General features: G+C 71.5%; 51 protein-coding genes and 1 pseudogene (1 of these 52 running past the window's edge). 17 read left to right on the top strand and 35 right to left on the bottom strand.

What is annotated here, in order from left to right:
* Positions 1-234, bottom strand: the start of a protein-coding gene (locus OWR29_RS29485) for a hypothetical protein (RefSeq protein ID WP_267566557.1). The gene continues 843 nt to the left of window position 1, outside the view; the window shows 234 of its 1,077 coding nt (coding positions 1-234); its start codon is at positions 232-234; the stop codon falls past the left edge of the window.
* Between the two features lie 54 nt (positions 235-288).
* Positions 289-1,740, bottom strand: a complete 1,452-nt coding sequence (locus OWR29_RS29480) for a phosphotransferase family protein (protein WP_267566891.1) — start codon at positions 1,738-1,740, stop codon at positions 289-291.
* 112 nt (positions 1,741-1,852) lie between these two features.
* On the opposite strand from OWR29_RS29480, the gene OWR29_RS29475 reads away from it, so the two are divergent.
* Positions 1,853-2,914 (top strand): hypothetical protein, encoded by a 1,062-nt coding sequence (locus OWR29_RS29475; RefSeq protein ID WP_267566556.1) that lies wholly within the window; start codon positions 1,853-1,855, stop codon positions 2,912-2,914.
* 108 nt (positions 2,915-3,022) lie between these two features.
* On the opposite strand, the pseudogene OWR29_RS29470 reads toward OWR29_RS29475, so the two are convergent.
* Positions 3,023-3,208 (bottom strand): annotated as a pseudogene (locus OWR29_RS29470) (cupin domain-containing protein); the annotation flags it as partial.
* A gap of 103 nt (positions 3,209-3,311) precedes the next feature.
* Positions 3,312-4,109 carry a hypothetical protein gene (locus tag OWR29_RS29465; protein WP_267566554.1) on the bottom strand — a complete coding sequence of 266 codons (798 nt, stop codon included), beginning with the start codon at positions 4,107-4,109 and terminating at the stop codon, positions 3,312-3,314.
* 137 nt (positions 4,110-4,246) lie between these two features.
* Between OWR29_RS29465 and OWR29_RS29460 the strand changes: the two genes are divergently transcribed.
* Positions 4,247-4,459, top strand: coding sequence for a hypothetical protein (locus tag OWR29_RS29460; RefSeq protein ID WP_267566552.1), 213 nt, complete (start codon positions 4,247-4,249; stop codon positions 4,457-4,459).
* A 27-nt stretch (positions 4,460-4,486) separates the two neighbouring features.
* Here OWR29_RS29460 and OWR29_RS29455 read toward each other — a convergent pair whose 3' ends face one another.
* The 3 genes from OWR29_RS29455 to allB are packed head-to-tail and all read right to left on the bottom strand — an operon-like array spanning position 4,487 to position 7,114.
* Positions 4,487-4,822, bottom strand: a complete 336-nt coding sequence (locus OWR29_RS29455) for a TfoX/Sxy family protein (protein ID WP_267566551.1) — start codon at positions 4,820-4,822, stop codon at positions 4,487-4,489.
* Complete coding sequence (gene alc, locus OWR29_RS29450; protein ID WP_267566550.1) at positions 4,812-5,801, bottom strand: allantoicase; 990 nt, start codon at positions 5,799-5,801, stop codon at positions 4,812-4,814. Before alc ends, OWR29_RS29455 begins: the two co-directional genes overlap by 11 nt.
* Positions 5,801-7,114 (bottom strand): allantoinase AllB, encoded by a 1,314-nt coding sequence (gene allB, locus OWR29_RS29445; protein ID WP_267566549.1) that lies wholly within the window; start codon positions 7,112-7,114, stop codon positions 5,801-5,803. Before allB ends, alc begins: the two co-directional genes overlap by 1 nt.
* A 22-nt stretch (positions 7,115-7,136) precedes the next feature.
* Here allB and OWR29_RS29440 point away from each other — a divergent pair, with 22 nt between their 5' ends.
* Complete coding sequence (locus OWR29_RS29440) at positions 7,137-7,955, top strand: alpha/beta fold hydrolase (protein WP_267566548.1); 819 nt, start codon at positions 7,137-7,139, stop codon at positions 7,953-7,955.
* On the opposite strand, the gene OWR29_RS29435 is transcribed toward OWR29_RS29440, so the two are convergent.
* From OWR29_RS29435 to uraD, 7 genes are all read right to left on the bottom strand, one after another.
* Positions 7,938-9,077, bottom strand: coding sequence for a DUF6986 family protein (locus OWR29_RS29435; protein ID WP_267566547.1), 1,140 nt, complete (start codon positions 9,075-9,077; stop codon positions 7,938-7,940). The genes OWR29_RS29440 and OWR29_RS29435 overlap by 18 nt on opposite strands.
* Entirely contained in the window at positions 9,077-10,624 is a 1,548-nt protein-coding gene (gene aceB / locus OWR29_RS29430; RefSeq protein WP_267566546.1) for a malate synthase A, read from the bottom strand. Before aceB ends, OWR29_RS29435 begins: the two co-directional genes overlap by 1 nt.
* Before the next feature lie 172 nt (positions 10,625-10,796).
* Positions 10,797-12,275, bottom strand: coding sequence for a DUF1996 domain-containing protein (locus OWR29_RS29425; RefSeq protein WP_267566545.1), 1,479 nt, complete (start codon positions 12,273-12,275; stop codon positions 10,797-10,799).
* 185 nt (positions 12,276-12,460) lie between these two features.
* On the bottom strand, positions 12,461-13,813 hold the full coding sequence (locus OWR29_RS29420) for an 8-oxoguanine deaminase (protein ID WP_267566543.1): 1,353 nt from the start codon (positions 13,811-13,813) through the stop codon (positions 12,461-12,463).
* On the bottom strand, positions 13,810-14,670 hold the full coding sequence (gene pucL / locus OWR29_RS29415) for a factor-independent urate hydroxylase (RefSeq protein ID WP_267566542.1): 861 nt from the start codon (positions 14,668-14,670) through the stop codon (positions 13,810-13,812). Before pucL ends, OWR29_RS29420 begins: the two co-directional genes overlap by 4 nt.
* Positions 14,671-14,676: 6 nt before the next feature.
* On the bottom strand, positions 14,677-15,036 hold the full coding sequence (gene uraH, locus OWR29_RS29410; RefSeq protein ID WP_267566541.1) for a hydroxyisourate hydrolase: 360 nt from the start codon (positions 15,034-15,036) through the stop codon (positions 14,677-14,679).
* Positions 15,026-15,532: a 2-oxo-4-hydroxy-4-carboxy-5-ureidoimidazoline decarboxylase gene (gene uraD / locus OWR29_RS29405; RefSeq protein WP_267566540.1), complete on the bottom strand. Its 507-nt coding sequence runs from the start codon at positions 15,530-15,532 to the stop codon at positions 15,026-15,028. The genes uraH and uraD overlap by 11 nt, the downstream gene beginning before the upstream one ends.
* A 151-nt stretch (positions 15,533-15,683) precedes the next feature.
* On the opposite strand from uraD, the gene OWR29_RS29400 reads away from it, so the two are divergent.
* Both OWR29_RS29400 and OWR29_RS29395 read left to right on the top strand, forming a co-directional pair.
* Complete coding sequence (locus OWR29_RS29400) at positions 15,684-18,488, top strand: ATP-dependent RNA helicase (RefSeq protein WP_438872676.1); 2,805 nt, start codon at positions 15,684-15,686, stop codon at positions 18,486-18,488.
* A 4-nt stretch (positions 18,489-18,492) separates the two neighbouring features.
* The gene (locus OWR29_RS29395; protein WP_267566536.1) at positions 18,493-18,873 is read left to right on the top strand and encodes a 6-carboxytetrahydropterin synthase; all 381 of its coding nucleotides are present in this window, start codon (positions 18,493-18,495) and stop codon (positions 18,871-18,873) included.
* Between the two features lie 30 nt (positions 18,874-18,903).
* Here OWR29_RS29395 and OWR29_RS29390 read toward each other — a convergent pair whose 3' ends face one another.
* The 4 genes from OWR29_RS29390 to OWR29_RS29375 all read right to left on the bottom strand — a co-directional run bounded on the left by OWR29_RS29390 (position 18,904) and on the right by OWR29_RS29375 (position 24,218).
* Positions 18,904-21,204: a putative bifunctional diguanylate cyclase/phosphodiesterase gene (locus OWR29_RS29390; protein WP_267566535.1), complete on the bottom strand. Its 2,301-nt coding sequence runs from the start codon at positions 21,202-21,204 to the stop codon at positions 18,904-18,906.
* A gap of 81 nt (positions 21,205-21,285) precedes the next feature.
* Complete coding sequence (locus tag OWR29_RS29385) at positions 21,286-22,008, bottom strand: PP2C family protein-serine/threonine phosphatase (protein WP_267566534.1); 723 nt, start codon at positions 22,006-22,008, stop codon at positions 21,286-21,288.
* A 70-nt stretch (positions 22,009-22,078) separates the two neighbouring features.
* Positions 22,079-23,107 carry a hypothetical protein gene (locus OWR29_RS29380; protein ID WP_267566533.1) on the bottom strand — a complete coding sequence of 343 codons (1,029 nt, stop codon included), beginning with the start codon at positions 23,105-23,107 and terminating at the stop codon, positions 22,079-22,081.
* Entirely contained in the window at positions 23,100-24,218 is a 1,119-nt protein-coding gene (locus OWR29_RS29375) for a transporter substrate-binding domain-containing protein (RefSeq protein WP_267566532.1), read from the bottom strand. Before OWR29_RS29375 ends, OWR29_RS29380 begins: the two co-directional genes overlap by 8 nt.
* A gap of 82 nt (positions 24,219-24,300) precedes the next feature.
* Between OWR29_RS29375 and OWR29_RS29370 the strand changes: the two genes are divergently transcribed.
* A complete protein-coding gene (locus OWR29_RS29370) occupies positions 24,301-24,993 on the top strand; it encodes a hypothetical protein (RefSeq protein ID WP_267566531.1) in 693 nt (230 codons plus the stop codon).
* A 667-nt stretch (positions 24,994-25,660) separates the two neighbouring features.
* Here the strand turns inward: OWR29_RS29370 and treZ are convergent.
* The 3 genes from treZ to glgX are packed head-to-tail and all read right to left on the bottom strand — an operon-like array spanning position 25,661 to position 31,771.
* Positions 25,661-27,391 (bottom strand): malto-oligosyltrehalose trehalohydrolase, encoded by a 1,731-nt coding sequence (gene treZ / locus OWR29_RS29365; protein WP_267566530.1) that lies wholly within the window; start codon positions 27,389-27,391, stop codon positions 25,661-25,663.
* Positions 27,388-29,658, bottom strand: a complete 2,271-nt coding sequence (treY, locus tag OWR29_RS29360) for a malto-oligosyltrehalose synthase (RefSeq protein WP_267566529.1) — start codon at positions 29,656-29,658, stop codon at positions 27,388-27,390. Before treY ends, treZ begins: the two co-directional genes overlap by 4 nt.
* A gap of 1 nt (position 29,659) precedes the next feature.
* A complete protein-coding gene (glgX, locus tag OWR29_RS29355) occupies positions 29,660-31,771 on the bottom strand; it encodes a glycogen debranching protein GlgX (protein WP_267566528.1) in 2,112 nt (703 codons plus the stop codon).
* Between the two features lie 197 nt (positions 31,772-31,968).
* Between glgX and OWR29_RS29350 the strand changes: the two genes are divergently transcribed.
* The 9 genes from OWR29_RS29350 (at position 31,969) to OWR29_RS29310 (ending at position 41,929) form a co-directional block, all read left to right on the top strand.
* A complete protein-coding gene (locus OWR29_RS29350; protein WP_267566527.1) occupies positions 31,969-33,852 on the top strand; it encodes an amylo-alpha-1,6-glucosidase in 1,884 nt (627 codons plus the stop codon).
* Positions 33,853-33,870: 18 nt separating this feature from the next.
* A complete protein-coding gene (locus OWR29_RS29345; protein WP_267566890.1) occupies positions 33,871-35,103 on the top strand; it encodes a glycosyltransferase family 4 protein in 1,233 nt (410 codons plus the stop codon).
* Between the two features lie 29 nt (positions 35,104-35,132).
* Complete coding sequence (locus tag OWR29_RS29340) at positions 35,133-35,360, top strand: cation:proton antiporter regulatory subunit (RefSeq protein ID WP_267566526.1); 228 nt, start codon at positions 35,133-35,135, stop codon at positions 35,358-35,360.
* Between the two features lie 4 nt (positions 35,361-35,364).
* On the top strand, positions 35,365-36,843 hold the full coding sequence (locus OWR29_RS29335; protein WP_267566525.1) for a cation:proton antiporter domain-containing protein: 1,479 nt from the start codon (positions 35,365-35,367) through the stop codon (positions 36,841-36,843).
* A 95-nt stretch (positions 36,844-36,938) separates the two neighbouring features.
* Positions 36,939-37,835 (top strand): 3-oxoacyl-ACP synthase III family protein, encoded by an 897-nt coding sequence (locus OWR29_RS29330; RefSeq protein WP_267566524.1) that lies wholly within the window; start codon positions 36,939-36,941, stop codon positions 37,833-37,835.
* Positions 37,832-38,566, top strand: coding sequence for a glycosyltransferase family A protein (locus OWR29_RS29325; protein WP_267566523.1), 735 nt, complete (start codon positions 37,832-37,834; stop codon positions 38,564-38,566). Before OWR29_RS29330 ends, OWR29_RS29325 begins: the two co-directional genes overlap by 4 nt.
* On the top strand, positions 38,566-40,035 hold the full coding sequence (locus tag OWR29_RS29320) for an AMP-binding protein (protein WP_267566522.1): 1,470 nt from the start codon (positions 38,566-38,568) through the stop codon (positions 40,033-40,035). The genes OWR29_RS29325 and OWR29_RS29320 overlap by 1 nt, the downstream gene beginning before the upstream one ends.
* 50 nt (positions 40,036-40,085) lie before the next feature.
* Positions 40,086-41,108 (top strand): cytochrome P450, encoded by a 1,023-nt coding sequence (locus OWR29_RS29315; RefSeq protein ID WP_267566521.1) that lies wholly within the window; start codon positions 40,086-40,088, stop codon positions 41,106-41,108.
* On the top strand, positions 41,105-41,929 hold the full coding sequence (locus tag OWR29_RS29310; RefSeq protein ID WP_267566520.1) for an NAD-dependent epimerase/dehydratase family protein: 825 nt from the start codon (positions 41,105-41,107) through the stop codon (positions 41,927-41,929). Before OWR29_RS29315 ends, OWR29_RS29310 begins: the two co-directional genes overlap by 4 nt.
* On the opposite strand, the gene OWR29_RS29305 is transcribed toward OWR29_RS29310, so the two are convergent.
* From OWR29_RS29305 to OWR29_RS29295, 3 genes are read right to left on the bottom strand one after another with little or no spacing between them, the layout of a single operon-like run.
* Positions 41,916-42,494 carry a fibronectin type III domain-containing protein gene (locus OWR29_RS29305; RefSeq protein ID WP_267566519.1) on the bottom strand — a complete coding sequence of 193 codons (579 nt, stop codon included), beginning with the start codon at positions 42,492-42,494 and terminating at the stop codon, positions 41,916-41,918. The two genes, OWR29_RS29310 and OWR29_RS29305, sit on opposite strands and share 14 nt — an antisense overlap.
* A 31-nt stretch (positions 42,495-42,525) precedes the next feature.
* The gene (locus OWR29_RS29300) at positions 42,526-42,954 is read right to left on the bottom strand and encodes a TIGR03618 family F420-dependent PPOX class oxidoreductase (RefSeq protein ID WP_267566518.1); all 429 of its coding nucleotides are present in this window, start codon (positions 42,952-42,954) and stop codon (positions 42,526-42,528) included.
* The gene (locus OWR29_RS29295) at positions 42,945-43,685 is read right to left on the bottom strand and encodes an EcsC family protein (protein WP_438872669.1); all 741 of its coding nucleotides are present in this window, start codon (positions 43,683-43,685) and stop codon (positions 42,945-42,947) included. The genes OWR29_RS29300 and OWR29_RS29295 overlap by 10 nt, the downstream gene beginning before the upstream one ends.
* Before the next feature lie 82 nt (positions 43,686-43,767).
* On the opposite strand from OWR29_RS29295, the gene OWR29_RS29290 reads away from it, so the two are divergent.
* Together OWR29_RS29290 and OWR29_RS29285 are read left to right on the top strand one after the other, a co-directional pair.
* Positions 43,768-46,095 carry a putative bifunctional diguanylate cyclase/phosphodiesterase gene (locus OWR29_RS29290; RefSeq protein ID WP_267566516.1) on the top strand — a complete coding sequence of 776 codons (2,328 nt, stop codon included), beginning with the start codon at positions 43,768-43,770 and terminating at the stop codon, positions 46,093-46,095.
* A 60-nt stretch (positions 46,096-46,155) separates the two neighbouring features.
* Positions 46,156-47,064 (top strand): proteasome assembly chaperone family protein, encoded by a 909-nt coding sequence (locus OWR29_RS29285; RefSeq protein ID WP_267566515.1) that lies wholly within the window; start codon positions 46,156-46,158, stop codon positions 47,062-47,064.
* Here the strand turns inward: OWR29_RS29285 and OWR29_RS29280 are convergent, their stop codons facing one another.
* The 11 genes from OWR29_RS29280 to OWR29_RS29230 all read right to left on the bottom strand — a co-directional run.
* A complete protein-coding gene (locus OWR29_RS29280) occupies positions 47,065-47,805 on the bottom strand; it encodes an alpha/beta hydrolase (RefSeq protein WP_267566514.1) in 741 nt (246 codons plus the stop codon).
* A gap of 9 nt (positions 47,806-47,814) precedes the next feature.
* Positions 47,815-48,459 carry an alpha/beta fold hydrolase gene (locus OWR29_RS29275; protein ID WP_267566512.1) on the bottom strand — a complete coding sequence of 215 codons (645 nt, stop codon included), beginning with the start codon at positions 48,457-48,459 and terminating at the stop codon, positions 47,815-47,817.
* Between the two features lie 48 nt (positions 48,460-48,507).
* A complete protein-coding gene (locus OWR29_RS29270; RefSeq protein ID WP_267566511.1) occupies positions 48,508-49,158 on the bottom strand; it encodes a hypothetical protein in 651 nt (216 codons plus the stop codon).
* Positions 49,155-50,564 (bottom strand): selenium-binding protein SBP56-related protein, encoded by a 1,410-nt coding sequence (locus OWR29_RS29265; RefSeq protein WP_267566510.1) that lies wholly within the window; start codon positions 50,562-50,564, stop codon positions 49,155-49,157. The genes OWR29_RS29270 and OWR29_RS29265 overlap by 4 nt, the downstream gene beginning before the upstream one ends.
* A 59-nt stretch (positions 50,565-50,623) precedes the next feature.
* Positions 50,624-52,639: a sensor histidine kinase gene (locus tag OWR29_RS29260; protein WP_267566509.1), complete on the bottom strand. Its 2,016-nt coding sequence runs from the start codon at positions 52,637-52,639 to the stop codon at positions 50,624-50,626.
* A gap of 29 nt (positions 52,640-52,668) precedes the next feature.
* A complete protein-coding gene (trmB, locus tag OWR29_RS29255) occupies positions 52,669-53,292 on the bottom strand; it encodes a tRNA (guanosine(46)-N7)-methyltransferase TrmB (RefSeq protein WP_267566889.1) in 624 nt (207 codons plus the stop codon).
* A 64-nt stretch (positions 53,293-53,356) separates the two neighbouring features.
* Positions 53,357-54,319 carry a TolB family protein gene (locus tag OWR29_RS29250; RefSeq protein WP_267566508.1) on the bottom strand — a complete coding sequence of 321 codons (963 nt, stop codon included), beginning with the start codon at positions 54,317-54,319 and terminating at the stop codon, positions 53,357-53,359.
* Positions 54,320-54,418: 99 nt separating this feature from the next.
* Positions 54,419-54,739 (bottom strand): ArsR/SmtB family transcription factor, encoded by a 321-nt coding sequence (locus tag OWR29_RS29245; protein WP_267566507.1) that lies wholly within the window; start codon positions 54,737-54,739, stop codon positions 54,419-54,421.
* Entirely contained in the window at positions 54,736-55,182 is a 447-nt protein-coding gene (locus OWR29_RS29240) for an SRPBCC family protein (RefSeq protein WP_267566506.1), read from the bottom strand. The genes OWR29_RS29245 and OWR29_RS29240 overlap by 4 nt, the downstream gene beginning before the upstream one ends.
* Before the next feature lie 45 nt (positions 55,183-55,227).
* Positions 55,228-56,478, bottom strand: a complete 1,251-nt coding sequence (gene aroA / locus OWR29_RS29235; RefSeq protein WP_267566504.1) for a 3-phosphoshikimate 1-carboxyvinyltransferase — start codon at positions 56,476-56,478, stop codon at positions 55,228-55,230.
* Positions 56,479-56,600: 122 nt separating this feature from the next.
* The coding region (locus OWR29_RS29230) for a GNAT family N-acetyltransferase (RefSeq protein WP_267566502.1) at positions 56,601-56,972 on the bottom strand (372 nt) is incomplete at its 5' end.

The raw sequence follows: 56,972 nt of genomic DNA, 5'->3' as shown, positions 1-56,972 counted from the left end.
GCGCGGGCCCCGCAGAAAGGGTCCGGACTTCAACTCGTGAGAGCTGGACCGAAGCGCGCTGATCAAGTCGGCCGCCTCGTCCACGGTCAGGTCGACGCTGGCGTGCGTGATCAGCGGGGTGGCCGGATCGAGCAGGTTGGTGCCCGAAAAGCCGGACTCGTCGCATGCGATCTCCACCACAGGGCCGGCGACCGCCTCAACCGGCGGCAACCCACCCTGCAGCGGAGTCCTCATAACCGGGCTTCCTGCTGCGCCGTTCTCATGTCCGGGCTCCCTGCGGCGACGTTCTCATCGGCGGGCGGCGGCTACGGCGGCGGCCAGGCCCGCGGGGACGTCGTCGGCGTGGTAGGGCCACTCGGTGGGCTCGATGTTGCCGAGGAACTCGGAGTAGATGAGGGCGCCCCGCAGATCGGCCATCGGGCGCATCAGCTCGACCGCTCGCACCGGGTCGGAACCGGGTACCGTCTCGCGCCACCGGTCGGCCCACTCGGCGAGCAGCCGGGCACGGCCGGGCACGCCTTCGCCCCGCTCGCCCCCGTCGGCGGAAGCACCGGTAAGACGCAGGATGTCCAGCGCCGGATGCCCGAGAACGCAGTCACCCCAGTCCATGATCGTCAGCCGCCCGGCGTCGTCGGTGCGCACGTTGCCCGGATGCAGGTCGCCGTGCACGAGCGTGTCGGGCAGCCCGCACTCGGCGATGTCGGCGAACCGCCGCGGCAGGTCGTCGATGAACTCGCGCAGTCCCGGCATGCTGTCGAAGTGCGGCTCAGCAATGCGGACGTACGCATCGAGGGTCTTCGCGAACCGGGCGTCGGGAATGTCTTTGAGCGGCGCCGGATCAACGGCGAAATGGGCCTGAATCGGGTGGAAGGCCGCGGCAATCGTCGCGCACAGATCGGCCCCGGCGCCGTAGCGATCCTCACCGGGAGCGTGAGCCAGCAACATGCGGCCGTGGTCCCCCTCAGCGATCAGCTGCGGAACCAGCCCCGGCGCGACGCTGTCGACCAGGCGCAACATGGACGGCTCATGCCCGAAGAACCGCGGCACCTGCTTGACCCAGGCCACTGGCTGGCCGCGTTCGTCGTCGAGCCGCCAGATGGCCGACAGATTCCAGGTGCGGCACTGGTACGCGGTCGTGCCGGGAAGAATGCCGGTGGCCCACTCGATCGTCGCGGTAGGCCCGCCGATCTCAGCGTAGGCAGCCCGCTTCGAATGCGGCGCGCGCAGACTTTCGGCACTCCAAACGCGGCCTCCGCGCGGCTCGCCCGCGCCTCCAACCTCCCCGGCGCTTGCGGTGGGCTCGGTCGCACCCCGCACGGTTTCGGCGTTCGGAGATTGTTCCGAATGCGGCTCGCCGGCGCTTCGGGCGGGATTGACGCTCGGGACACGTTCAGAATGCTGCTCGCCCGCGCTTCGGGTCGGATCGGCGTTCGGAGGGTTCACCGAGCTTGGCGCGGGCGGGCGTTGGTCGTACGTCGCAAGCGGCGCGACATCACCGCTCAGCGCACCCGACCGCCCGATTTTTCGGATATTTGCGGCTTCATCGGTGAGTTCGGCGAGATAGGTGACGTGGCCGCCGGGTGGGGCGGGCTTGTCGCTGTGCAGCAGGCGTAGCACCTGCAGGCCGGGGCCGAAGCCGGCGACATCTTGCCACCAGGGGACGGCCGGTTCGAACGGCTCGGTCTCGCCGAGCAGCCGGCCGGACGGATCGACCAGTACCAAAGTCACTGTTCTCGCCACGAACGCCAAAGGTAACGGAGTGCGGCCGATCAATCGCGCGAATTTCGGCGACCCGGCCGTCCCGAACCGGCGGGCCTGGTGCCGGCTGGGCAGGCCCAACTACGATGCGCGGATGTTCGGACGTTCCGCCACCGCCCTGCCCGAGCTCTGCGCCGGCCTGGCCGATGCCGTGATCCGGCTCGACACCAAGGCCTCGACCAAGACCTATCGCGCCATTGTGGACCGTCTGCCGCAGGCCGATCAGGCCGAGCTGAGCGAGGCGCTGCCGCCGCTGATCCCCGCGCTGGAAGAGGTCGCGCTGGGCAATGGCGGGCTGCTGGCCACGCTGGTGGCGGGTCTGATCGAGCAGGGCGCCGACCCGCTGCCGGTGCTGCCGGTGCTGGTCGAGCGGGTGGCCGCCGGGCTCGAGCTGGCCGCCCAGTTCGGCGTGCTGTCCGAGAAGCTGGGCGGCCCGGTGACCGCGCCGACGTCGGCCGACGAATACCGTGAGCTGCGCGAACGCCTGGTCCGGGCGGCGCCGCAGGCCGGGCTCAGCGTGGAGGAGGCGGGTGAGATCGCGCAGGCCTGGTTCACGGTCAACGACTGGATCCCCAGCCTGCTGCTGCCGCTGCAGCAGAAGGCCGCCCGCCAGGCGCTGCCCGCCCGCGACCGGCTGACCGCCGCGGCCGCCGCGATGACCACTCACCTCGAGGACGCGGGCTGGCTGTTCGGGCTGCTCGAGGTGCTCGACGACGAGCCGCTGCTGGTGCTGCACCGGCCGACCAGCCGGGCCTACGACCTGACGGTGAGCGGGGTCAGCGACATCTTCCAGCTGCACACGCTGCTGGCCGCGACGCTGATCGGCGACGAGTCCCGCGGACTGCTGCCGGGCACCCCGCCGGAGCCGGCCTGGGTCGCGGCCGCCACCGACGGCGAGCTGATGCCGGCCGGTGGCATCATCGGGCGGTTCTATCTGGCCGACGCGACCGGCGAGACCATCTGGAACGAGGGCCGCCTGGCCGACATCCCGCTGCTGGGTGATCACCGAGTGATCGTGCTCGACCCACCGCCGTACGACCGAAGTTGGAACCTCGGCCGCGCCTACCCGCTGATGCGGCCCGAGGTGGTGCTCAACCGCATTCTGCCCGCCGACGAGGCTAGGCAGTGGGCGTCGCGGGTGGCGCCGGCGGCGTGAGCTCTGCCCGGTGGTGCTGTGCACGTGATCCGGGATCTCCCCCTCGTGCCGGTCGCCGGTGGAGAGGATGCCCGACGGCTCGAACATGAGGATCGACCCGCCCGTCGACGACGGCTTGTGCTCGACGCCATTGGGCACCACGAAAACGTCCCCCACGTTGAGGGTGACTGAGCGATCCCGCATCGCGATCTCGATCTGCCCGTCCAGCACGAGGAAGAACTCGTCGGTGTCCTCGTGCACGTGCCAGACATGCTCGCCGCGCACATGCGCGATCCGCACGTCGTAGTCGTTCATCCGGGTCACGATGCGCGGGCTGTAAACCTCGTCGAAGCTGCCCAGCGCGGCCGTCAGATTGATCGGTTGATCCATCCACTCAGCGTGCCGCCCATCGGGCCCCTCATACAACCGCCCGAGGTTCGAGGGTGACGCGGTCGAGCACGACCTCGAAGCCGAGCGCCCGATGAGCCGCCACATCGGTGGTCAGCACCAGCACGTGCTCAGCAACCTGCGAAGCTTCCGCACAGGCAGCGGCAAAAACTGCGTCGGTACGCCCATCGGGCGCATAGGCCGCGCTGACCCGAGTCATCCCGGCCACAACCCGGCTACGACCACACATCGCCACCGGCCGCCCGCCGACTTCCCACAACGTCAACCCGCCATAGCGAAGCGGATCGTCGATCACGTACCCGAGATCGCTGGGATCACCCGGGTTGGCCGCCATCAGCTCGTGAAACCACCCCACCAGCAGCTCGCGATCGTCCACAGTAGCCCGCCGGAACTCCACACCGCTTTCGTTACCGCCCCACTGCGGCGTGACCAACCGGCACAGAGCGACCCGAAATCGCTCGACCAGCACCACCCCAGTTCGATCAAGCCAGACCGAAGCGACCCTCTCGACATCCCGCCCATCCACCCCGAGAGCGTCCATCTCACCAAGCACGCCAACCAAGGACGGCAAAGCCTCGGCCGGTACGGGCGTCAGCACCGGCGGATGCCGCGGCGCCCGCAGAAACGCACCCGCAACCGCACCGGCTTCATCAACCCACCACCCGAACGCGCAGCCGTCATCAAGCTCAGCGCCCGCCGCCGCGTCGAGGTAGGCGGCTTCGGTCAGCAGAAGCGTGTGGGCAACCGGATCGGCAGCGAGGAAGTCACCGGCAGCGACCAGAAACTCGCGCACATCGCCCGACGTCATCCAAGCCACACCCGATCCTGGAACGCCGGCCACCCCCACCGCAACGCCCCCGGTTCGATCAGGAATCGAGAAGCGCCGCCCCACCCCTCTCCCCTAGCGTGACCTGCACAGACATCGCACCGAGAAGGGGTTCTCCGATGAACAAGTGGATCCGGCAGTTCCACCGCTGGGTGGCCGTCGCCTTCACCGTGACCGTGCTCGCCACCGTGGTCGCACTGGCCCGGGACGAACCGATCCTGTGGGTCTCTTACACCCCGCTGCTGCCCCTCGCCCTCCTGTTCTTCTCGGGCGCCTACCTGTTCGCCCGCCCCTACCTCGTCAAGCGCCGCGCCGCCGCCGCGAGAAGCTGACCCCTTCCGCGAGCGTCCGCGACGGGCCTACCGCCGAGCGGCCTTCGGCGGCAGCGACGCCACATGGTCGTACGCCTCGGCCAGCCACCGATCGAGCTCCGGGTCGTCGAGCCGATCGCCGGCCACCAGCACCCAGCCGCGCATCGAGCGCCCACCCGACTCGAAGGGCCGCACGCCCTCGCGAGTCAGCGCCGCCGCCACGCCTTCGGGCCCGAGGCGCACGATGAGCTCGTCGCGCGAGACGCCCACCGTCATGTTGCCGTTCGTGAAGAACGCCAGCCCGCCGAACATCTTGCGTTCGGTGACGGCCGGATCGGTCAGCTTGTCGCGCAGCCGCTGCGCCAATGTCTCGTCATAGGCCATCGGCATGCCTCCGGAATTGCTCTTCCAGGTAGCCCGCCACCGGACGGCCGTGCAGGCGCAGGCGGGCCATGCCGCCGTCGGGGAAGATGTCGAGCCGGACGCGGGCGGCGACGCGCCCGGCTCGGATCGGGAAGCGGTGCGGCGTGTCCGGCCGCAGCGCCACCCGGGGCAGCAGCTCGAACCACTCCTGCCCGTCCTCGCTGCCGCGCAGCGTGGCCCAGCCCGGGGCGTTGCCCTTGAAATGCGTGGTGTCGAGGTCGGCCAGCGCGATCTCGGCCGGCGCGGCCAGGGCGACCGCCACCCAGTCGTTGGCGTCGTCGCGGCGGCGGGACGTCTCCCACCCGTCGCCCATGTGCTGGGCCAGGCCGGGCATCAGCATGTTGCCCGGGTGGCCGTAGAACATGTTGCTGCAGCCGGTGATCCGAGCGCCGTACGCCAGCGCGGCGACGTCGAACACTTCGGGCAGCAGCCGCGGGTCGGGCACGGCAGTGCCGTGCACGCGCAGCCGGGCCACGCCGCCGTCGGGGAAGATCGTCAGCCGGACGTGGGTGTACCGGCGCCGGTCGGTCACGGCGAACAAGTTGCGGCTGTCGCCCTGCAACGGCGACCGCGGCACGAGTGGCGTCCACTCGGCGGCGAGCAGTTCGGCCGGGGTGGGGTAGCCGTCGACAGCCAGGCCGTCGATCGCCGCGTGCGGCGGGTAATTGCCAGTGAAGAACGCCGTGTCGACGTCCACCCCGCGGATCACACCGGGCGCGCCGAGCCGGACGATGGCCACGTCGCTGCCGGGCTCGCGACGACGGCGGGTCTCCCACCCGTCGTACACCTGGCCTTTGTGGTCGAAGGTGCGCGGCGCGAACACCGGCGGCTGCGGGAGCACCAGGTGGTCGGCCGCGGCGAAGAACTCGTCGTTCGCGTGGACGACACCCCCGCCGAGCGCGCGGGAGGCCAGGTCGGGCAGGGTGGCGAACTCTTCCATCAGGCATCCCTCCGGCTCAGGAACCGGCCACGCGCGGTATCGCCGGCCACCGCGTGACCCCGCAGCCAGGTGGTGCGCACGACGCCGTGCAGTTTCTGTCCCGCGTACGGCGTCACGGGGTTCTTGTGGTGCAGCCGGGCCGGCTCGACGACGAAGGTGTCGTCGGGATCGAAGGCGACCAGGTCGGCGTCGGCCCCCACCGCGATGCGGCCCTTCTCGTGCAGCCCCACCAGCTCGGCCGGGCGGTGGGCCATCCACTCGGTGACCTCGGCCAGCGTGTGGCCGCGGGCGCGGGCCGCGCTCCAGATCACCGGCAGACCGAGCTGCACCGAGGCGATGCCGCCCCAGGCTGCGGCGAAGTCGCCGGTGTCGCGCTTCTTGAGCTCGGGCGTGCAGGGCGAGTGGTCGCTGACCACGCAGGTGATCAGCCCGTCGGCCAGCGCCTGCCACAGCTGGTCGGCGTTGGCCGCGTCGCGGATGGGCGGACAGCACTTGAACTCGGTCGCGCCGTCGGGGATGTGGGCGGCGTCGAGCGTCAGGTAGTGCGGGCAGGTCTCGGCGGTGACGCGCAGACCCTCGGCTCGCGCGGCGGCGATCAGCGGCAGGGCCGAAGCGGCCGACAGATGCAGGATGTGCACGCGGCCGCCGGTAACCCGGGCGGCGTCGATGGCGGTGGCGACCGCAGCGTGCTCGGCCTCGGGCGGACGCGACCCGAGGAACGCGGCGTAGCTCGCCGGGCCGGGCAGCTCGCCGAGGTGGTCGGGATCTTCGGCGTGCACGACGAACTGGGCGTCGACCGCCTCGAAGGCCTGCCGCAGCTCGCTCGCCGAGACGGGCGGAAACTCGGGCACGCCGGAGTCGGCCAGGAACGCCTTGAACCCGAATACGCCGGCCTCGTGCAGCGCCGGCAGCGCGCCCGCGTTGCCCGGGATCGCGCCGCCCCAGAAACCGACATCGACGAAAATCTGCCCACTCGCGGCCGCCTGTTTGATCCGCAACGCTTCGACGTCGACGGTCGGCGGCAGGCTGTTGAGCGGCATGTCGACGATCGCCGTGACGCCCCCGGCCGCGGCGGCCCGGGTGGCCGAGGCAAACCCCTCCCATTCCGTACGCCCGGGCTCGTTGACATGCACATGCGTGTCGACCAGCCCCGGCAGCAAAGCCGTCTCGCCCAGATCAGTGTCGACCGCAGCCTCGAAGGCGTCGTCGTACCCGCCCACCGCGACGATCCGGCCCGAGTCGATGCCCACGGCGGACGGCCTTTCCGCACCACCGACGACCACCCGCCGCGACCGCAACACCAGCTCGAACATGCAGTGAGCCTAGCTTTCCGGTATGACAAAAAAGGTGAGCACGCGGGCGCCGATCAACGTCACCGCATGGGACGGTCCGGGGCCGGCCGCCCCGGCGATCCTGGTCCACGGCACGTTCACCTGGGCCTCGTGGGCGTTCCAGCATCAGCAGCCACTCGCGCGCGACCGTCGCGTCCTGCTTCCGGACAGACGCGGCTTCGGCCACAGCCCCGATCCCGACGACGGCATCAGCGACTATGCCGCCGACGCCAGTGACATTCTCGAGCTGATGGCCTCGGCCGGGCCCCACGGCGTGCACCTGCTCGGGCATTCCTACGGCGGCACGGTCGCGATGCTGGCCGCGGCCGCCCGTCCCGACCTGGTGCGGTCGCTGACTTTGGTCGAACCGTGCGCGCACACCGTCGCCGCGTCCTCCCCGGTCGTGGCGGCCGCGATCGACGACGGCCGGCGCTTCATGGCTGTCGCACGCGATCAAGACCCTTCCGCGTACGTCGAAACGGCGTACCCGGTCGGCCGGCGCCCACAACCGGCGTCCTGGCTGCTGCGTGCCGCCCGCACCGCGCTGAACGAGCGCCCCTGCTGGCTGGCCGAACTGCCGGTCCCGGCTCTGCGCGAAGCCACCTTCGCCAAGCTGGTGGTTCTCGGCGGCTGGGATTCGACGCCGCCCGGCTACCGCCCCGGCATGGCCGAGGTGATGCGCGTGGTGTGCACAACGGTCGCGAGCCGCATCGGCGCCCGCCTGGCCGAGGTTCCCGGCGCCGCCCATGAGCCTCAGCGCGAAGAGCCGGAGGCCTTCAACCAGCTCGTCCGCGACTTCTGGGCGTCACAGGAAGGCCAGTAGCTCGGCCCGGGTGAAGGTGGCGTCGGTCAGCGCGCCGCAATTGAGCCCGCGCAGCAGGTAGGTGGCGAGCGCGCGGGCGGTGGCGGGCTCGTCGGCGATGCCGCTCTCTTGCCGGTCGAGGTAGCGGCGCAGCCGGGTCACGGCGGCCTCGTGCCCCTCGCGGAAGAACGCGTACGTGGTGGCGTAGCGGGTCGGCAGCTGGGCCGGGTGCAGGTCCCAGCCCTGGTAGAAGCCGCGTTCGAGGGAACGGCCGACCAGACGGTGGTGCACCTCCCAGGCCGCCTGCACCTCTTCCCGGGAGCCCACCGGCAGGATGTTGGTCGAGCCGTCGGACAGGCGGACCCCGGTCTGCGCGGCGGCGACCTGCATGACGGCCTTGGCGTGGTCGGCGACGGGATGGTCCATCGCCTGGTAGGCCGCGGCCACCCCGGCCGCCGCGCTGTAGTCGTACGTGCCGTAATGCAGGCCCGTGCAGCGGCCACCGGCCGCGGTGATCAGACGGGCGACGGTGGCCGTGCCGTCGGCGGCGAGCACGGCGGCGGGCAACTCGATCTGGATCTCGAAGCGCAGCGTGCCCGCGGCCAGCCCGTACCCGTTCTCGAGCCTTTCCAGCAGCGTGACCATGGCCGCGACCTGGTCCGTCCCGCTCACCTTGGGCAGCGTGACGATGAAGTCGGCGTCCTGATAGGACGATAGGAACAGATCCAGCGTCCGCAGCGACCGCCGCCGGGTCGCCGCCTCGAGCGACTTGATGCGCAGGCCGAGGAAAGGCGGCCGGTCGCCCGCGCGCAGGATCGCCGCTGCCTTGCGCACCGCCGCGTCTTCCTGCTCGTCGTCCCGTACGCCGTAGCCGTCCTCGAAATCGACGCGCAGGTCTTCGATCGGCTCGGCGGCCAGCTTCTCGCGGACGCCGGGCACCGACCACGGGAAGTCGTGCAGCTCCATCACCCGCAGCGCCTCGGCGCCCCACTCGCGGAAGCCGTCGAGCCGGTCGGCCGGGATGTAGACGGTGTGCACGGGCTGCCGGTCGGCGCTCTCGCCCGGATAACGCGCGGCGAGGAACGCGTCGTGCGGCGCGAGCAGCCCGTCGACTTCGTCGTAGTCGGCGTCGGTGAGCCGCATCAGTCGATCGAGTCGTAGGCGGCGGTGGTCAGGAAGTCGGCGAAGTCGTCGGCCAGGGCGACCCGCTCGAACAGCTTGCGCGCGTCGTCGAAGCGGCTGCCCGCCCACGCCTCGTCGCCGATCGCCTCACGGATCTTGGCCAGTTCCTCGTCCTCGATCCGGCCCACGAGTTCGCCCGTGATCGCGGTGCCGTCGGGCAGCCGAACGCCGTTGTGGATCCACTGCCACACCTGCGAGCGCGAGATCTCGGCGGTGGCCGCGTCCTCCATCAGGTTGTTGATCGCCACGGCGCCGTTGCCGCGCAGCCACGCCTCCAGATACTGCAGGCCGACCGAGACGTCGTTGCGCAGACCGTCCTCGGTCACCTCGCCCGGCGTGGCCGCCACGTTGAGCAGCTGCTCGGCGCTGACCGACACGTCGGGGCGCTGCCGATCGAGCTGGTTGGGCTTGTCGCCGAGCACCCGGTCGAAGATCTCTTGGCAGACCGGCACCAGGTCGGGGTGGGCCACCCACGAGCCGTCGAAGCCGTCGCCGGCCTCGCGTTCCTTGTCCTCCCGCACCTTGGCCAGCGCGACCTCGTTGACGGCGGGGTCGCGGCGGCTGGGGATGAAGGCCGCCATGCCGCCCATCGCGAACGCGCCACGGCGGTGACAGGTGGACACCAGCAGCTCGGTGTAGGCGCGCATGAAGGGCGCGGTCATCGTGACCGAGGCGCGGTCGGGCAGCACCATCGACGGGTTGTCCCGGAAGTATTTGATGATGCTGAACAGATAGTCCCAGCGGCCGGCGTTGAGGCCGGAGATGTGCGGGCGCAACGCGTGCAGAATCTCTTCCATCTCGAACGCGGCCGGGATCGTCTCGATCAGGACGGTGGCCCGGATGGTGCCGACCGGAACATCCAGCGCCTGTTGGGCGTACGTGAAAACGTCGTTCCACAACGCCGCTTCCTTGTGCGATTCCATCTTGGGCAGGTAGAAGTACGGCCCGCTGCCGCGTTCGACCAGCTCTTTCGCGTTGTGGAAGAAGTAGAGCCCGAAGTCGACCAGCGCGCCCACCGCCGGTTCGCCGTCGACCGGCAGGTGGCGTTCGTCGAGGTGCCAGCCGCGCGGACGCATGACGATCGTGGGATAAGGGCCACCATTGAGCTCGTACGTCTTCTGCGGTGTCTCGAGCGAAATGGTGCGCCGGATGGCGTCGTACAGATTCTGTTGCCCGTCGACGACGTTGGACCAGTGCGGAGTGTTCGCGTCCTCGAGGTCGGCCAGCCACACCTTGGCCCCGGAGTTGAGCGCGTTGATCGTCATCTTGCGCTCGGTCGGGCCGGTGATCTCGACGCGACGGTCGCGCAGGTCGGCCGGGGCGGGCGGCGCGCTCCACTCGGCGGCGCGGATCTCGGCCGTCTCGGGCAGGAAATCGAGTGACCCGCCGGCGGCTATCTCGGCCCGGCGCACGGCCCGGGCCCGCAACAGCTCGTCCCGCCGGGGGCGGAACCGCCGGTTCAGCTCGGTGACGAACGCGACGGCCTGGTCGGACAGGATCTCGGTCATCGGCGGCTCCCCTCGTCGGCGCGGCTCCTCTCAAACCGTAGTGGAGGCGGGAGGCTCCGCAACCGCTTGTGGATAAACCCGCGTGCTCACCCCCGCGGTCCCTGCGGGGGTGAGCACGCCGTGGACGAGTGCGGTCACAGCTGGGGACGGGTGGCCGTGCCCGCACTCGCGATCAGAAGTTGCCGAAGCTGTCGCACTTGGCCTTCTGCACCAGGCAGTCCTTGACCCGGTGGCCGAGGGCCGCGTCGTCCCACGCCAGGAAGGCGTCGCCGTGCATCGAGCTGGCGTTGCCCGAGCTCAGCCGGAAGCCGGCGGTGGAGCCCGAGGTCGGGTAGCCGATCACGAAGGCGATCGACGGGATGGCGACCGGGAACTTGCCGCTGCACTTGCCGGACGAGTCGGCCGGACCGGTGTGCGACTTGTGGTCGGGGCTGTCCAGGTGCACGCCGTCCCAGCAGTCCGGGAAGGTCAGGTGGTAGGTGAGCTCGGCCGTCTTGGCGCAGACCGGCCAGTTGCCGTCGGCGCTGCGGCCGATCTCGCCGCCGGCGCCCGCGCACCAGAATTGGCCGGGCGCGCCCTTCGGCGTGTCGACCTGCCGCTTGGCGTCGCCGACGACCATCCGGAAGCCCTGCGGAAGCGGCATGGTCTTGGTCGTGTCGGGCAGCCGCGAGCCGTAGTAGACGGTCACGCCGTGCGGCTCGATCTTCTTGTCGCCCTCGTACAGGCTGGGGATCCAGTACGCCGAGTGGTCCTCGTCCGGCTTGCAGCTGGAACCGGTGTTCTTCAGCAGCGTGTCGGTCGTGGTGAACGCGTCGGTGGCGTTGTTGCCGAGGAACGAGTGCATGTGCGAGCCGCCCGGCAGGCCCGGCAGCACGATCGGGTCGTCGGCCTTGGCGTGGCTGACCTTGCACGAGGCGTTGAACTCGGCCACCCGCACCGGGTTGCCGGTCACCGGCTTCATCTTCATCGCGTTGAACTCGGCGACCTGCGCCTGCCACTTGGTCTGGTCCATCACGACCCAGCCGGCGCCGGTGGCCGGCGGCGTGGTGGTGGGGGTGGTCGCCGGCGGCTTCGTGGTGGGCGCCGTCGTCGGGGTGGTGGCCGGCGGGGTGGTCGTGGCCGTCGCGTCCAGCGTGAACCAATTGATGTTGACGAAGTCGCCGCCCTGCGCGCTCTTCATGACCGCGAAGAGCTTCTGCTGACCGGCCGGCGCCTTCACGGTGGCGGTCTTGGTGACCCACTTCTGCCAGCCGCCGGTCTTCGCCACCGGGATCGAGGTCAGCAGGGTGCCCGTCTGCGAGCCCAGGCGCAGCTCGATCGAGCCGCCGGTGGAGTTGTCGGAGGCGATGCGCGCGGTGACGGTGCCGCCGATGGTCACGTTGTCGTAGCGCAGCCAGTCGCCGTTGCCGAGCCAGCCGACGTTCTTGCCGCCGTCCTGGTCGCCGGTGTTCTCGGTCTGGGCGCCGGACTGGGCGGCGAACGCCTCGGCCTGCAGGCGGCCCGGGACGACGGTCTCGGCCGCGTTGGCGTTGGCGATGTAGACACCGCTGGCCCCGAGCGCGACGGCGACGGCCGAGCCGAGCACGACGCGGGTCAGGCGGCGGCGGTTCTTCGGGTTGGGCGGGGCGACGTGGAGGGGATCCGTCCGCATTTCTAATTCTCTCGTCTCTGCCGATCCGGTGCTTCACGGTGGCGCATTCACGAGGAGTATGCACAGCTCAGAGACTTGTTTCAACGCTGGGAGAAAGAATTAGGAATCGCATTCCGCAGCGTTGCTGGTAGCCGCGATTCCCATTCTCGATAACGCTTTTCCGGGGGATCTTTCTTAAGACTTCCTTAATTGCCCGTACGGTCCAGCAGCCGGCGATGCGCTCGGGCCGCCTCGTTCGCCAGCACCGCGGCGTCGGCGTGCACCAGCTCGCCCCGCTCGACCACCGGACGCCCGCCGACCAGCGCCAGCTCGACCGGAGCGGCCGGGCCGAACACCAGGGCGGCCAGCCGGTCGTCGATGCCCGCGTGGCCCAGCCCGTCGAGCCGCCACACCACCAGGTCGGCCAGCTTGCCGGCCTCGATCGAGCCCAGCTCGTCCGACCGGCCCAGGCAGCGGGCGCCGCCCATCGTGCCCAGCCGCAGGGCCTCGCGCGCGTTCAGAGCGCCGGGGCCGCCCCGGGTGCGGGCCGTGTACAGCGCCTGCCGAAGCTCCTCGCCCAGATGGCTCGCCTCCTGGGAGGCCGAACCGTCGACCCCCAAGCCGACCGGCACCCGGTGATCGAGCAGCTCACGGACCCGGGCCGCGCCCGCGCCGAGCCGGGCGTTCGAGCTCGGGCAGTGCGCCACACCCGTGCCGGTCGCGCCCAGCTTGGCGATCGCCGAGTCGTCGAGGTGCACGCCGTGGGCCAGCCACACGTCGTCGCCCAGCCAGCCCAGCCGCTCCGCGTACTCCGTCGGGGTGCAGCCGAACCGCTCGCGGCAGAAGTCCTCCTCGTCGTCGGTCTCGGCGAGGTGGGTGTGCAGGCGTACGCCCTTGCGCCGGGCGAGCGCGGCGGCCTCGCTCATCAACCGCTCGGTGACCGAGAACGGCGAGCACGGCGCCACCGCGATCCGCAGCATCGACCCGGGCGACGGGTCGTGCCAGCGGTCGATCGCGCTCTCGGTGGCGGCCAAGGCGTCGTCGGTGCTCTCGACGATGTTGTCCGGAGGCAGCCCGCCGTCTCTCTGCCCCAGGTCCATCGAGCCGCGCGTGGGGTGGAAGCGCAGGCCGATGCGCCGAGCCGCTTCGATCTCGGCCTCGAGCACGTCGCCGCCGTCGCGCGGGAAGACGTAGTGGTGATCCATCGAGGTGGTGCACCCGGACAGGGCCAGCCAGCCCAGCCCGGCCCCGGCGGCCGCGCCGACCACCTCGGCGTCGAGCCGGCCCCAGATCGGGTACAGCGTCTTCAGCCAGCCGAACAGCGTCTCGTCGACCGCCAGGCCGCGGGTCGCCCACTGGTAGAGGTGGTGGTGGCTGTTGATCAGGCCGGGCGTGATCAGGCACCCCGCCCCGTCGACCCGCCGCCCCTCCCCCGCCGGGGCCGGGCCCGCGCCGACCGCGGCGATGCGGCCGTCGTCGCCGACCACCACGTGACCGTCGGCGTGGTAGGTGTCATCGGCGTCGACCGTGGCGACGGCGACGTTCTCGACGACGATCACGGGTACCACTCCGTGATCGCGGGCGGCACGTCGTCGCGGGTCACCGTGCCCTCGATCAGCCCGTACGGCCGGTCGCCGGCGATGAAGACCTCGTTGTGGTTGGACAGCTCGAACGGCGACAGGTCGACCAGGTAGTGGTGCCGGTTGGGCAGCGCCAGCCTGATCTCGGCCACCTCGGGCAACTCGGTCAGGACCCGGCTGCCCATCGCGTACAGCGTCTGCTGCAGCGAATAGCTGTAGGTGCCGACGAAGGCGGCGGTCAGCGCCTCGACCGCGGCCGGGAAGGACTTGGCCCAGTCGGTGTCGTCGCGAAGATGCCGCCACCGCGCGTCGACCGCGGTGGCCAGGATCCGGTCGGTGGTCTCGGGCAGCGTCGTGTAGCGGTCTTGCGCGAACCCGTGGAACTCCGAGTCGGTCGAGTTGAGCAGCGTCAGGCCGGAGATGCCGCTCACCACCTGGGTCTGCTCGACGGTGACGGTGACCTCGGCCGTGCGGGTGTGGTCGCCCTGCCGCCGGAACGAATGGGGGCCCAGCCTTTCCCAGCCGAACGACTCGATGCCGACCCGGGCCGCGCGGATCTGCGTGTGCGTCTCGACGAAGTGCCGGGCCAGCAGCAACGCGAATTCCTCGGGCTCGCCGACCCCGGGTTCCTTGGCGAAGGCGTACACCGTGTTCTTCATGGTGTCGGTGGGCAGCACGCCCGCGTTGTCGCCGGTCAGGTGGGTGTCGGCGAGGTCGCCGGAGAGAGCGACGCTGACGTTGAGGTCGGTCAGCGTGTGCGTCTCGCCGTCGCGCGCGACCCGGACCAGCCGGGTCTCGGCCTTGCCGTAACGGTTTTCTCCGAGCACGATCGCCACGCGCGTTCAGCTCCCTCGGTAGGTGGTGTAGCCGTAGCGGCTGAGCAGCAGCGGCACGTGGTAGTGCCGCTCGGGGTCGCGGACGTGGAAGGCGACCGTGATCTCCGGGAAGAAGCAGTCGGCGCCCAGGTAGGGCTCGACGTAGAACGACAGGCGGTAGCCGCCCGCCTGCCACTCCTGCATCGGCACCCGGTAGCGCAGCCGGCCGTCGTCGTCAGTGCGCCCCTCGGCGATCGTCCCCCACCCCTGCGACTCGCGTCGCTCCAACCGCACATAAACATCCCGGGCGGGCTCGCCGCTGACCGTGTCGAGGATGTGCGTCGAGATCTTGGCGTGGAACTCGGCGGTGCCGGCGTCAGAGGGCATCGAGCACCCGCTCGAGTCGCAGCAGCGCGATGCGGCGCAGCTGATCGGCGACGACGGCCCGTTCGGTGGCCTCGTCGTTGGTCAGGCGCTCGCGGGCGGCGTCCAGGATCTCTTCCCGCGTGCGCCCGCTCGCGAAGATCAGGAACACGTGACCGAACCTTTCCTCGTACGCGCGGTTGGCCTCGACCAACGCGGCCTCAGTGTCCTGGTCGGCACTTTGGGCGGCGGTGGACTGCTCACGCCGGGACCACGCCGCCTCTTGCGACTCGCCGGTGGGGCGCTCGCCGATGCGCGGGTGAGCGGACAGGCCGGCCAGCACATCGGCCCAGCTCAGAGCGCGGGAGGCGGCGTCGGCCGCGGCCAGCAGATCGGCCCGCGTCTGGTAAGGCCGCTTGGCGATGATCGCCGCACCCCAGGCGGGCGCGGCGCAGCAAGCGTGCAGATCTTGCTCGAGGCGGGCGGCGGGCAGCGAGTTGAACACCTCGACCGCATCCATCGGCACCCCTTCCGTCGTACGTTCTCGCGTTGCGCCAACCCTGCCACGCCGGTCCGACAGATTCTCGTTATCCACATTCCGGCGTTGTCCACAGGCGCCGGGGCGGCCCGGCGAAATTGTCGGACCGGTGCGCCAGGATGGTCCCGTGCTCATCGCCGACGACGCCCTGCCCGCCCTGCCGATCCGTGAGGTGCTGCCCCGGGTCCGCGCGGCGCTGTCCGGCTCGGGTGCGGCGGTGCTGGTGGCCCCGCCCGGCACCGGCAAGACGACGCTGGTGCCGCTCGCCCTGCCCGGGCGTGTCGTGGTGGCCGAGCCGCGCCGCCTGGCCGCCCGGGCGGCCGCTCGGCGCATGGCGTCGCTGCTGGGCGAGCGCCCCGGCGATCAGGTGGGTTACACCGTGCGCGGCGACCGCCAGGTCTCCCGGCGCACCCGGGTCGAGGTGGTCACCACCGGCGTCCTCGTGCGCCGGCTCCAGCGCGACCCCGAGCTGGCCGGCACCGCCGCGGTGATTCTCGACGAGTGCCACGAGCGCCATCTCGACACCGATCTCGCGCTCGCCTTCCTGGTCGAGGCCCGGGCCGCCCTGCGGCCGGATCTGCAGCTGCTGGCCACCTCGGCCACGGCCGACGCGGGCCGCCTGTCCGAGGTGCTGGGCGGTGTCCCCGTGGTGACGGCGACGGCGCCGCTGTTCCCGGTGGCCGAGGTGTGGGCGCCGCCGGGCGGCCCGATCACGCCGCCGCTGGGCCTGCGGGTCGACCCGCGCCTGCTCGACCACGTCGCCGCGACCACCCGCCGCGCGCTGGCCGAGGGCGAGGGTGACGTGCTCGTCTTCCTGCCCGGCGCCCGCGAGATCGACGCGGTGGCCGGCCGCCTGTCCGGTGTCGCGGCCGAGGTGATCCCCCTGCACGGGCGGCAGCCCGGCGCGGTGCAGGACGCCGCCCTGCGGGCGGGCCCGCGCCGGCGAGTGGTGCTGTCCACGGCGGTCGCCGAAAGCAGCCTGACGGTGCCCGGTGTCCGAGCGGTGGTCGATGCCGGGCTCAGTCGGGTTCCCCGCATGGATCATGCTCGCGGCCTCGGCGCCCTGGCCACGGTGCCGGTGTCGCGCGCGGCGGCCGTCCAGCGCGCGGGCCGAGCCGGTCGTGAGGCGCCCGGCCGGGTCTACCGCTGCTGGTCCCCGGCTCAGCACGATCGCCTGCCGGCCCAGCCCGAGCCCGAAATAGCGGCGGCCGACCTCACCGGCTTCGCGCTCGACCTGGCGTTGTGGGGCCATCCCGACGGTTCCGGCCTGGCGCTGCCCGACCAGCCGCCGTCCGGGGCGCTGCAGGCGGCGGTGACCACGCTGCGCGACCTGGGCGCGGTCGACGCCGCCGGCCGGGTCACCCCGCGCGGCCGCGCGTTGGCCGATGCCGGCCTGCATCCCCGTCTGGCCCGCGCCCTGCTCGACGGCGCCCCGCTGGTCGGCGCCCACCGGGCGGCCGAGATCGTCGCCCTCCTCGACGACGAGCGGGCCCAGGCCGACGACCTGACCGCCGCGTGGCGCCGGGCCCGCGGCAGCCGAGACCCGGCCTGGCGCAGCGAGGTGAGCCGCTTGTCGGCGGCCCTGCACCGCAACCCCGCCGACGAGACAACGTCCGACGTCACCGACGCCGCCGCAGGCCTCGACGACATCGCCGTGGCCGGAACCCGGGCCGACGACGAGCCTGGCGTGACGCTCGACGGCAACCCGGACACCGAGCAGACAGCGGCCGCGCCCGGCGGCGGTCGGTCGGAGGCTGCGGCCGACGGTAAGCAGTCGCGCAGCGGCGGTCAGTCGGGGGCCGCGGCCGACGGTAAGCAGTCGCGCAGCGGCGGTCAGCCGGAGGCCGCGTCGGGCGGTAAGCAGTCACGCAGCGGCGGTCAGCCGGAGGCCGCGTCGGGCGGTAACGGCAAGGCGCGGGATGGCGCGCAATCGAGTGCGGCGGCCGGAAAGCCGGCCAGCCTGCCGGACGATCTGGCGGCGGGGCTCGTTATCGGGCTGGCCTATCCGGAGCGGGTGGCCCGGGTACGAGAGGCAGGCGGCCGGGCCTATCTGATGGCCGGCGGCACGGCCGCCGAGCTGACGGGCGGCAGCGGGCTGGCCGGCGTCGAATGGCTGGCCATCGCCTCGGCGGATCGAGCGGCCGGGGCACGAACCGCGCGAATCCGGGCGGCGGTGCCGCTCGACGAGGCGACGGCGATCGAGGCCGCCGGGACGCTGCTCACCGAGGCCACCGAGATCGGCTGGGTGGACGGTGACGTGGTCGCGCGCACGGTCCAGCGGCTCGGGGCGATCACGCTGGTCGAGCGCCGGATCACCGACCCCGATCGCGAACTGGTGCGGGCGGCCCTGACCGAAGGGCTCCGGCGCGAGGGACTGAGCCTGCTGAATTGGTCGCGCGCGGCGGTCGAACTGCGGGAGCGGCTGGCCTTCGCACACGCCGCCGTGGGCGAGCCCTGGCCCGACGTCTCCGACCAGGCGCTGCTCGATCGGGCCGACGACTGGCTCGAGTTCGGCTCGGCCCGTCGCCGGGCCGACCTGGGCAAAATCGACGTGGCCTCCGGGCTGCGGCGGCTGCTCCCCTGGTCGGTGGCCGGGCGGCTCGACGAGGTGGCCCCCGAACGCCTGCCGGTGCCCAGCGGGTCGCGGGTCCGGGTCGACTACTCGGATCCGGAGTCCCCGGTGCTGGCGGTCAAGGTGCAAGAGGCGTTCGGGTGGCGGGACGCTCCCCGGCTCGGCGACGGGCGCATCCCGGTGCTGCTGCATCTGCTCTCGCCGGCCGGGCGGCCGGTCGCCGTGACCCGCGATCTGGCGTCCTTCTGGGCCCAGGGCTATCCGCAAGTGCGAGCTGAGCTTCGCGGCCGCTACCCCCGCCACCCCTGGCCGGAGGATCCGACCACCGCCGAACCCACCCGCCGCACGAACCCCCGGTCCCGGTGACGCGATGAGCTTCCTGGTCGAGGTCGAACACCGGTTCCGGGCCGTGCAGGGGCTGCCGTCGCCGGTCCGCGCGCGGCAAGGGCTGTCGCTGCTCCCGCCGGGGCACGGCGTCGAGGTCGTCGTCCGGGCCGGGGTGACGTTCGACGACGAGCAGCTGACCGGACGCGGGTGGTTCTTCGACACCGACGCCGCCTCGGCCGAGCTGGTGAGCTGCTGCGCCGGCCTCGACCAGCGGCCCTGGACCGAGGTGTTCGAGTTCCGGCCGACGTTCGAGTTGGTCGCCCGGCACCTGTTCGGGCTGCTGACCCCTCGGCTGCCGCAGTTGGCCTACGTCGAAATCAGGGATGTCGACTTCGGCGTGACGACCAGGTATCGGCCGGGCTGACGCTCATCATGATCGGGCCGCAGAGCGGCTTCAGTTCGCCAGGTGGACGGGTGACGAGGGCTGGGCCGGGATCATCGGTGGCTTCAGGCGGTGCAGGGGGCCGGGCTGGCCGAACAGATACCCCTGCCCGACCACGCAGCCCAGCTCGGCCAGCGCGTGCGCCCGCGACGGCGTCTCGATGCCCTCGGCCACCACGGCGATGTTCAGGTCGGCGCAGATGGTCAGCACCGAACGGCACAGCGCGCCGGCCCGGTCGGGTGCGATGTCAACGTCGGTCAGCGTGGCGTCAAGCTTCACGATGTCCACCGGCAGTGAGTGCAACTGCGCCAGGGCGTTGAAGCCGCTTCCGAAGTCGTCCAGAGCGATCCGTACGCCGAAGGACCGCAAGCGTTCCACCACAGCCGCAGCCGCCGCCAGGTCCTGGATGCGCTTGGTCTCAGTGATCTCCAGGACGAGGCGCGACGCGGGAACGCCGGTGCGGTTCAGGGCCGTCACCACCGACTCTTCCAAGCCGGTCTGGCCCAGGCGGGCGGCCGAGACGTTCACATGCATGTCGATCGGGCGGCCGTAGATGATCGCCAGCGCGGCCGCGTCGGTGCAGGCCTGCTCGAGCACGAAGTCGTCGATGGCGGCGACCAGGCCCGTACGCTCGGCGACCGACACGAAGACGTCGGGGTGCACGGGCCCGGCCACCGGGGAGGTCCAGCGGGCCAGGGCCTCCACGGCCACCGTCGCGCCGTCGGTGAAGCGGACGATCGGCTGGTAGTAGACCTCGAACCCGGCCGCCGCCGGTTGCCCCGAGGCCAGCGCCTGGGCCAGCAGGTGCGGCAGGTCGGCGTGCGGGCCGCCGTCGTTCGTGCCGGCGTACCGGGCCATCGCGCCCTTGCCCCGGCGCTTGCTGGCGTACATCGCGGCGTCGGCCCGGCGCAGCAGCGCGTCGGCCGTCATCGCCTCGCCGGGCTCGGGCACCACCAGGCCGATGCTCGCCCCGACGCCGACCGTGTGGCCGTCGATCACGAACGGCTCGCGCAGCGCGGCCAGGATCCGGTGGCCGGTCGGCTCGGCCTCGGCCGGCGAGTGGTCGAGCAGCACCGCGAACTCGTCGCCGCCCAGCCTCGCCACCAGATCGTCCGGGCCGACGCAGTTCCGCATGCGCTCGGCGATGGCGTGCAGCACCCGGTCGCCCATGGCGTGCCCGAAGCTGTCGTTGATCAGCTTGAAGTCGTCCAGGTCGGCGAAGAGGACCGCCACCGGCTTGGTTCCGAGCGCCCGGGTCAGCCGGTCGCTGAACAGGGCGCGGTTGGCCAGGCCGGTCAGCGGGTCGTGGTACGCCTGGTGGTGCAGCCGCCGCTGCCCCTCCGAGACCCGGTCGAGCAGCACGGTGTTGTCGACGATCGTGAACATCTGGCGGGCCACCACCAGGCCCAGCCCGAGCCAGCCCAGGTACGCCTCGAACGGCGACAGCGGCTTGCCGGCCCCGCTGTTGATCGCGATCATCACTCCGGTCGCGGTCACCGGCACGTACGGAAGAAGCAGGTGCAGCCACTCCCGCTCGCCCGATTCGGCGGGCCCGGGCGGGCCGTCGGCCGGCCGTGAGAGCGCCGCGACCGCGAGCAGCGCCGGCCCGAGCAGGTGCCCGGCCGACTGCCACGGCGACAGCGGCCCGTCGGCCAGGTGCAGGAGCCGCAGCGTGTCCGAGACACCGAACGCGATCACGGCCAGCCCGCCCAGCGCCAGCGGCTTGCGGGCGGCGCGCGAGTCGGGCCGGGTCAGCAGCAGGAGCATCACCATGGTGGCCAGCACGAGGTCGGCGATGGCGTAGCCCGCGGCGGCCACGATCAGGCCGGTGGGCTGCCCCGACCAGTGGAACCAGTCGCGCGGCACCACCGACCAGACCAGCGCGAGCAGCGAGCCCGCGATCAGCACGCTGTCGATCATCAGGGCGAGCTGGTCGCGGCGGGCCGAGGTGGGCACCGGCCGGGGCCGGGTGTACGGGGCCTGGAGCAGCGTGAACAGAAGGGCGGCAGGCAGCACGAAGAACCCGATGTCGGACACCATCGTGACCGGCCGATCGGGGAGCATGACGTCCTGCACCAGCCACCAGAGCCGGATCAGCGCCCAGCAGGCGAGCCCGAACCCGAGAAGCACCCGCCACCGCCGCTGCAGCCCGGCCCGGCCGCGCGCCGCCGCGAAACAGATCCACGCCGCGGTCGCCCCCACGACCAGCTGCGTGGCGTCCGCGTACAGACGCCAGCTCTGCGGTGCGATGAACTCACCGACCGCGGTGACCCCCAGGACGATCGCCAGCGTGACGAACAGTCGCGCCGTCATCATCACCACCCAGTTGAGCCGCGGGCCCCCAGGTCCGCGACCGCAGTAACCTACCGCAGGTCGGGCCGCGACAAAGAGTGCTCAGTCGACCGATGTCAGATCGGCGACAATCACCGTGACGTTGTCGGGGCCCCCGCCGCGCAGCGCCAGGTCGATCAGCCGCTCGCAGCACGCCTTGGGATCCTCGGCGGCCAGCATCTCCTGCTCGATGGTCTCGTTGGTGACCACAGCGGTCAGGCCGTCGCTGCACAGCATCCAGCGGTCGCCCGCCTCGGGCTCCACGATCACGTAGGCCGGGCTGACCGGCTCGCCCTGCAACACCCGCGTGACCACCGAGCGTCGCGGGTGCCCGGCGGCCTCGTCGGGCCGGATCAGGCCCTGGTCGACCAGCATCTGCACGTACGTGTCGTCCTTGGTCAGCTGGTTCAGCCGGCCCTCACGCAGCAGGTAGGCGCGGGAGTCGCCGACGTGCGCCATGGCGGCCCGGGTGCCCGAGAACAGCACGGCGGTCAGGGTGGTGCCCATGCCTTGCAGCGAGCTGTCGGCCTCGACCTGCTCGGCGATCCGGCCGTTGGCGACCTCGAGCGCCTTGTGCAGCGCGTCCATCTGGTGGTCGTTGTCGATCGGCACGTCGAGAGCGGTCATCGACTCGATGGCGAGCCGGCTCGCGAGGTCGCCCGCGGCCATTCCACCCATGCCGTCGGCGACGACGAGGAGGCGGTCACCGGCGTAGTAACAGTCCTCGTTGTTGCTCCGGACATGTCCTTGATCGGTGCCGGCCGCCCACCGCAGGTGCAAGGTCATGGCGTGCAGCTTCCCAGATCATCGCAACCCTGTCTGCACGCGGTCCGCGGCGTTTCGCCGGAAAAGGGCGTCAGCTGGGACTGACTGGTCGTCCTAGGCATCGTGGATCGACCTCCGTCACGCGGCGTGTCGGCGCTATCCAGGACAGAGCGGAGTCGGTCACCGCCCACCCGCGGACCGCGACGGCGCTGTCGGGCGGCCGCACCGGTTCGGGGCAGAGAGTCTTGGAACGCACCTGATCATTGGGGATGAACTTCACCAGTCCACCATCTTCGAGCATTGTCGTCGAGGTGTCGTCGACCGCGATCAGCTGTCCGCGTAATACCTCGGCCGGTTTGCCCTGCTCGCCCACTTCGACGGCGCTGTTTGGCAGCACCGGCGCCCGCAGGAAGACCACTCCGATCGCCAGCGGGGCCACCAGCGCCGCGCCGACCGCCGGCCAGTGCGTGACGAGCCGGGCCGCCCGCGCCGGCACGGGTCCGGTCAGCAGCGGCCCGAACAGCGGCGGCAACAGAAGCAGCAGGGCGGTCGACGTCTCGCCGAGGCGGAAGGCCTGCACGATCCCCGGCCACACGAAGACCAGAATCAGGACCCCCACCAGCACAGGTACGCCGATGGTGATCCACACCATCAGCCAGCGCTCGGTGTGGAACCGCTGCACCGCGGTGAGCCCGAGGATGGCCACGATCAGCATGCCGAGCAGCGGCAGCAGGCGCAGCTGCCACGTGAACGCGGCCAGCATGGCGGCCAGCAGCACCACCCAGTCCGGCATGCGCAGCGCGGTCACCGCGAGCAGCGAGCGACCGGCGTCCTCGGGCGCGCTCACCAGCAGCACGCTCCCGAGCAGCCGCAGCACCAGCACCACCGCGGGCACGCTCCAGATCAGCGTGATGAACAACGCGCTGATCATGCCGAGCGGCGAGATGTACTGCACCAGCAGCAGCATCGTCGGCAGATCCTGACGGCTCAGATACCAGAGCCGCAGCACGAGCAGCACGAGCGGGAAAGCCGGCAGAACGGTCAGCAGGTAGTTGAGCTGCGCTCGACGACGCCGGGCGGGGATCGGCCCGCCCTTGACGTAGATGCTGTTCTCACTCACCGAAGACGTCCTCCCACGGCTGCTCCCGGATCTCCGGCCGGTCGACCCGGGGCTGCTCGGCCACCGCGATGGGCGCACGGCCGTTCTTGTCCACCTCGGACTGCAAATTGCGGTCGTACGCCTCCTCCCACCGGGAGTCCTTCGGGTCCGTGTACGACCGGTACAGCGTCAGGTCGACCAGCTTCCGCAACGCCGGGTTCTCCCCGACATTCACCCCGTACCTCTCGACCGGGTCCAGCCCCACGTCCCAGTGGTCGAAGTCGTCCGGTGACCTGTCCTTGAAGCCGGCCAGGATCGCGGCGTCGGTCGTGACCGCCTGCACCCGGCCCGCCCGCAGGTCGGCGATGCACTCGCTGATCCGGTTGCGCGGCACGACGACCGCCTTCTCTTTCTCGGGAGCAACGAGGCTCGTCGAGGCCGAGATCGAACACACTCGCTTGCCGGCCAGGTCGGCGATCGAGGAGACCTTGGCGAAGCTGCCCTTCATGGTCAGCACCGACTGCTCGGTGTAGAGGTACGGCGCCGAGAACCCCACCCCGTCGGCAATCCGCTTCGGCGTGATGCTGAAGCTGGCGATCACCAGCTTGACCGGCACCCGGGCGCCGTCCGGGGCGGTGGCCTGCATGCGGGGCCGGTCCTCGCTCTCTATCGAATAGAACTTGACCTCCGAGCGCCGGAAGCCCAGATCCTCCGCGATCATGTACGCGACGTCGATGTCGAAGCCGCTCCAGCGTCCGTCCTTGTCGCGCAGAGCCAGCCCCGGCTGATCGTCCTTGACCCCGATCGGCAGCTCCGTCCACGACGCGATGCCGGCCTGTTCCCGCAGGTCGGCGACGGACGGCGGCCCGCCCACGAAGAGCCGCACCAGGGCCAGCGCCAAGGCGAGGACGATCGCGAGACCGAGTGCCGCCAGCCGGAACGCGGCCAGATTGAACCGGGGCGGCTCGATCAACGGTTCCGGTGGCGGCGGCGGCAGACGCTGCTCGGCGGCCTCCCGCTCGGCCAGATCCTGCACGGCGATGTCCTCCGCCGTCCCCTCCGGACCTGGCGGCGTACGCCGTCGCACCGGCCACGTGAAACGGCCGGTCACCCCGCTGCGATCGGAACTCATGGCCGCTTATCGTGCCGCATGAATGTCACGGCCGAGCGACCCTGTCGGATTTCACCCGCCCGTTCCGGGTAGTCGAACGGCCATGAAGGGTCCCCTGCTCGCCGCCGTCGCCGTCGCATTGGGCGTACGGGTCATCCGCTCCCGCCATCGCCGGTTCCTGCACCCCGACGGCCGCTCCTTCGCCGCCGAACTGACCGTCTGGGGAACCGGCCGCACCGAGGGCGCCGACCTGCTTGACCACCCCGCCCGCCACGACGCCGTGGTCCGCATCTCCAAGGGCGCCGGCACCCGCGGGGCCCGCGCCGACATCCGCGGGGTAGCCATCCGCCTGCTCGGCGACCGCCCCTTCGATTTGCTGTTCTCGACGTCTGGTGAGGGGCCCTTCACCCGCCACCTGCCGGCCCCGAGGCGTACCTTCGATACCTTCTACGGCACGATCCTGGCGTACCGGACTGGTACGGGACGCAAGCTGTATCTGGGCACCCGCCCGGACGAGGCCTTGGGTCGCACCCTGGGTGAGATCACCGACGGCTCGCTGGTTCTGTTCGCGGATGATCGCCCGTTTGCCCGGCTCACCTTCGGGGGTTTGCTCCCGCCGGATGTTGACGCGGCACTGGCCTTCGACCCCGTCCGCAATACGTCCCCGGATTTGCATCCCACCGGCACGATCCACTTCACTCGGGCCCTCGCCTACCGGCTGAGCCAGCGTTGGCGAGGCGTCGATCCTTCGACACCTGCCCCCGAGGCCGTGGAACGAACTGCCCTGCACCGATAGGCGCCGCCCACGGGCGAGGTGGGTAGACCCTGGGGCTTTGCCCCAGACCCCAGCGCATCGCTGGAGAGCACTCTGGCGATGGGGACGCCAGGTGGGCTTGGGTGCTCTCCGGGCGACGACAGCCGGGAGCGAATCGTAAGGCCGAGAAGGACGCAAGCAAAAGGCGGCTTGCGTCCTTCTCACCCTTACGATGAGCGGCGACTGCCGTCGCCCGGAGAGCACCCAAGCCTTAGGGCCGCCCTGTGAGAATTGAAAACCGCGCCGCTTCCGGCGATGAACCGATAGATAGGGCCGCCCGCGGAGCCACTTTCCTCGTGCCGCAGCCCCACCTCCCGCTCGGCGGAGCAAAGGCGCGGTCTAGGCGGGTCGGCTCAATCCGCGCGGCAGCAAGAAGGCCGCCGAGCACGTGGTCGCCACTGCCCCTGCGGCGACGCGAGCACCCGGACGAGGCGCCGAAGGCGCCTCTCCATAGCCAATTGCCAGCGCAACCGGCACGGCGCGAACGCGAAGAAGCCCCAACCACAACGCAAGAGCAAGGGGAAACCCGGCAAGGATGGGGCCGAGGGTGAGTAATCACAGCATAGAGACGGTTTCCCAGCAGTGATTGCTCACCCTCGGCCCCATCCGTCAAAGCGCAAGAAACACATCGCCCCCCGCGTAGGGGAGTTCACCGAAAGGCAACAACAACAGCGCTTTCACCCGGCAGCTCAACCCGGTCCCGCTGCAACACAACCCCCGAAGGCGTAGTAGCCAGCAAAACCTTCGACGGCACATCCCGCAACGAAACGGTCTGCGAAACCCCGGCCAGGTTGACCGCCACAGCCGTAGACCCGCGGCGCATGACCAGGTGCTGATCCCCGTGCCACACCTCGACTCGGTCCAGCCAGGGATCGGTCAACTCCGGCCGGCTGCGGCGCAAGGCGATGAGGCGCTTGTAGAGGTCCAGGATCTCGGCGTGCTCGGGTTTTGCCCTCTCGTCCCAGTCCAGCTTTGATCGGAGGAACGTCTCGGGATCCTGGGGGTCCGGAACTTCGGCTTCGGCCCACCCGTGTGAGGCGAATTCGCGGCGGCGGCCGTTCTTCACTGCTGCGGCCAATTCTGGCTCGGGGTGGCTGGTGAAGAACTGCCAGGGGCTGCTGGCCGCCCACTCCTCGCCCATGAAGAGCATCGGCGTGAACGGGGACGTCAGCAGGATGGTGGCCCCCACTTTGAGCAGGCCCGGGGACAGGGTGGCCGAGATGCGGTCGCCGATGGCTCGGTTGCCGATCTGGTCGTGGTCTTGCAAGAACGCCACGAAGCGGTGGCCCGGGGTCTTCGTGCGGTCGACGGGGCGGCCGTGCCGGCGGCCGCGGAAGCTGGACCACGTGTTGGCGTGGAAGTACGCGCTGGTCAGCACCGTCTCGAGGCATTCGAGGGAGCCGAAGTCGCCGTAGTAGCCCTGCCGCTCGCCGGTCAGAGTCGCGTGCAGCGCGTGGTGGATGTCGTCGTCCCACTGGGCGTTCAGGCCGTAGCCGCCGGCCTCGCGCGGGGTGATCAGTTTCGGGTCGTTGAGGTCGGACTCGGCGATCAGCGACAGCGGCCGGTTGACGTGGGCCGACAGCGTCTCGACCTCGACGGCCATCTGTTCGAGCAGGTGGACGGCCGAGTGGTCGGCCAAGGCGTGCACGGCGTCGAGGCGCAGGCCGTCGATGTGGTAGTCGCGCAGCCACATGAGCACGTTGTCGATGATGTAGCGGCGGACCTCTTCGGCGCCGGGGCCGTCGAGGTTGACCGAGGAGCCCCACGGGTTGGCGCCGGCTTCGCTCAGGTAGGGCGCGAACATCGGGGCGTAGGCGCCGCTGGGGCCGAAGTGGTTGTAGACCACGTCGAGCACCACGCCCAGGCCCTTGCCGTGGGCCGCGTCGACGAAGCGCTTCAGGCCGTCGGGGCCGCCGTACGCCTCGTGCGGCGCGTACCAGGCCACGCCGTCGTAGCCCCAGTTGTACTCGCCGTTGAACGAGTTGACCGGCAGCAGTTCGACCAGGTCGACGCCGAGTTCAACCAGGTGGTCGAGCTTGCCGATGGCGGCCTCGAACGTGCCCTCGGTGGTGAAGGTGCCGACGTGCATCTCGTACAGCACCGAGCCGGGCAGCTGCTTGCCCGTCCAGCTCTGGTCTTTCCACGCGTAGGCGGCGTGGTCGTAGACGCGGCTGGGGCCGTGCACTCCGTCGGGCTGCCAGGGGGATCGCGGGTCGGGGCGGGCTTCACCCTCCAGCAGGTACGCGTAGTCGGCGCCGGGGCCGGCGGACGGCACGTCGAGCCGCCACCACCCGTCCTGACCGCGTTCCATGTCCCGGTCCTCCCCGGCGACCCGCAGCCGCACGGTTTTCTCCGGTGCCCACACCTCGAATTGCGTCATTTCTCTTTCACCAGGAGTGCGACGGGATAGGTCTGCAGCAGCTCGGCCACCGAGAGGCGGTTCCCGCCGTAGCTGGTATTCGTGAACACTTCCGTCCAGCTGTGACCATCGAGTGACACCGTGGTGTCGCCCCAGCCGCCGTGGCGTGACAATCCCACCGGCAGGCGGGTGGTGACGGTCACGGCGCCGCCGCGGTCGAAGGCGAGCACGTGGTCGCCGACCCGGCCCTCGCCGAAGACCGGGCGGTAGCTGGTGAACAGTTCGGGGCGCTGCCGCCGCAGGCGCAGGGCGCGGCTGGTGACGAGCAGTTTGGCCGCGCCGGTCTCGTCGACCGGGGGCAGCCAGCCGTCGTCGATGCGGGCCAGCAGCTCGCGGCGGGCGCCGAAGTCGACCGGGCGGCGGTTGTCCGGGTCGACCAGCGAGTAGTCCCACAGCTCGGTGCCCTGGTAGACGTCGGGCACGCCGGGCATGGTGAGCTGCACCAGCTTCTGGCCGAGGGAGTTGGCCCAGCCGGGCGGGGTGATCGACGCGGCGAAGCCGTCGACCTCGCTGTTGAGCGCCGGGTCGTCGTAGATGCGGTCGACCATCGCGCGCAGGGCCGCCTCGAACTCCTCGTCGGGCTTGGTCCAGCTGGTCGAGTTGGCCGCCTCTTTGCCCGCCTTCAACGCGTACGCCTGAAGCCGCTCGCGCGAGATCGGCCAGGCGCCCACGGCGGCCTGCCACACCAGGTGGGCCAGCGCCGGGTCGGGCAGCGGGGCGGTGCGCACCCAGCGGCGCACGACCTCTGTCCAGTCGCCGGGCACCTCGGACAGCACGGCCAGCCGGGCGCGGACGTCCTCGCTGCGCTTGGTGTCGTGAGTCGAGAGCGTGGTCATCGCCTCGGGCCACTTGCGGCGGCGCTCGTCGTTGGCGTCGTGGAAACGGTCGGGGCTGACGCCGAAGTCGGCCGGGTCGTTGCCGACCTCGTTGCGGGCGGTGAACCTGGTCCAGCGGTAGAAGGCGGTGTCTTCCACGCCCTTGGCCATCACCGCGCCGGTGTACTGCTGGAAGCGGGCGGCCAGCTCGTCGTCCGGGTTGCGCAGGCGGGCGGTGAGCTGGTCGAGCGCGGGGATCAGCTGGGGGCGCCGGCGGCCCGCCTCGGCCCGGGCCCGGGCCAGGTGGCGCGAGCCGAACGGTAGGTACGAGCGGTAGACCGGGAAGCACGCGGCCAGTTCGGCCAGGGCCCGCGGGGCGCCCTCGATGTCGGGGGCGAGCCGGGCCATGCGGGCCAGTTCGGCCGCGAGCAGGGTGGTCGCGGCGTGCAACTTGGTTTCGTGCACCAGGTCGGGCCAGGACGTCTCGCCGCCGGTCAGGTGGTGCTGCAGGGTGTCGAAGAAGGCCTCGGTACCGGGGTCGACGAACACGCCGCCCACCTCGGCCAGCGCGTCGTAGCCGGTGGTGCCGGCGACCGGCCAGTCCGGCATCTCCTCGCCCGGTTCGAGGATCTTCTCGACCACCAGCCACGTCTCGGGTGCGGCCCGGTGCAGCCGTTCGAAATAGGCGCCGGGGTCGCGCAGGCCGTCGGGGTGGTCGACGCGGATGCCCTGCACCAGGCCCTCGTTGACCCAGCGCAGGATCTCGGCGTGGGTGGCGTCGAACACCTTGGGGTCTTCCACGCGCAGGCCGGCCAGGTCGACGATGGCGAAGAACCGGCGGTAGTTGAGCTCGCTGTCGCCGCGGGTCCAGTTGACCAGCTCGTAGTGCTGCCGGTCGTGGACCTCGCGCGGGGTGCCCTCGCCAGTGCCGTCGGCGATCGGAAACCGCTTGTCGAAGTAGCGCAGCTCGCCGTCCTCGACGCTCAGGTCGTCGAGCGCGTCGGGCGAGTCGGCCAGCGTGGGGATCAGGAGCCGGCCCCGCGACCAGTCGATGTCGTAGAAGTCGGCGTACTCGGATTCGCGGCCGCGGCGCAACACGTCCCACCACGTGGGGTTGGCCGAGGGCACGGCGATCCCCGCGTGGTTGGGGACGATGTCGACCACGAGGCCGAGGCCCGCGCCGGACAGGGCCGCCGACAGCGAGCGCAGGCCGTCAGCGCCGCCCAGCGCGGGGCTGACCTGGGTGTGGTCGACCACGTCGTAGCCGTGTTCGGAACCGGGAGTCGCAGCGAGCAGCGGCGCCGTGTAGAGGTGACTCACGCCGAGGTCGGCCAGGTAGTCGGCCAGCTCGGCAGTCGTCTTGAGCGGGAACTCGGGGCGGACCTGGACTCGATAGGTTCCAGTGGGGAGCACGTCAGACCGTCCTGTCCAAGACGATGAGGGACCTGTCCGGCACCAGGATCTTGTGGCCGGCCTCGACGACCGACGGGCGATCCGGGGACGGCTCGGCCGTCTCGATGACCTTTTCCCACTTCTCCCCGTACTCGGCGGGAGGAGTGGCGAACTCGATGGGCGCGTCGTGCGCGTTGAAGAACAGCAGGAACGAGCTGTCGACGTGCCGCTGGCCGTACTGCCCGCGCTCGCGGATGCCCTCGCCGTTGACGAACAGCGCGACCGCGCGGCCGAAGTCGTTGCCCCAGTCGTCGCCGGCCATCGGGCGGCCGTCGGGGGTGAACCATTCCAGGTCGGGCAGGGGGTCGCCGCCGCCGCGGGCGGTCACCGGCAGGCCGGTGAAGAAGCGCCGCCGCTGGAACACCTGGTGGCGGTGGCGGAACGCGGTGAGCTTGCGAGTGAACTCGAGCAGCTGCTCGTCGGCCTCGCCCCAGTTGATCCAGGCGAGTTCGTTGTCCTGGCAGTAGGCGTTGTTGTTGCCCTGCTGGGTGCGGCCCAGCTCGTCGCCGTGCGAGATCATCGGCACGCCCTGCGAGAGCATCAGCGTGGCCAGGAAGTTGCGCCGCTGCTTGGCCCGCAGCTCGAGCACCTTCTCGTCGTCGGTCGGGCCCTCGATGCCGCAGTTCCACGACCGGTTGTGGCTCTCGCCGTCGCGGTTCTCCTCACCGTTGGCGTCGTTGTGCTTGTCGTTGTACGACACCAGGTCGTTCAGGGTGAAGCCGTCGTGCGCGGTCACGAAGTTGATCGAGTGGAAGGGCTTGCGGCCGTCGTCCTGATAGAGATCGGCCGAGCCGGTGATGCGCGACGCGAACTCGGCCAGCGTGGCCGGCTCGCCGCGCCAGAAGTCGCGGACCGTGTCGCGGTACTTGCCGTTCCACTCGGTCCAGTTGGGCGGGAAGTTGCCGACCTGGTAGCCGCCGGGGCCGACGTCCCACGGCTCGGCGATCAGCTTGACCTGCCCCACCACGGGGTCCTGCTGGACGACCTCGAAGAAGGTGGAGAGCCGGTCGACGTCGTAGAACTCGCGGGCCAGGGTGGAGGCCAGGTCGAACCGGAAGCCGTCGACGTGCATCTCGGTGACCCAGTAGCGCAGCGAATCCATGATCAGCTGGAGGCTCTGCGGGCTGCGCACGTTGAGGCTGTTACCCGTGCCCGTGTAATCCATGTAGAACTGCGGCTGATCGTCCACCAGACGGTAGTAGGTCCGGTTGTCGATGCCCTTGAGGCTCATCGTCGGGCCCAGGTGGTTGCCCTCGGCGGTGTGGTTGTAGACGACGTCGAGGATCACCTCCATACCCGCCTTGTGCAGGGCCTTGACCATGCCGCGGAACTCCTGGGTCTGCTGGCCGAGCGTGCCCGTCGACGAGTAGCCGTGGTAGGGCGCGAAGAAGCCGAGCGTGTTGTAGCCCCAGTAGTTGCGCAGGCCCAGGTCGTGCAGGCGGTTGTCGTGGACGAACTGGTGCACCGGCATCAGCTCGACCGCGGTCACGCCGAGGCTCTTGAGGTGCTCGATGATCGCCGGGTGGCCGATCGCCGAGTACGAGCCGCGCATGTCCTTCGGCACCTCGGGGTGCCGTTCGGTGAGGCCCTTGACGTGGGTCTCGTAGATCACCGAGTGGTGGTACGGGATGTCCGGCCGGCGGTCGTTGCCCCAGTCGAAGTACGGGTTCACCACGACGCCCTTGGCCATGTAGGGCGCCGAGTCGAGGTCCGACATCTGGTCGGGGTTCTCCATGTCGTACGCGTACATCGCCGGATGCCAGTCGATGTCGCCGTCGACGGCCCGGGCGTACGGGTCGAGCAGGAGCTTGTGCGGGTTGTAGCGCAGCCCGCGGGACGGGTCGTACGGCCCGTACATGCGGTAGCCGTAGCGCTGGCCCGGCTCGACCCCGGGTAAGTAGGAGTGCCAGACGAACGCGTCCTGCTCGTGCAGCTGGACCTTGCGCTCGTTGCCGGACGGGTCGAAAAGGCACAATTCGACCGCCTCGGCCCCCTCGGAGAAGATCGCGAAGTTCGTGCCCGTCCCGTCGTACGTGGCACCCAACGGGTACCTGTGACCAGGCCAAACCTGCATGTCGTGCTCCCACCCCTCGACCGTCGGTGCTGCTGACGCGCACAGCTCGGGTCACCGCGGCAGGGGCCAATTGCCCGGCCGGCCGCCGAAGTAACCCGTCGAGGGCCATTCTCACGGATGGGGGTGACATCTTCCGCGCCGAGGCACCGCATCACCACGAAGGGTTTGACTTTCCGCAAATTGAGCATAGATCCGGCGTGCCGATCACCTTCGGACCGCACGAGTGCGGTTCCCCGGATCGCGAATGGCTGGTGACGGACGGTCTGGGCGGCTTTGCCACCGGCACCGTCCCGGGTCTGCGGACCCGCCGCTACCACTCGCTGCTGACCCTGACCGACCCCGTGACCGCGGATCGGCGCCTCGCACTCGCGGCTCTGGACCTCACCGTGACGCTCGCCACGGGGGCCAAGGTCCCGCTCTACACCCACGAGTGGGAGTCGGGGGCCCAGGCGCCCCGGGGTGATCGCTACTTGGAGAGCTTCGCGCTGGTGGACGGCGTTCCCCGGTGGCGCTGGCGGGTCGGCGATGTGGTGATCGAGCGCGAGGTCGCGATGCGCCACGGCCACCCCGGCGTGGCCGTGACCCACCGGGTGGTCTCGGCCGCGGAACCGGTCGGGCTGGCCGTCGCGGTCATGTGCACCTGGCGGGACGCGCACGACGAGCGCCGGGCGGGCGACGGTCCGCTGCAGGTCAGTCAGGTGGCCGACGGAGTGATGGTCGAGGACGCGTACCGCGTGGCCGGTCCCAGCTGGCAGCCGGGCGGCGGCTGGCACCTGGGGGCGTACGCCCGGGAAGAGGCCGCCCGCGGCCTGCCCGCCACCGAGGATCTGTGGCACGCCGGCACGTACGTCGACCGGGTGAGCCCGGGCGACGTCATGGAAATCACAGCGTGGGGCGGCGATCTTTCCGTACGCCCACCGGCCGCCACCGCGGTCGTCGCGGCCGCCCGCACCCGCGCCCAGGAGCTGATCGCCACAGCCAAGGCCGAGGGGTCGGCCGAGACGCTTGTGCTGGCGGCCGACGCCTTCGTGGTGCGCGGCGCCGACGGCCCCGACGTGGTGGCCGGCTACCCCTGGTTCGGCAGCTACCTGGGCGACACTATGACCGCGTACGAGGGACTGTTCCTCGACACCGGCCGGGCCGACGAGGGCCGCGAGCTGCTGCTGGCCCACGCCCTGCGCGAGGCCGACCAGATCGCCGAGCCGGGCGGGCCGTGGGCTCCGCGCAGCTCCCCCGACGCGCCGCTGTGGCTGGTGCACGCGGTCGACCGGCACGTGCGCCGCACCGGCGACACCGAGCTGGCCGCCCGCCTGGTCGACCCGCTGGGCAAGCTGCTGCGGCGCCGCCTCGACCTCGACCCGGCCGACGGCCTGGTCCGCCTGAGCACCGCCGCGAGCTGGATGAACGGCTACACCGAGGACGGCCCGGTGACGCCGCGCACGGGCAAGCCGGTCGAGATCAACGCGCTCTGGGTGAACGCCCTGGCCGCGCTGGCCGACCTGACCGCGGAGGCCGGCCGGGACGACACCGAACTGCGCGGCGGGCACGCCCGCGCCCGTGACGCGTTCCGGGCCCGGTTCCAGGCGCCCGAGGGCTGGCTGTACGACGTGATCGACGGCCCGGCCGCGACCTACCCGCTCGGCGCGGGCAGCCGGCACGACGACCCGTCGCTGCGGCCCAACCAGCTGTTCGCCTGGTCGCTGCCGCACGCGCCGCTGACCGAGGGCGCCGGCGCGCTGCACCGCATCGGGGCGGCCCTGCTGACCCCGCTCGGCCTGCGCACGCTGGCCCCCACCGAGTACGGCTACCAGGGCGAGCACCGCGGTGGCCGGGACGACCGGGACATCGCGTACCACCAGGGCACGGTCTGGCCGTGGCTGATCGGCCCGTACGCCGACGCCCGGGCCGCCCTCGGCCTGCCGGTCGACGACCTGTTCACCGGCCTCGAGGCCCACCTGAACGAATGGGGCGCGGGCTCGGTCAGCGAGACCGCCGACGGCGATCCGCCGCACCGGGCGACCGGCAGTCCCTTCTCGGCGCGATCGGTCGCCGAGCTCCTCCGCGTGATCCGAAAGGCCTGAGCCGTGACCCGCATCCTCATGCTGTCCTGGGAGTACCCGCCGCTGCTGGTGGGCGGCCTCGGCCGGCACGTGCACGCCCTGGCCACGACGCTGGCGGCGGCCGGCCACGACGTCACCGTGGTGACCCGGCACGCGCCGGGCGCCCTGCTCGAGGAGTACGCCGAGGGGGTCCGCGTCCTGCGCGCGCCCGACGACCCGGCCCGGTTCGAGGCGCGCGACGGCGACATGCTGCCGTGGGCGCTGGCGTTCAACCACACGCTGACCCGGACCGCCCTGCGCGCGGCCCGCACCGGCGACTACGACGTCATCCACGCCCACGACTGGCTGGTCGCCCACGCCGCGATGACCGTTCGTGACCACCTCGACGTGCCGCTGGTGGCGACGGTCCACGCCACCGAGTCGGGCCGGCACCAGGGCTGGCTGCCGCACCCGCACAACCGCTCGATCGACGACGTCGAGCGCTGGCTGGCCGGCGAGGCGACGCGCACGATCGTCTGCTCGGACTACATGAGTGACGAGGTGCGGCGGCTGTTCGACGTGCCGGCGGCCCGGGTCGACGTGGTGCCCAACGGCGTCGACGGGCTGGCCTGGAGCCCGCGGCCCCGGGCGGTGGCCGCGGCCCGGCGGCGTTACGCGGGGGCGGACGGGCCGCTGATCAGCTTCGCCGGCCGGCTCGTGTACGAGAAGGGCGTGCAGCACCTGCTGGCCGCCGTGCCGGCCCTGCGCGAGCGGCACCCGGGACTCCGGGTCGTCATCGCGGGCGATGGCCCGTACCGGAAGGAACTCGAGAACCTGAGCACCGACGGCGTGACCTTCGCGGGCTTCCTGGGCGGCCATCACCTGACCGCGTTGATGGGGGCGTCGGACTGCTATGTCGTGCCCAGCATCTACGAGCCGTTCGGCATGGTGGCGCTGGAGGCGGCGGCGGCCGGAACGCCGGTCGCGGTGGCCGACACCGGTGGCCTGGCCGAGATCGTCGAGCACGGCGTCACCGGTGTGAAGTTCACCCCCGGCGATCCGGACGCACTGGCGGCGGCGGTCGGCTCGGTGCTGGAGGACCGGGAGCACGCCCGCGGACTGGCCCGGCGGGCCCGGCGCCGGGTGCACGACGACTTCGCGTGGCCCGGCATCGCCGCGGCCACCGTCGCCACGTACGGGAAAGCTTGCGACCAGGACGCCCGCCGGGTGACCCGCGAGGCCGAGTCCGTTCTGGCCCAGGTGCCTGTGAGCCGCGCCGCTGCCCTTGGGTGAGCCTTGATCAGGCCCTAGGATCTGCGCCTATGGGCAAAGGCGTTCGCATCCAGGAACTTCCCGGCCTCGGCACCCGGTACGACGTCGATCTGCACTCGGGCAGCGACCGCGTATCGATCGTCGTCGGCCGGGACGGCAAGCGGCACCTCTACGTGTTCACCACGGCCGGCGACGAGCCGACCGCGGTGATCGAGCTGACCGAGGAACAAGCCCGCAAGGTGGGCGCCGTGCTGGCCGGCACCTTCTTCGTGGACTGAGCCTGTGCACGCGAATCTCATCGGGCTGGGCGCCCTGATCCTGGTGGCCGGCCTGCTCGCCCGTTTCGGGCGGCGGATGGGCCTGCCCACCGTGCCGTTCTTCATGCTGGCGGGCATCCTGCTCGGCCCCAGCACGGGCGGCCCGGTCGCCTTCGAGCACCCGGAAGACCTCGACATCCTGGCCCTGTTCGGGCTGGTCGTGCTGCTGTTCCACCTCGGCCTGGAATTCCCGGTGGAGCAGGTGCTGGGCAGCGGCAAGCGGCTGTACATCGCGGCCGGGGCCTATATCGGCATCAACATCAGCGCCGGCCTCGGTCTCGGCTTCGCGCTGGGCTGGGGCGCCAAGGAGGCGTTCGTGATCGCCGGCGCGGTCGGCATCTCGTCCTCGGCCATCGCCACCAAACTGCTGATCGAGATGCGCCGGCTGGCCAACGCCGAGACGCCGGTCATCCTCGGCATCATCGTCATCGAAGACCTGTTCCTGGCGCTGTACCTGGCCCTGCTGAGCCCGATCCTGTCCGGCGCCAACTCGGCCGGCGAGCTGCTGCTGCGCATCGGCATCAGCTTCGGCTACCTGGCCGTGCTGTTCGCGGTGGCCCGCTGGGGCGCCAAGTGGATCGGCAAGCTGCTCGACACCCGCGAGGACGAACTGGTCGCGATCATCATGATCGGCCTGGTCGTGCTGGTGGCCGGCATCTCGGCCGACATCGGCGTCTCGGACGCGATCGGCGCCCTGATGATCGGCCTGGTGGTGGCCCGCACGTCGATCCGCGAACGGGCGGAACGCATCGCCATCCCGCTGCGTGACGTGTTCGCGGCGATCTTCTTCATCGCGTTCGGCACCAGCATCGACGTGGGCGAGATCGGCTCGGTCGCCGTGCCGGTGCTGATCGCGGTGTGCGTCACGGTCGTCACCAACGTCACGGCCGGCCTGATCACGGCCCGGCTGTTCGGGCTCAACCAGCGCGGCGCGGCCAACGTGGGCCTCACCGTGCTCGGGCGGGGCGAGTTCTCGCTGATCCTGGCCACACTGGCCATCGGGGCCGGGCTGGACGAGCGGGTCGGCCCGTTCATCGCGCTCTACGTGCTGATCCTGGCCGTGCTGGCGCCGATCCTGGCCGCCAACTCCAAGTACCTGGCCCGGATCATCCCCGACCGCCTGCTGCACGACCGCTGGCGCTACGTGCGGGAAGAGACGATCAGCACGGCCTGCACCCACCTCGACCGGATCAACATCACCGAGACCGACGAGGACGAGTGCCAGGAGTGCGTCGACCTCGGCGACACGTGGGTGCAGCTGCGCATGTGCCTGAGCTGCGGGCAGGTCGCCTGCTGCGACGACTCGAAGAACAAGCACGCCACGGCCCACTACGAGGACAGCCGGCACCCGCTGATCCGCTCGCTGCAGGAGGGCGACGGTTGGCAGTACTGCTACGAGGACCAGACGCTGGTGCGTGAGCCCGCCGGATCGAGCCGCTCCTGAGCACGAACGCCGGCATAACGGGAGTCGCGTACGCCCTGCCGGCCCGGACAGAGCTGACCGACGACCTGCAGCAGCGGGTCGCGGGCGGCCTGCCCGTGCCGGCCGGGCTGTTCCGGCGGACGACGGGAATCCGGCAACGCCAAGTGGTGGCCGACGGCGAGTACGCCTCAGATTTAGCCATCGACGCCGCGACCAAGGTGCTCGCCGACACCGGCACGGATCCGCTCGACGTCGACCTGCTGCTGTTCGCCAGCGCCACGCGGGACATGACCGAACCGGCCACCGCGCACGTGGTGCAGGCCGCGCTGGGCAGCCGGGCCCACGCGCTGGACGTGACCAACGCCTGCAACAGCTTCCTCAACGGAATAGACCTGGCCCGCTCGATGATCCTCTGCGGCCGGGCCGGCAAGGTGCTGGTGGTGACGGGCGAGACGCCGACCCGGGCCATGCGGCCCCGGTTGACCGGGCTGGCCGAGGCGCGTACGGCGTTCGCGGGTTACACGTTCGGCGACGCGGGCGCGGCGGTGCTGGTCGAACCGGTGGCGAGCGGCGGCATCCTCGACGTCGACACCGAGACGCACTCCGAGCACTGGGCGGTCGGCGGCATCTTCGGCGGCGGCTCGCGGCATCCGCGCAGCGAGGAGCACACCTACTTCAGCGGCGACGGGCGGCAGCTGCGGGAGGTGTTCGAGCGGATCGGGGCCGGCCTGATCGAGCGGGTCGCCGGCCGTACGGGCTTGGGCTGGGACGACTACGCCAAGGTGCTGGTGCATCAGGTGACGCTGCCCTACCTGGAACGGTTCGTCGCGGTCACCGGGGTGCCGCGGGACAAGCTCGAAGTCACGGTGGGCGAGCTCGGAAACATGGCGTCGGCCTCGATCGGGGTCCAACTGGGACGCGTACGCCCGGGTCTGAACGCCGGTGACAAGGTGCTCATGGTCGGGCTGGGCGGCGGGGTCAGCCTGATGACCATGGTGTGGGAGCTCTCGTGACCGCCTCGCTGTGGGTGATCGTGCCCGCGTACAACGAGGCGGCCCGCATCGGCGCCACCCTGCGGGCGCTGGCCGCGCAGACCGACACCGACTTCACGCTGCTGGTGGTCGACAACAATTCGACCGACGAGACGGTCGAGGTGGTCCGGCGATTTCGCGGGCCGTTTCCGGTGCGAATCCTGGTCGAGCGCGAGAAGGGTGTGGGCTGCGCGGTCGACACTGGTTTCCGGCACGCCATCGCGGCCGGGGCTTCCTTTCTGGCGCGGACCGACGCCGATTGCCTGCCGTCACCGGGCTGGGTCGCGGCGGCTCGCGTCGCCCTTTCGGAAAGTGGTGGACTGGCTTGTGGCCGGATAACCGCTCGGCGCGATGAGCACGGACCGTTCGGGCGCGCGTTCTTCCGGCTGCTGGTGATGATGGCGGCGAGCTTCGGGCGGTTGCGACCGGCCCATTCCGGCGGCGAATTCCAAGCGCCGTACCGCATGCACGCCGGCAACAACATGGCGATAACCGCTTCCCTGTACGAGGCGTGCGGCGGCATGCCCCGGCGGCCCTCCCCCACCGATCGCACCTTCCTCAACCGCGTACGGCGCACCACTCCAGCCATCGTCCACAGCCGACAGATGGTGGTCGCCAATTCCACCCGGCGCATCAAGGCGTACGGCGTTATCGGCACCGCCAAGTGGTACCTCGACAGAGGCAGCGGCACGCGCACGGAAGACCCCCGCTGATGCTCACCGAATTGATCGCGGCGCTTGATGAGGACGACGACCGTCCGGCCCTGCCCGGGACGAGCCGCGGCGATCTGGCTCGTCTGGTGCGCGGCTATGCCGTGGCTTTAGCCGCAGAAGGTCTGACGGCCGGCGAGACGGTCGCTCTGGCCGTACGCCCGGGTCCGCGCTCGCTGGCCACGCTGCTCGCCGCGTACCACCTGGGTCTGCGCATCGCCGTGGTCGACCCGACGGCCGGTCCCGACGTGGTGCGGGCCCGTCTGGAGCTGGCGTCGCCCCGGCTGGTGCTGGCCGACGCGGCGGCTCAGGCCGTGGCCGGTTGGGCGGCGCCGCTGGCCCGTCGCGCGCATCTCGCCCTGCCCGACCTGAGCACGATCGCGCCGGTCAGAACCATCGGGCGCCGGCTCCCCGGTTCGGCGCCGGGTCTGCCACCCCGTCAAGGTCAACGTCCTTCCCCGTACGCCGGTGAGGGCGACGCCGTGGTCGTCTTCACGTCCGGCACGACCAGCCGGCCGCGCGCGGTCGTGCACACCCGGGCCTCGATCTCGGCCGGGATGGCAGCGGTGCGCGACCTGGTGCGTCCTGTGCCCGGGGAGCCGGTGCTGGGCGGGACGTTCTTCGTGCTGCTCCCGTCCCTGGCCGGCGGGGCGCCGGTCGCGTTGCCGGCCCGGCGCGGGTTGAAGCGGCAACTGCGTACGTTGCGGCCGCAGGCGGTCTATCTGACGCCGCCGCAGTTGCGGGCCGCGCTGGCCGACGGCTGCCGATTCACCGGACGCGTCTATAGCGGTTCGGCCCCGGTCAGCGCCTCGCTGCTGGCGGCCGCACGCCGGGCCGGGGCGCGCGAGGCGTGGGGTGTCTACGCGCTGACCGAGGTCTTTCCGGCCGCCGCCGTCGAATCTTCGGAGAAGAGCGCGTACGACGGCCCGGGCGACCTGGTCGGCTCGTTGCTGCCCGGCGTCGAGGCGCGAGTGTCCACTTCGGGCGAGGTGCTGCTGGCCGGCCCGACCGCGGCCGACCGCTACCTGGGCTCACCGCCGTTCGAGTGGGTCGCGACCGGCGACATCGGCCACGTCGACGACCGCCGGATCGTGCTGGGCGGCCGGGCCAAAGACATGATCCTGCGCGACGCCGAGAACATCTATCCCGGCCTGTACGAGCCCGCCCTGCACGTCCCCGGCGTCGAACTGGCCCTGCTGGTCGGCGTCCCCGCCACCGACGGCGACGAACGCGTGGTCGCCGTCGTGCAGCCCACCCCCGGCGCTGCCGACCACGACATCCACGCCGCGCTGCGCGATCCCCTGGTCCGCATGGGCGCGGCCCGCCCCGACGCCGTCGTCCTCGCCCGCATCCCGCTGGCCGGCCGTTCCCGCAAACCCGACCGCGCCGCCACCGCGGCCCTGGCCGCCCGCCTCACGCGGGCGGTCGCTGACCGCGCGAAAAACCAAGATCTACCTGGGGCGGGCGGGTGAGCCGGGGTGCTCGTGCGCGGGATCGGCGGGTCTACCTGGGGAGCCACCCGGTGCTGTTCGCGCTGCTGGCGGTCACCCGGCGGTGGCCTGTGCGGCGGATCGGGCGCACTGTGCTGGTTCACGAGCAGGAGGCGTTCCGGGCGGCGTTGACTCGGGTTCCGCTTGATCGGACGGCGGCCGGTACCACCGGGGGTGCGGCCGGTGAGCTGGCCGGGGCCGGGGCGCTGTTCGATCAGCACGGGGTCGAGCACCGCGATGCTCGGCGGGACGCCGCGGCGCTGCTGGGGGCGGCGGGGGTCGCGAAGCTCCGTCCGATCTGGACCAAGCTGCTGGATGACCGGCTGCCGGTGCTGGGGGCGGGCGGGAGGGTTGATCTCGTGCCGTTGAGTGCGGAGATCGCGGGGGCCACCGCTGCGGCTCTGCTTGACCTGGACGTCGATCCGGTGCGGCTGGCCGATGCGGCTCGGGTGTCGGCGGCCGCGGCGGCTCGGGCGCATCTGCCGGGGCTCGGACGGCGGCGGGCCGAACGCTCGGCGGCCACGGCCGCGGATGAGCTGCTCGATCTGGTCGCACCACCTTCCATGCGCGCGGGCGCGGGGCTGAACGCGATGCTCGCGGTGGCAGCCATCAACACGACGGTGGCGGCGCTGCCTCGGGCGGCGGCCTGGGTCTGCGATGACGGGCTGTGGGAGCACGCGGAAAACCCCGTGCTCGTCGATGAACTTCTGCGGGTCACCGCTCCGACTCCGCTGCTGCCGAGGGTGGCGGCGGAGGACGCGAACGTGGGCGGGTGCCCGGTCAAGGCGGGCGATCGGCTGCTGCTGGTGGCGCGGAACGCCGCTGAGGCGCATCGGCGTGATCCCAGCGTGGTGGCTCCGGCTCCGGCCCGTACGGCTCAATTGGTCTTCGGGGTCGGGCCGCACGCCTGTCCGGGGGCTGGGCTGGCCCGCGCCCAGCTCGGCGACCTTCTTGCCGCGTTGGCGCCCTACCGGCCGGCGGTTGTGCACGCCCGCGCCGACCGGCGGTCGGCTCTGCCGGGGTGGCGGTCGCTGGTCGTCCGGGGCACGGCGTGAGGATCGCGGTCACGGGGGCCGGCGGGTTCTGCGGTGGGGTGGTCGCGCGGCTGGCGGCTGAGGAAGGGCACGACGTTGTCTGTGTGGGACGGCGGCCCGGGCCGGTGGGCGAGCACGTCTTCTGGGACGCCAGCACCGGGACGCCTGACCTCGCAGAGGCCGATGTCGTCCTTCACTTGGCGGCCGCGGTCGGTGACTCCGGCTCGGAGCGGGAGTTCGCGGCGGTCAACGTCGACGGGACGCAGCGGCTGCTCGACGCGGCCGGAACCACGCAAGTCGTCTGGGTCAGCAGCGCCAGCGTCTATCGGCCCGGCCCGTACCGGGCGCCGGTGACGGAGGACCACCCGACGGACGGGCAGCGGACCGCGTACGGGCGGACGAAAGCCGCCGGTGAACGCCTGGCCCTGGCCGCCGGCAAGGTCGTTCTGCGGCTGCGCGCGGTGTACGGCGACGGCGACCCGCATCTGCTTCCCCGGTTGCGCCGGGTGGTGCGCGGCGGCCGGGCCTGGCTGCCGGGGCCGGACGTGCCGTTGAGCCTGACCTCGGTCTGCAACCTGGCGTCGGCCTGCCTGGCCGCCGTGGCATGGGCGCCGGGCGCATACAACATCGCCGACGCGGCGGCCTACTCGCGCGACGCGGCGGTGGCGGCCGTTCTCGGTGTTCCGGTGCGGCATTTGCCGGTCCGGCTGGTGCGGGCGCTGGCCTCGGCGGCGGGCATCACGCCGTACGCGATAGACCAGGTCACCGACGGGATGGTGCTCGACATCGCGCGGGCGCGGGCCACGGGCTGGACGCCGCAAGCGGGCCTCAGGACGTCTTGACGACCCCGGAGCGGGCGACCGTCTTGGCCACCGTGCCGTCGCTGCCTTCGAGGCCCTTGGTCACCATGTCGACGGAGAACACGTACCGGGTCCGGCGGTCGAGGCCGGTCACCGTGGCCGTCCGGTAGCCGCAGGTGGCTCCGGGTGTGACCACGGTCCAGCCGATGTCGCGCTGGATGCCCGGCTTCGAGTCCTGGCTGATCGCGGTGACCCGGTATTCGACGATGTCCGTGGTGGCGGGGTCGTACCAGGTCACAGCGCCACTGGTGGCACCCGCTTTGACGTCGGCCCCGTTGATCACGTTGCCCTTGACCGGCGGGCAGGTGAAGGTGCCGGTCGCGGTGGCCTTGGGCGTGTTGGTCGGCAGCGGCAGGAAACCGCTGGGGAAGGGGCTGCGCGTGCCGGTGAACCGGCTCGGCGTGGGCGACCCGGTGGGGTTGCCGGTCTCGACCACGACCCACGACTTGCCGCCGCTCTCACCCTCGGCCGTGCTCGCCTTGTCGCCGCTGCCGCACCCGGCCAGCATCAGCGGCGTGACAAGGAGCCCCAGCCAACGACGACGCACACAGAACCGATCGTCCGGAGCGGTGACCGGCTTAGCCGTACACCCGCTCAGGGGTGATCAGGACGGCCGTGCGGCGCTGCTCGCGCATCACTCGGTCGTACTCGTCCCAGTCGTCGTGGCTGCCGCCGGCCGCGGTGAAGATCTCACGCAGGAGCAGCCGTAGGCCCTCGGCGTCGAGGCCCCGCCACGGGTCGTCGGGACCGGCCAGTTGTGCTCGGCCCTCGACGGCGGCCCACTTCCAGCCCTGACGGAAGCCGACGGTGATCTGCGGCCGGGCCCGCAGATTGGCCAGCTTCACCGGCCCGTACGTGACGAAGGCCAGAAGCGGCTCGTCGCGCGTGACGATCCCGGTGTTGACCAGGGAGGTCTGGATGGTCTGGTCGGCGCGCAGCGTGGACACGAGCGCCAGCCCGGAGTCGGCCCGGCTGAGTTCCCAGGCCTGCGACAGCGTCAATCCCATGCCGGGAACTTAGCGCGGGCGTGGCGGTAGACCTCACGCGCGCGGCCCGCCAGGTCTTTCGTGGCGGCCGAGTTGACCCAGGTGCCGAGCACGATCGACGCGCCGGGGATCATCTTGGCGAACATGCGCTTGGCCGCGTGCACGCCGGCCATCTGGGCCAGCTTCATGCCCAGCCGCACCATCACACCGCTCAGGGGACGGGTGGCCGCCCCGGCGAACAGCTTCACGGCGCGTTCCCGGCCGGCGGCGACGCCGAGCGCGAGGCGGGCCGTCTGGGCCACCTTGTGCACCCGCTGCAGCACCAGCAGCTCGGTGGCCCGTTCGGACGCCGTCGGGTCGTGGCCGTAGGCGGCGGCGATGTGCAGCACCATGCGGGCCTGGTTCCAGGCCAGCACGCCCACGTCGAGCACCGCGCCGGGCAGGCCGGTGGCGCCCGAGACGGCGCCGGAGATGCGGGCCAGCGTGGTGAAGCGCTTGATGGCCAGGTCGGCCAGCTGATCGGGGGTGCGGTCGGGGTGTTCGGCCCGCATGCGCTCGGCCCAGGCGGCGGCCTCGGGGCCCAGGCGGCGGACCGCCTCGAGCGCCATGTGTTCCGGCGCGTACTGCGGATCGGCCTTCATCCGCGCCCAGAGACTGCCCGGAGGCGCGGGTGTTTCGGTGAGCTCAGTGGGAAGGTTCGCGGCTTCGGTCACCAGATCGCTCCGAGGGGGTAGGGAACGTTCCTTTGCCATTGTGCCGTGCACATGCACGTGCATGCGAGCCTTCGTGATCGTTGTGTTCAACCAGAGACCTGTCCGGCCGATATTCCGTAGCGTGACGATCGACCGCCCCGTGGCTCGGCTGCGCCCGACCCCGCTTCTCGCCACAGCCGTCCTCATGCAGGTCACCGCCATAGTGCTGTATGCGGTCAACGCCACCCAGCCGCGCTTCAGCCCGGCTTGGGGCTGGCTGCCGGGAATTGTCATGATGGTGGTGACAGCAATCGCATGTTGGCAGACCGCCGGCACGGCGGGGCTCGACCGCGTCGCCGCCCGGCTGTGGCGCTCGATCGCCTGGTGCTCGGCGCTGGTCGCCCTGGGCTCGATCGGGGACGCCCGGCAGTCCCTGCTCGACCCCGAGCGGGTAAGCCAGCAGCAGCACGACCTGCCGACGTCGATCGCCTACGCGGCCGCCGTCATCATCGTCATCTGGGCGCTCCTGCGCCTGCCCCTGGGCGGCAACCGCAGCACCACGACGCGATTCGTCCTCGACGCGCTCACCATCGGCGTCACCGTGACCGTCTTCGCCTGGTACTTCACGGTCCGGGCCCTGAGCAGCGGCGACGCGCAGCGCACCACCGTGCCCATGATGATGCTGGCCGTGCTGGGCCTGATCGTGGCGCTGGCCCTGGTCAAGGTGGCGATGACCGGCATGGGCGGCCTCGAGCAGGGCACGCTGCGCTGGTTCGCCGCGGCGGCCGTCGTGGGCACGGTCGGTGGCGGACTCGTCCCGCTGGTGGTGCATATGCCGCCCGGCCTCAGCGTCTCGCAGATCTTCAGCCCGGCCACCATGCTCTGCGTCGCGCTGGCCGCCGACCGGCAGCGCCGGGCCGCCGGTCAGCCGCTTCGGCCGGCCCGGCGCCGGTTGTTCAGCGTGGTCCCGTACGCCGCGGTGGCCGCCACCGACGCCCTGCTGCTGTGGGTCAGTGGCGACTCGGGCCAGGTCGTGCTCGTCGTCGCGATCGCCGCCACCGCGCTGACGACGCTGGTCGCCGTGCGCCAGATCGGGGCCCTGCGCGAGAACGGGCGCCTGCTGAGCCGGGTCGACCAGCAGTTGACCCAGCTCAACGAGTACCAGGCCGAGCTCACCCACCGGGCCACCCACGACGGGCTGACCGGGCTGGCCAACCGCGCCCTGTTCGAGCAGGCGGCGCAGGAGATGCTGGCCCTCGACCAGCCGCTGTGCCTGGCCATGATCGACCTGGACGACTTCAAGACGATCAACGACCGGCTCGGGCACGCGGTCGGCGACGCCTTCCTCACCGCCATCACCGAGCGCCTGCAGGCCAACCTGCGGGCCGGCGACGTCGCCGCCCGGCTCGGCGGGGACGAGTTCGGCATCCTGCTGCCCGGTCTCACCGGCGCCGACGCGGTCGCCCTGCTGCGCCGCATCGACGAGGCGATGAACCTGCCGCTGAGCGCCGCCGGTCACGAACTGGTGGCCCGGGCAAGCGTGGGCGTGGCCGAGACGTGGCCCGGCGCCACCGCCTTCGAGCTGCTGCGCCGGGCCGACCTGGCGATGTACTCGGCCAAGGACGCCGGCAAGGGCCGGTTCGCCGTGTACGACGCCGCGCTCGAACGCACGCACGAGGCCGACCAGCGGCTGGGCGCCGACCTGCGCCGGGCCCTCGACGCCGGCGAGTTCACGCTGGCCTACCAGCCGATCGCGTCGCTGCCGGACGGCGCCTGGACCGGTCTGGAGACGCTGGTGCGCTGGCCGCAGGCGAAGATCGGCCCGGACACCTTCATCCCGGTCGCCGAGCGCACCGGCCTGATCGTCCCGCTCGGCTCGTGGATCATGCGGACGGCCCTGGCCCAGCTGGCGGCCTGGGAGGCCGAGTTCGGCGACGACGCGCCCCGGCACCTGGGGGTCAACGTCTCGGCCCGGCAGCTGCGCGAGCCGGGCTTCGCCGGTGAGGTCCGCGACGCGCTGATCGAGTTCGGCGTACGCCCGGACCGGTTCGTCGTCGAGGTGACCGAGACCGCGGTCTTCGACGGTGGTGTCGCGCTGGACACATTGGTCGCGATCAAGGCACTCGGGGTCCGGGTGGCGCTGGACGACTTCGGCACCGGCCACTCGTCGCTGGGCCTGCTCCGGACCGTGCCGGCCGACTCGCTGAAGGTCGACAAGTCGTTCGTGGCCGGCATCGGGGGCGCCTCGGAGGAGGCGGTGATCGCGTCGGCCATGATCCAGATCACGGAGGGGCTGCACCTGGGCGCGGTCGCCGAGGGGGTCGAGACGGCCGCCCAGGCGGAAACGCTTTACGAGCTGGGCTACCGTTTCGCTCAGGGGTACCACTTCTCCCGCCCGCTGCCGCCGGCCGAGGTGCGCTCGCACCTCGCCGGGAGCCGGTTGGCAAGATCGTCCCCGGCCCGGAATTAAACGCCGGGCCCGGTTGTTCGCACGGTTTACCCCCGTACCAGGAACCCAGGAGGCCTCGACGTGCTCGATCCGAACGAGCTCTACGAGCTGGCCGACGAGCTGCCCGAGACGAGCGAGCCGGTGCTGGTCCAGGCCCTGACCGGATTCGTCGACGCCGGCAGCGCCATCCAGCTCGCGCGCGAGAATCTGCTCGAGCGTCTCGACAGCCGGGTCGTCGCCACGTTCGACCTCGACCAGCTGCTCGACTACCGCTCCCGCCGCCCTCCGATGATCTTCGACGAGGACCACTGGGTCAGCTACGAGCAGCCCAGCCTGGCCCTGCACCTCGTGCGCGACCAGCTCGGCACCGAGTTCCTGCTGCTGGCCGGCCCGGAGCCCGACCTGCAGTGGGAGCGTTTCATCGCGGCCGTGACCGGCCTGGTCGAGCGGTTCGGGGTGCGCCTGACGGTGGGCCTCAACGCCATCCCGATGGCCGTGCCGCACACCCGCCCGGTCAGCGTCACCGCCCACGCCACCGACAAGTCACTGCTCGGCGATCGTGAGCCGTGGCTGCAGAAGGTGCAGGTTCCGGCCAGTGTCGGCAATCTGCTCGAGTTCCGGCTGGGCGAGAGCGGCCACGACGCCATGGGCTTCGCCGCCCACGTGCCGCACTACCTGGCCCAGACGACCTACCCCGCGGCCAGCGAGCTGCTGCTCGACTCGGTCTCGTCGACCACCGGGCTGGCCCTGCCGACCGGCGAGCTGCGCGAGGCCGCCAAGATCGTCCGGGAGGACGTGGACAAGCAGGTCGCCGACGACGAGCAGGCCGGCCGCCTGGTCACCTCGCTCGAGGCCCAGTACGACGCGTTCCTGCGCGGCCGCGAGGGCAACCTGCTGGCCGACGACAACCGGCCGCTGCCGACCGCGGAAGAGCTCGGCGCCGAGCTCGAGCGCTTCCTGGCCGAACAGCAGAACCGCGAGAACGAGTAATTAGCCCTTGGAGATGAAGTCCAAGGCGCGCGGGATGTGCCTGTCCCAGAAGGACCACTCGTGCCCGCCCGGCTCGAACTCGCTGTCCAGCGGGAGGCCGGCGCGGGCACACGCGTGCACGAAACGCTCGTTCTGCTCGAACAGGTGGTCGCCGGTGCCGCAGCGCAGCATCAGGCGTGGCAGGGTGGCCTTGTCGGCCCGCTCGAGCAGGTGGAACAGGTCGTCGTCGGTGCCCGCGGTGTCCCGGTCGGCGAAGACGCGGTCCATCACCTCGCGGATGTGCGGGCGGTCGTCGTTCTTCTGCAGCCAGGCCACGTCGAGCGCGCCCGAGAGGCTGACCGCGGCGGCGAACCGCTCGGGCTGACGCAGCGCCCACTTGAAGGCGCCGTAGCCGCCCATCGAGAGCCCGGCCACGAACGTCTCCTCGCGCTTCTGCGAGACGTTGAAGAACCGCTGGACCACGCGGGGCAGCTCGTCGGACAGGAACGTCCAGAACCTCATGCCGTGCGCCTCGTCGGCGTAGAAGCTGCGGTGCACCTGCGGCATCACCACGGCCAGCTTGTGGTCGTAGGCGTACCGCTCGATCGAGGTGTACCTGGTCCAGGCGGTGTGGTCGTCGGTGAGGCCGTGCAGCAGGTAGAGCACGGGCGGCGGCGTCGGCCCCTCCTGCGGCAGCACGACGGTCATGGACGTGGCTAGGTCGAGCGACTCGGCGTAGAAGTCAACGTGGATCAGGGCCATCGGCCCACCCTAGAGCAGCGCGCGCAGCCGGGCCGCGAAACCTTCCGGGTCGGTGAGGTGGCCGAACGCGCGGTCCGGGGCGGGGGCCGGGCGGCCGGTTCCGGCTCCGGCGACGACCAGGCGGCGGGTGGGTGGTTGCTCTTTCCAGCCCGCGTACGCCTTCAGCAGGGCCGGATCGCGCCGGGGCTCAGCGAAGGGCCGGTAGTGCTCGGGCACCGCCGCCAGCCCGGCCGCACCCAGCAGCCCGTCGACCGTGCCCGGCAGAGCCCCGGTGGGCTCGTCCAGGGTGAGGACGCAGTGTGTGGCGTACGCGTCGGCGAAGGCCACCGCCAGCCAGGCCGCGGTGCCGTGGCCGACCACGATCGGCGCCCGGTGCAGCTGCAGCCCGTGCACCAGGCCGGCCAGGTCGGCGGCGATCCGCTCGAGGCTGTAGTCGGAGCGCGGCGGCGTCTGGCCGTGACCGGGCAGGTCGGGCGCGATCACCGTGCACTCGGTGGCCAGCTCGGCCGCGACCGGCCACCACATGGTCCGGTCGAACAGCAGCCCGTGCAGCAACAGCACCGGACGGCCGTACTGGCCCCACCGGTCGTAGACGATCCGGTTGAGCGGGCTGTTCGTGGCGTGCGTGGAGCGGCGCGGAGGCTGCGGCTGCATGGCCGACCGCATACCCCGCCGCTCCGGATTGAATGCGCCGCCAGGCTACTAATTAGCTGAGAGTGCGATGGTCAGCGCGCCCGTCCCGACCATGACGCCGGCCCACACCCGATCCATGTTGAACCAGGCCCGGCGCAGGATGCTGACCCCGACGAACTCGTAGACGGCGAAGGCCAGCCCGGCCATGACGGCGAACATCGCCAGGGTGTGCACCCCGGCCGCGGCCAACCCCTCGAGGGCCGCGACCGGGGTGCCGTCCAGGCTCATCCCCGGCATGGCGTGATCGGCGTGGCCGGCCATCGCGCCCGCGGCCAGCACGGGCAGCAGCATCAGCCCGGCGCCGTGGGCCGACGACATCAGGAACGACCACCCGGCCAGCTGCGCGGACGACAGCCGCATGCCGGCCCAGCGGAAGTGCCGCTCGGAGAGCAGCCGCCACAGGCCGAAGGCCACCAGCACGAGCCCGCCGACGATCCCGACGACATTGCCGGCCACCACCGACTCGGTCGCCGAGACCACCGCCGCCACGATCGCCACCGAGGCCAGGTGGCCCAGGGCGATCGGGGGCAGCGACTTCAGCAGGACGGTGCGGGAGCGTTCCTGCATGCCCCGGGCCACCGCGAACAGCCAGCCCATGGCCGGGTTGAGCCCGTGGAAGGCGCCCAGCCCGGCCAGGGCCAGCAGCTGTCCCCCGCTCACGCGGAGGGGAAGCAGTACGAGTCGGAGCTGGCGTCGCCGCCCTGCAGGCGGGTCTGGTGCACGCGGCGGCCGCGGAACTCGTCGCCGTGCGGGAAGAACTGGGGGTCGACGGCGATCCCGCCGCCGTCGGCCACGTCGATCTTGGCGAGCCAGGCTCCGACGCCGTCCGGATAGAACTGGTCGTCCCACGACCCGTACAGCGAATTGGTCACGTAGACCCGCTTGCCGTCACGCGACACCTCGACCATCTGCGGGCCGCCGGCCAGGCGCTCGTCCGGGAAAGACGGGTGCGGCACGCGGCCGACGATCCCGCCCAGGCGCACCGAGCCCACCTCGACCGGGTGGAACGGGTCGCTGACGTCGTACTGCTTGAGCTCGCCGGTTCCCCAGCACGACACGTAGAGGAACTTGTCGTCGACCGAGAGGTCGATGTCGGTGACCAGCGGCGGCACGGCGCCGAAGGGCTGCAGCGCGGGCGGCAGGTCCTCGGTGGCGGCGGGCTCGGCCGGAATGTCGATCACCTTGGTCACCTTGAACTCGCCGGCCTCGCGGTGCCACACCCAGACCGAGGCGGACAGGTCCTCGACGCTGACCACCACGCCGACGAAGCCGTACTCCTTGGTCGGCTCGTGGGCCGGGCGCAGCTCGAGCGTCATCTGGTACTGGTCGCCGAGGTCGACCGACTGCACCAGCGTGCGCTTGGCCAGGTCCCAGAAGTGCAGCCGGTGGCCGTACTTGCGGCCCAGCAGCAGCTCCGGGTTGATCCCGTCCTCGATCATGTCGGGCGTGCCCCACTCCGAGGTGACGAGCACGTCGCGGGTCAGGTGCCACCAGAAGTCGTACGCGAGGAACTGGTCGCCCCGGTCGGCCTCCCACTGCCCGCGCACCTCGAACGTGGTGTGGTCGAGCACGGCGATGCCGCCCGGCCCGCCGCCGTCGGTGCCGTTGCCCAGCGCCGAGACATAGATGCCGTCCGGTCCGCAGTGGATCGTGTGCGGCCGCGAGTAGCCCGACTTCGACTTGAGCTCCTCCGGCGAGATCTCCTTGACGATGCGGGGCGCCCGCGGGTCGTCCTTCGTGTCGATCACGTAGAGGCGCGACGACCGCAGGCCGGGCACGATCAGGTAGCGCCGCTCGACGTGCGGGTGCGGCGCGGTCGGGCAGAGCGCGCTGCTGCACGCGTTCCAGCCGAAGTGGTGCAGCTCGTCGCCGGTGTGCGGCAGATCGGTCCAGCCGACCACCCGCCCGTACGTCTCGGAGGCGGGGTCGGTGTCGATCACGGCGATCGCGTCGGGCTGCTCGGCCGCGCGGTCGAAAGCGGCCACATAGGCCAGCTTCTCGGCCGGGGCGCCCGCCGCGTCGCTCGGGGAGGCGTAGAACGTCGGATCAGGAGTCCACCGGGTCATGTCGCTCATCCTCACCCGGCAGCCGGCTCGTGACCAGAGTCACAACTGTCAACAGGTGGTCAACGAGCGTCCAGGGGCAGCCGGACGAGCACGGTCGTGCCCTTCGCCTCGTGGTCGACCAGCTCGATGCTGCCGTGGTGGCGGCTGACCACCGCCCGGCTCAGGGTCATGCCCAGCCCGGTGCCCGGCATCGCCGAGTCGCGGGCCCGGCTGGTGCGGTAGAGCCCGGTGAACAGCTTCTCCCGCTCGTCGACCGAGACGCCCAGCCCGGTGTCCGAGACGGCCAGCTCGGCCGCCCGGCCCGACGCCTTGAGCGTGATCCCGATGTGCCCGCCGTCCGGGCTGTACTTGACCGCGTTGCCGATCAGGTTGTCGACCACCTGGCGCAGCCGCTTGCGGTCCCCCGGCAGCACCAGCTGGTCGGGCAGGTCGTCCTCGATGACCAGGGGCGCGCCCGCCACCGCGTCGCGGGCCTTGGCCACCGAGTCGCGCACCACCTCGGCCAGGTCCATCGGGGTGAGCTGGACGTCGGCGTGCCCGCCGTCCAGCGCCGACAGCTCCATCAGCTCGTTGATGATGTCCTTGAGCTGGTTCGCGTTGCGCTCGATGACCGCGATCAGGCGTGGCCCGTCCGAGATCAGGCTCACCTCGTCGGCCTCGCGCAACAGCTCGGTGTAGGCGCTGATCGAAGTCAACGGCGTCCGCAGCTCGTGCCCGACCAACGCCAGGTACTCGTTCTTGCTCCGGACCAGCTGCCGCTGCAGGTCTTCCACCAGGTGCTTCTCGACGAACTGGCCGATGTGCGCGGCGATCCCGGACATCAGGGCCAGCAGCTCGTCCTCGGGGTCCTCGACGGTGTCGGCGAAGACGGTCAGAACCCCGAGAGTCTCAAATCCTTCCCGTACGGGCACCGCCAGCGCCGTGTGCAAGGCCCCCGAGGCGGCGGTCTCGGGCGAGATCAGGCTCTGCGGCCGCCCGACGTCGCGGATCCACAGCGGCTTGCCCACCTGCCACGCCCGCCCGGCCAGCCCCACCCCGAACGGCAGGTCGGCCGGCACCTCGATGTCGGACTGCCAGCCCGGGGCGCTCCACCGGGCCACCGAGCGGACCACCCCGGCCGCCTTCTCGACCAGCCACAACTCGGCGTGCACCCACTCCAGGGTGCCGACCACGGCCTCGAGCACGCGCGGACCGGCCGCCTCGATGCTCGGCGCCTCGGCCAGCGCCGTGGTGACGGCCAGTTCGCACGTGCGAAATCGCTCGACCCGCTTGCGCCGGGTGACGTCCTGCACGGCCTGCACGGCGCCGACCGTCTGCCCGCCCGGGCCGATGATCGGATGGGCGTCGACCAGATAGTGCCGCTCGCGGCGGTTGAGGCCGGGCAGCACCATGTCGCTGTCGTGCAGGTGCTCACCCTGCAGCGCGCTGCGCAGACCCAGGTCCTCGCCGGCGGGTCCGATGTCGGCCCAGATGCGGCGCATCCGCTCGTTCACGAAGACGATCCGGCCCTGCTCGTCGCAGGCGGTCACGCCGTCGTGCAGGCTGTCGAGCACGGCGTCCAGGAAGCGGCGCTGACGGTCGATCTCGTACCGGGACAGCTGCTCGGTGATCAGCAGCGCGCCGACCAGCGCGGCCTCGGCGACCGAGGACTGCTCCTGGGCCGACCAGGTGCGCGGCTCGGCGTCGGCGGCGCAGCACACGGCCAGCACGGCGCCGTTCCGGTCGCGCATGGGATGGCCCAGGTAGGCGCCGGTGCGGCCGGGCGGCACCCGGTCGTCGGCCGAGAGGTCGTCGATGACCAGCGGCTCACCGGTCTCGGCGACGACGGCGGCCAGGCTGCCCTTGAGCGGGGCCTCCGACCGCCAGTCGGCCAGCCCGTAGCCCCCGTACAGCTTGAGGGTGTCGTCGCGCACGAGGTAGATCACGCCGACCGGGGCGTTGGCGGCCCGCGCGAGCAGACCGGCCAGCTCGTCCGCGCCGCCGCCGTCCAGCGAGGCCGGGTGCAGCTCGGCGACCTCGTGCAGCAGGTCCTCGTCGAGGCGCCCGGTGCGCGACGACAGCCCGGCGTCTTCCACCCCGTCAGCCTATAAGGTGCTAATTGCCGTCAAGGGGTCTTTCGTCGGTAGCGCAGATCCGTGATGGGCCGGCCGGCTCCGGCGCCCCGCCGCTCGAACTTCGTCTCGGGACGGCCGGACCGGTCGTTGTCGAGAAACTCGAGGCCGGGGTCGGCGTCGAGCGTCTCGGCCATCGCCTCGGCGTAGTGCGGCCAGTCGGTCGCACAGTGCAGGACGCCGCCCGGGGGCAGACGCTCGCGCAACAGAGCGATGTTGGCCGGTTGGACGAGGCGCCGCTTGTGATGACGAGCCTTGGGCCACGGATCGGGGAAGAAGATGTGCACACCCGCGAGGCGGCCGGGCGGCAGGCGGTGCACCAGCTGCATCGCGTCACCCAGGGCGACCCGTACGTTGGAAAGCTCTTGATCTTGAATTTCGGCCAGCAGGTTGCCGATGCCGGGGGTATGGACCTCGATGCCCAGGTAGTCGCGGGCGGGGTCGGCCGCGGCGGTGGCCGCCAGGGTGTCGCCCATGCCGAAGCCGATCTCGAGCACCTTCGGCGCGTCCCGGCCGAACAGCTCGTCCAGGTCGAGCGGGGTGCGGTCGCCGTCCCGGACGGTCAGGCCGACGCTGGGCCAGAGGGCGGCGTGCGCGTCGGAGTGGCGGGCGCTCATGCGGCCCCGGCGCGGGTGGAAGGTGCGGATCGGCGGGTGGGTCACGCTGCCTTTCTACTTCATTTCATCGCACCGGCTGGACGCTGGGCTGCGAGCCCTCGTGGAACGGGGTGCGGGCGCCGCCGGCCAGGCCGACGATCATCACCCACGAGCCCTTGCCGTACTGGCCGGTGACCATGGCCCGCTTGGCGTCGAGATAGGCCATCTCGCGGTCGAGCGCTCCCCCGACGGTCCGCTTGGCCCGGGTCTTCGTGTCGTACTCGACCAGGTGGACGGGCTGGTCGGTCGCCTTGGTCTCGCCCTTCTCGTACGCCGTCCAGGCCAGCTTGGCGCCGTCGGACCGCCAGCTCGGCACGACGGCGAAGCCCTTGTTCTGCAGGCTGCCGCCGCCGTACGCCGCGATCGTCTGCTCGCCGCCGGTGGCCACGGTGCCCACGCTCAGGCAGGCGTCGTAGACCGACTCGCAGTCGCCGCCCCGGAACGCCACCTTGGTGCCGTCGGGCGACCAGGCGACGGCGTCGTCAGTGCTCAGGCGCTCGCTCAACGACCCCGAGCGGGCGGTCACCGGCGACGGCTCGGGCGGCAGGTCCTCGCCCCGGCAGTCGCGCGGGAACAGCACCTCGGCCTGGCCCCCGGCCGCGGCGATCTTGTAGACGCCGGGCCCGCCCGAGCACGACAGCGAGGCGAAGGCGATCGACTTGCCGTCCGGCGACCACGACGGCCCGGCCGCGGCCCGCGTCGACAGCTGACGCCGGCCGCTGCCGTCGGCCCGCATCACCCACAGCAGGCCGCCCTTGAGGTAGGCGATCGACTTGCCGTCGGGCGACCACCGGGGCCGCGCGTGGGTGCCGCCGGTGGTGAGCCGCTTCTCGGTGCTGTTCTTGCTGACGTAGATGTCGCCGTTCCGGACATACGCCACCAGACTCGACAGGCTCACCGGCGCGGCGGCGGCCTGGGCCACCGCCGGGTGCAGCATCGCGGCCGCGGCCACCCCGGCCATCGCCAGATTTCCGACCAGCACCTTCATGACGAACGCCCCCCGACGCGCCGGACCTGCTACGTACACCGAGAGGATCGTCGCAACCGTTGTGCTCCTAAGAGATTCCTGACCCGAAACCCCGGAATTTCACTCCTCCGCGCCTGATTCGGCCAGCTTCCTGATAGTGGCGAGGCGGTCGTCCCACCGGCGGGCGGCCGCGGCCATCCAGCGGGCCGTCTCGTCGAGGCGTTCGGCCCGTACGACGTAACGCATCTCGCGGCCCTGCCGGTGCGCGCGCACCAGGCCCGCCCGCTCGAGGACACCCAGGTGCTTGACCACGGCCTGCCGAGTGACGGGCAGATCCGCGGCGAGCACGGTGGCGGTCGCTTCCTGGCCCGCCAGCCGGTCGAGCAACTGCCAGCGGGTCGGGTCGGCCAGCGCGGCGAGCACCTGCAGCTCGGCGGTCACTTCTCGGCGTACTCGCGAACGATGTCGACGATGCCGCGCCAGCCCTCGTTGTGGCTGTCGTAGCCGGCGGTGTCCTCGCGCCCGGCCGGCAGCGGCACCGTGGCGAAGCCCGTCTCGACCACGCGCAGGCGGGTGCCCTCGGCCTCCGGCTCCAGGAAGAACTCGACCAGCGTGGCGTTGCTCTCGGTGGCCACCTCGCCCGGGAAGCCGCTGGCCCACCGGTACGCGAGATAGCGCGGCGGCTCGACCGCGACGATCAGGGTCGGGAAGACGCCGTACTGCCCGTGGTCGAGCCGCATGATGCCGCCGGGCCGCAGGTCGATCTCGGCCGGCTCGCCCTGCCCGAACCACACGCCCACGTGCTGCGGCTCGGTGATCACCGCCCACACGCGCTCGACCGGCGCCTTGACGAAGGTGTCGCGCTCGATCCGGTCCCTGTCCATGCCGTCTCCCTCGCTCGCATGATGTGCAACCCTAGAGTTGCACGTTCAGCCGAGCGACTCAAGGTCGGCGAAGAAGCCCGGGTACGTCTTGGCCACGCACCCCGGGTCCTCGAGCTCGATGCCGGGCACACGCAGGCCGAGCAGGGCCAAGCTCATGGCCATGCGGTGGTCCTCGTATGTGTGGAAGACGGTCGGGCGCGGCTCGCCGGGGTGAATCGTGAAGCCGTCCTCGTCCTCGACCGCGTCGACGCCGGCCCGGCGCAGCTCGGTGACCATCGCGCCGATCCGGTCGGTCTCCTTGCCCCGGATGAAGCCGATGCCACGCACCCGGGTCGGCGAATCGGCGAACACGGCCACCGCGGCCAGCGTCTGCGCGGTGTCGGAGATGTCGGCCATGTCGACGTCGATGCCGCGCAGCCGCCCCGACGAGGTCACGGTGATCGCATCGACGGTGCGGGTGACCGCGGCGCCCATCAGCTCTAACACGTCGGCGAACCGCACATCACCCTGCAGGCTGCCGGTGCCGAGCCCCCGCACGGTCACCCGCCCACCGGCGACGGCCGCCGCCCCGAAGAAGTAGGAGGCGGCGCTGGCGTCGGGCTCGATGCCGTAAGAACAAGGTTGGTATGAGCTTTTCGGTACGGCGAGACCGTCCACGCGTACGCCGAAAGCAGCCATGACGGCCTTGGTCATCTCCACATAGGGCACGGAGACAAGCTCGGAGGTCAGCGACACGGCGAGCCCGTCGCCGAGCAGCGGCCCGGCCATCAACAGCCCGGACAGGAACTGGCTGGAGACGTGCCCACTGACGTGCACGGCGCCGCCACGCATGAGGCCGCTGACCGCCGCCGGCAGAAAGCCGGGCTCACCCAGTTCCTCGACCTTGGCGCCCGCCTGCCGCAAAGCGTCGAACACCGGCCCGAACGGGCGCGCCCGCAACTGCGGGGTCCCGTCCACGACGGTCCGAGTGCCGAAGAGGGCCGCCGCCGGCAACACGAACCGCGACGTGGTGCCCGACTGCCGCGCGTCGATGACCGCCCCTGGCTTCGGCGCGCCGCCGCCTCGCACCACGACGGTCTGCTCGCTTTCGTTCGCCTCCACGCCGGCACCCAGCGCCTGGATCGCACCCATCATGGCTTTGGTGTCATCCGCGAACAGCGCCCCACGCAGGGTGGAGACCCCCGGCGCCAGGGCGGCACAGATCAAGGCCCGGTTGGTGATGCTCTTGGACCCCGGCGGCCGCACCTCAGCGTCAAGCTGCCGCCCCACCACCCGCACAGTTTTCGTCAGCGTCATGCCGCCATCCTCCGGGTGCCCCAGAGTCGCGGCACCGCACATTTCCGACAGCTGGGACACGCCAGCGGTAGCGGAGCAGGCCCGGGCGTCGGCCGTCGCCAATGCCCGGGCCGTCGCGCCGGTCAGTCCAGCGCTATGTAGAGCCGCTTGCCGGTCGGGCGGAAGCCGACGCGTTCATACACCCGCCACGACTCGTTGCCGGAGGCTTCGAGCCAGGCGACCTCGGCGCCACCGGCGAACAAGCGGGCCGCGACGGCCGCGGTGACGGCGCCCGCCAAACCACGGCGACGGTAGGGGGCCCGGACCGCGATGCCGCCGACTTCGCTGACCCCGTCACTCGGCGGAACCGCTTGGCCTCCACCGACACAGACGCCGTCGCCGTCGCGATTGCCCTCGCCGTCGCGATTGCCCTCGCCGTCGCGATTGCCCTCGCCGTCGCGGTTACCCTCGCCGACGCCGTCGCGGTTACCCTCGCCGACGCCGTCGCGGTTACC

Origin of the sequence: Paractinoplanes pyxinae (assembly GCF_026626335.1) — a bacterium.
Lineage (GTDB): Bacteria > Actinomycetota > Actinomycetes > Mycobacteriales > Micromonosporaceae > Actinoplanes > Actinoplanes pyxinae.
The sequence above is the reverse complement of the archived record's forward strand: the minus strand, read 5'-3'. Positions and strand labels throughout refer to the sequence as shown.

What these genes read in the sequence shown, in the direction of transcription:
- uraH (WP_267566541.1), bottom strand. Translation starts at nt 15,036, where the DNA reads ATGCCCTCTGACGCCGGCACCGCCGAGTTCCACGCCAAGATCTCGACG.
- OWR29_RS29345 (WP_267566890.1), top strand. Translation starts at nt 33,871, where the DNA reads ATGCTGTCCTGGGAGTACCCGCCGCTGCTGGTGGGCGGCCTCGGCCGG.
- OWR29_RS29465 (WP_267566554.1), bottom strand. Translation starts at nt 4,109, where the DNA reads ATGACGTCGGGCGATGTGCGCGAGTTTCTGGTCGCTGCCGGTGACTTC.
- OWR29_RS29340 (WP_267566526.1), top strand. Translation starts at nt 35,133, where the DNA reads ATGGGCAAAGGCGTTCGCATCCAGGAACTTCCCGGCCTCGGCACCCGG.
- uraD (WP_267566540.1), bottom strand. Translation starts at nt 15,532, where the DNA reads ATGGATGCGGTCGAGGTGTTCAACTCGCTGCCCGCCGCCCGCCTCGAG.
- OWR29_RS29370 (WP_267566531.1), top strand. Translation starts at nt 24,301, where the DNA reads ATGAAGGGTCCCCTGCTCGCCGCCGTCGCCGTCGCATTGGGCGTACGG.
- glgX (WP_267566528.1), bottom strand. Translation starts at nt 31,771, where the DNA reads ATGCAGGTTTGGCCTGGTCACAGGTACCCGTTGGGTGCCACGTACGAC.
- OWR29_RS29280 (WP_267566514.1), bottom strand. Translation starts at nt 47,805, where the DNA reads ATGGCCCTGATCCACGTTGACTTCTACGCCGAGTCGCTCGACCTAGCC.
- aceB (WP_267566546.1), bottom strand. Translation starts at nt 10,624, where the DNA reads ATGACCGAGATCCTGTCCGACCAGGCCGTCGCGTTCGTCACCGAGCTG.
- OWR29_RS29320 (WP_267566522.1), top strand. Translation starts at nt 38,566, where the DNA reads ATGCTCACCGAATTGATCGCGGCGCTTGATGAGGACGACGACCGTCCG.
- OWR29_RS29455 (WP_267566551.1), bottom strand. Translation starts at nt 4,822, where the DNA reads ATGGCCTATGACGAGACATTGGCGCAGCGGCTGCGCGACAAGCTGACC.
- OWR29_RS29390 (WP_267566535.1), bottom strand. Translation starts at nt 21,204, where the DNA reads ATGACGGCGCGACTGTTCGTCACGCTGGCGATCGTCCTGGGGGTCACC.
- OWR29_RS29375 (WP_267566532.1), bottom strand. Translation starts at nt 24,218, where the DNA reads ATGAGTTCCGATCGCAGCGGGGTGACCGGCCGTTTCACGTGGCCGGTG.
- allB (WP_267566549.1), bottom strand. Translation starts at nt 7,114, where the DNA reads ATGTTCGAGCTGGTGTTGCGGTCGCGGCGGGTGGTCGTCGGTGGTGCG.
- OWR29_RS29385 (WP_267566534.1), bottom strand. Translation starts at nt 22,008, where the DNA reads ATGACCTTGCACCTGCGGTGGGCGGCCGGCACCGATCAAGGACATGTC.
- OWR29_RS29240 (WP_267566506.1), bottom strand. Translation starts at nt 55,182, where the DNA reads ATGGACAGGGACCGGATCGAGCGCGACACCTTCGTCAAGGCGCCGGTC.
- OWR29_RS29295 (WP_438872669.1), bottom strand. Translation starts at nt 43,685, where the DNA reads ATGGCAAAGGAACGTTCCCTACCCCCTCGGAGCGATCTGGTGACCGAA.
- OWR29_RS29275 (WP_267566512.1), bottom strand. Translation starts at nt 48,459, where the DNA reads ATGCAGCCGCAGCCTCCGCGCCGCTCCACGCACGCCACGAACAGCCCG.
- OWR29_RS29460 (WP_267566552.1), top strand. Translation starts at nt 4,247, where the DNA reads ATGAACAAGTGGATCCGGCAGTTCCACCGCTGGGTGGCCGTCGCCTTC.
- OWR29_RS29265 (WP_267566510.1), bottom strand. Translation starts at nt 50,564, where the DNA reads ATGACCCGGTGGACTCCTGATCCGACGTTCTACGCCTCCCCGAGCGAC.
- OWR29_RS29300 (WP_267566518.1), bottom strand. Translation starts at nt 42,954, where the DNA reads ATGGGATTGACGCTGTCGCAGGCCTGGGAACTCAGCCGGGCCGACTCC.
- OWR29_RS29440 (WP_267566548.1), top strand. Translation starts at nt 7,137, where the DNA reads ATGACAAAAAAGGTGAGCACGCGGGCGCCGATCAACGTCACCGCATGG.
- OWR29_RS29250 (WP_267566508.1), bottom strand. Translation starts at nt 54,319, where the DNA reads ATGAAGGTGCTGGTCGGAAATCTGGCGATGGCCGGGGTGGCCGCGGCC.
- treZ (WP_267566530.1), bottom strand. Translation starts at nt 27,391, where the DNA reads ATGACGCAATTCGAGGTGTGGGCACCGGAGAAAACCGTGCGGCTGCGG.
- alc (WP_267566550.1), bottom strand. Translation starts at nt 5,801, where the DNA reads ATGGAAGAGTTCGCCACCCTGCCCGACCTGGCCTCCCGCGCGCTCGGC.
- OWR29_RS29435 (WP_267566547.1), bottom strand. Translation starts at nt 9,077, where the DNA reads ATGCGGCTCACCGACGCCGACTACGACGAAGTCGACGGGCTGCTCGCG.
- OWR29_RS29395 (WP_267566536.1), top strand. Translation starts at nt 18,493, where the DNA reads ATGAGCTTCCTGGTCGAGGTCGAACACCGGTTCCGGGCCGTGCAGGGG.
- OWR29_RS29425 (WP_267566545.1), bottom strand. Translation starts at nt 12,275, where the DNA reads ATGCGGACGGATCCCCTCCACGTCGCCCCGCCCAACCCGAAGAACCGC.
- aroA (WP_267566504.1), bottom strand. Translation starts at nt 56,478, where the DNA reads ATGACGCTGACGAAAACTGTGCGGGTGGTGGGGCGGCAGCTTGACGCT.
- trmB (WP_267566889.1), bottom strand. Translation starts at nt 53,292, where the DNA reads ATGAGCGCCCGCCACTCCGACGCGCACGCCGCCCTCTGGCCCAGCGTC.
- OWR29_RS29475 (WP_267566556.1), top strand. Translation starts at nt 1,853, where the DNA reads ATGTTCGGACGTTCCGCCACCGCCCTGCCCGAGCTCTGCGCCGGCCTG.